Below are 57223 nucleotides of genomic sequence, written 5' to 3' on the forward strand. Positions count from 1 at the left end.
GCGACGGCGGCGACAAGGACGCCCGCGAGGACATGTTCCCCAGCAAGGTGGCGTCCTACAACGACAACGACCTCATCGGCACCGACGCCACGACCGCTCAGGCCAACTACGACACGTCCCACCCGCTCTACCGCACGATCCGCGGCCTCGCGGACCTGCGCAGGGACCACCCCGCACTGGCCGACGGCGCGCAGCTGCACCGCTACGCCTCGAGCGACGCCGGCATCTTCGCCTTCAGCCGGATCGACGCCGATGAGCGCCGCGAGCACCTGGTGGCCCTCAACAACGCGACCACCGCCAAGACGGTCACCGTCGGCACCGAGATGCGTCGCAGCACCTTCAGGCAGGTGTGGCCGGCCGGGAGGTCGTCGCTGCGCACCGACGCCGAGGGGCGTACGACGATCACCGTCCCGCCGCTGTCGGCCGTGGTGTGGCGCGCGACGGGCAGGCTGCCCGGACGCGCGGAGGCGCCGGCGGTGCAGTTCCAGAAGCCCTCGGCCGGCGGCACCGTCGGCGGACGGGCGCCGATCACGGTCGGCGTCCCCGACGGCGGGTTCAATCAGGTCACCCTGGCCTGGCGGCCGGTCGGTGCGGACGCGTGGACCACGCTCGGCACCGACGACAACGCCCCCTACCGCGTCTTCCACGACGTGCGGACGCTCGCGAAGGGGTCGTTGGTCGAGTACCGCGCCGTGCTCCGCGACAGCAGCGGCAACCTGTCCGTCGCCTCGACCTACGCCGTGGTCGGCGACCCCGAGGCCGAGCCGACGCCCGGCGGCGGGGGCACCGGCGGACCGGTCACCCAGCCGGGCGCGGTCTCGATGCCGGGCAGCCACAACGCCGAGATCGGCTGCCCGGGGGACTGGCAGCCCGACTGCGCCGAGGCGCAGCTGTCGCTGGACCCGCAGGACCTGGTGTGGAAGCGGACCGTCTCCCTGCCGGCCGGTGGCTACGCCTACAAGGCCGCCATCGACGGGTCGTGGGACGAGAACTACGGCGTGGGCGGCGCTCCCGGTGGCGGCGACGTCCCGCTGGTGCTCGACGCGCCACGCGACGTGACCTTCTACTACGAGCACGGCTCGCACTGGGTCACCACCGACGCCAACGGCCCGATCGTCACGCTGGCCGGCAGCATGCAGTCGGAGCTGGGCTGCGCCGGGGACTGGGCTCCCGACTGCATGCGCGGCTGGCTCAAGGACCCCGACGGTGACGGCACCTTCACGTTCACCACGACGGCCCTGCCCGCCGGCAGCTACGCCACCAAGGTCGCCCACGGCCTGTCGTGGGACGAGAACTACGGCGACGGTGGCGCGGCAGGCGGCGCCGACATCGCCTTCGACGTCCCCGCGACGGGGGTCGAGATGGTCTTCACTTACGACGTGGCGACCCACCGGCTCACCGTGTCCAGCCGCGCCGCCGGCGCCGCACCGGAGCTCTCCAAGGCGAAGGCGAAGTGGCTGCGCGACGACCTCGTCGCCTGGGACGTCCCCGACGCAGCGAGCCGTCGCTACCGCCTGCACTGGTCGCAGGCCGGCGACCTCGGCGTCGACGCCGAGGCCGTCACCGGCGGCTCGAGCGTGCCGCTCACCTACGACCCCGCAGGCCTGCCCGACGACGTCCTCGCCGACTTCCCCCACCTCGCCGGCCACGAGGCCTTCCGCCTCGACCGGGCCGCGGTCCGCAAGGTGCCCGAGATCCTCACCGGCCAGCTGGCGGTCGCGTCGTACGACCCGGGCGGGACGCTGCACGACGCCACCGGCGTGCAGGTGCCGGGCGTCCTCGACGACGTCTACGCCGACGCGGCCGAGGCCGACCTCGGGCCCACCTGGCGCGGCAACCGGCCCACCCTGACCCTGTGGGCGCCCACCGCGCAGGACGTCGCGACCGTGGTCGCCGGACGACGCGTCGCCATGGACCGCCGGCGCGACGGCACCTGGACGGTGTCGGGACCCGCCTCGTGGAAGGGCGCGGCCTACACCTTCGAGGTGACCGTCTGGTCGCCGGCCGCTGGCGAGGTGGTCACCAACCGGGTGACCGACCCCTACTCCGTGGCGCTGACGACCAACTCGGAGCGCTCGCTGCTCGTCGACCTCGCCGACCCGGCGCTGGCGCCGGCCGGCTGGGCGCGCACCACGCCGCCGGTGGTCGCGCAGCCCGAGGACCGCAACGTCTACGAGCTGCACGTGCGCGACTTCTCCATCGGTGACGAGACCGTTCCCGCCGCCGAGCGCGGCACCTACCTCGCGTTCACGCGCGACGACTCAGCCGGCATGCGTCACCTGCGGCGGCTCGCCGACGCGGGCCTCAACACGGTCCACCTGCTGCCGGCCTTCGACATCGCCACCATCGAGGAGCGCCGCTCGGCCCAGCAGACCCCTGCCTGCGACCTGGCCTCCCTCCCGCCGGACTCCACCGAGCAGCAGGAGTGCGTCGACGCGGTGCGCACGGAGGACGGCTTCAACTGGGGGTACGACCCCCTCCACTACACGACCCCCGAGGGCTCCTACAGCACCGACCCCGAGGGCCCCCGACGCACCGTGGAGTTCCGCCGGATGGTGCAGGGACTCAACGCCTCCGGTCTCCAGGTCGTGATGGACGTGGTCTACAACCACACCGCCGCGAGCGGCCAGGACCCCAAGTCGGTGCTCGACCGGATCGTGCCCGGCTACTACCACCGGCTCAACGCGTCGGGCGCCGTGGAGACCTCCACGTGCTGCTCCAACACCGCGACCGAGCACCGGATGATGGAGAAGCTGATGATCGACTCCGTGCTCACCTGGGCGCGGGACTACAAGGTCAACGGCTTCCGCTTCGACCTGATGGGGCACCACTCGCTGGAGAACATGACCCGCCTGCGGGCCGCGCTCGACGGCCTGACCGTCAAGCGCGACGGCGTGGACGGCAAGGCCATCTACCTCTACGGCGAGGGCTGGAACTTCGGAGAGGTCGCCGACGACGCCCGCTTCACGCAGGCCACGCAGCGCAACCTCGCCGGCTCGGGCATCGGCTCCTTCAGTGACCGCCTGCGCGACGCCGTGCGCGGGGGCGGGCCCTTCGACGAGGACCCGCGGGTGCAGGGCTTCGGCTCCGGCCTCTTCACCGACCCCAACGGCGCTGCCGTCAACGGCTCGGCGGACGAGCAGCGCGCGGAGCTGCTGCACCTCGAGGACCTCGTGAAGCTCGGCCTGGCCGGCAACCTGGCCGACTTCCGCTTCACGTCGTCGGCCACCGGCGAGGAGGTCGTGGGCTCCGAGGTCGACTACAACGGGCAGCCCGCGGGCTACGCCGCCGACCCGGCCGAGACGGTGACCTACGTCGACGCCCACGACAACGAGACGCTCTTCGACTCCCTCGCCTTCAAGCTGCCGCAGGGCACCTCGATGGAGGACCGGGTGCGGATGAACACCGTCTCGCTCTCGACGGTCGCGCTCTCGCAGGGCGTGGTCTTCTGGCACGCCGGCACCGACCTGCTCCGCTCCAAGAGCCTGGACCGCAACTCCTACGACTCGGGCGACTGGTTCAACCGGGTCGACTGGCAGCGTCGCGAGAACACCTTCGGCTCGGGGCTGCCGCTGCGGGCGGACAACGAGGCCAAGTGGGACTTCATGCGCCCGCTGCTCGCCGACTCGGCGCTCGACCCCACCCCAGCGGCGATGGACGCCGCGCACGCCCGTGCTCAGGACCTGCTGCGCATCCGTACGTCGTCGCGTCTCTTCCGTCTCGGCGACCTCGACGCCATCCAGGCCAAGGTGTCCTTCCTCGACACCGAGCCGGGCGTGATCGCGATGCTCGTCGACGACACCGTGGGCGCGGACGTCGACGCCGACCGCGACGGCGTGTTGGTGGTCTTCAACGCCACCCCGGAGGCCACCACGGTCACCGGTGCCGGCGCGGGCTGGTCGTTGCACGACGTGCAGGCCTCCGGCACCGACGCGGTGGTGAAGGGCAGCACGGTCGCGGCGGACGAGGTGACGGTGCCGGCGCGGACGACGGCGGTCTTCGAGCGCTGAGACGCACGGACGCCCCCGGCCGCGAGGCCGGGGGCGTCCTGTCGTGCGAGATGGCGCGGGGGCTCAGGCCCAGCGCTCGGAGGCGGCGGTGAAGGTCAGCTCGCGGTCGCCGGTGTAGATCTGCTTGGGTCGCGCGATCTTCTGGTCCTTGTCCTGCACCAGCTCCGACCACTGCGCCAGCCAGCCCGGCGTACGGCCGATGGCGAACAGCACGGTGAACATCTCCGGCGGGAACTGGAAGGCCTCGTAGATCAGGCCCGAGTAGAAGTCCACGTTGGGGTAGAGCTTGCGCTTGACGAAGTACTCGTCCTCGAGCGCGATCTTCTCCAGCTCGAGCGCGATGTCGAGCAGCGGGTTGGTGCCGGTGACCTCGAAGACGTCCTCGGCCGACTTCTTGATGATCTTGGCGCGCGGGTCGTAGTTCTTGTAGACCCGGTGGCCGAAGCCCATCAGGCGCTCGTTGCCGTCCTTCACGCCGTCGATGAAGGCGGGGATGTTCTCCTTGCTGCCGATGCGCTTGAGCATCCGCAGCACGGCCTCGTTGGCGCCGCCGTGCAGCGGGCCGTAGAGGGCGCCGATGCCGGCGGAGACGGCCGAGTAGGGGTCGACCTGCGAGGACCCGACGGAGCGGACCGCGTTGGTCGAGCAGTTCTGCTCGTGGTCGGCGTGGAGGATGAAGAGCACGTCGAGGGCCTTGACCAGGCGCTCGTCGGCCTCGAACTTCGACTCGCTCATCTTGAACAGCATCGAGAGGAAGTTGGCGGTGTAGCCGAGGTCGTTGTCCGGGTAGACGTAGGGCTTGCCCTGCGCGTGACGGAACGACCAGGCGCCGAGGGTCGGCATCTTCGCGATCATGCGGACGATCTGCATGTGCCGGTTGTCGGCGTCGCTGATGTTGCGGGCGTCGGGGTAGAACGTCGACAGCGCACCGACCGAGGCCATCAGCATGCCCATCGGGTGGGCGTCGTAGCGGAAGCCCTGCATGAACGACTTGACGTTCTCGTGCACGAAGGTGTGGTAGGTGATCTCGTGCACCCAGGCGTCGTACTGCTCCTTGGTGGGCAGCTCGCCGTGGACGAGGAGGTAGGCCACCTCGAGGAAGTTGGACTTCTCGGCCAGCTGCTCGATGGGGTACCCGCGGTACTCCAGGATGCCCTTGTCGCCGTCGATGTAGGTCACCGACGACCGGCACGAGGCCGTGTTGACGAACCCGGGGTCGTAGGTCGCGAGACCGGGCTGCTCCTCATCGAGGCGGATCTGCCCGAGGTCCTTGGCCGCGATCGTGTTGTCGGTGATCGCGATGTCGTACGTCTGACCGGTCCGGTTGTCGGTGACAGTCAGGGAATCCTTGGCCGCAACGTCGGTCACGTCGGCTCCTGTTCATACGTCTTTGTACGTCTGTGGGGTCCCCTCAACCTAGACCGGAGCGTGCAGCGACCGCGAATCAGGTGTCCAGCAGTGGGACGCCGCGCGACGCCGGTCGAGGTCAGCGTCCGGCCACGCGGTGGGCGACCCGGGCGACGCGGCTGGTGCGTCCCAGGCCGGCGTCCTCGCGGCGGTCCGCGGCGCGGTAGAGGCCGTACAGCGCGTGCACGCCGGCCCACCGCAGTGGCTCCGGCTCCCACCTCCGGACCCGGTGCCCGGTCCACGGCAGGCGGGTCAGGTCGGTGCGGTGGCCCAGCACCAGGTCGCGCAGCGTCCGGCCGGCCAGGTTGGTGGCGGTGAGCCCCGAGCCGACGTAGCCGCCGCCGTGGCCGAGGCCCGTCGCGGGGTCGAAGGACACGCTCGCGCTCCAGTCGCGCGGCACGCCCAGCACGCCGCACCAGGCGTGGTCGAGACGCACCCCGGCCAGCGACGGGAACAGGGCCGTCACCGTGGAGCGCAGCTGCTCGACGGTCCGGTCCTGCGTGCGGCCATCGACGTCGGTGCGCGAGCCGAACCGGTAGGGCACGCCACGTCCGCCCATCGCGATGCGGCCGTCGGCGGTGCGCTGGGCGTAGCAGTAGGCGTGCGCCTCGTCGCCGAGCAGCTCCTCGCCGGCCCACCCGATCTCGCGCCACTGCGACGCGGTGAGCGGCTCGGTGACCACGATCGCGGAGTTCATCGGCAGCCAGTCGCGGCGGTGGCCGGCCAGGCCGGCGGTGAAGCCCTCCAGGCAGCGCAGCACCACCGGGGCGCGCAGCGTGCCCCGCTCCGTGACGACCGTGCCGGGGGAGACAGACGTGACACGGGTGTCCTCGTGGATCCGTACGCCGCGCTCCCGCACGACGCGGGCGACGCCGGCCACCAGCCTCGCGGGCTGCACCCGGGCGCAGTCGGGGTCGAAGTGGCCAGCGACGGCGCCGGCCACCCGGATCCGCTCGGCCACCTGCGCCGCGGTGAGCTCGCCGCCGAGCCGCTGCCGCTGGGCCTCGGACCGCGCGACGGTCAGCACGCCACTGCGCACGATGTCGGCCTCGATGCCCTCGCGGGCGGCCACGCCGACGACCTCGTCGACCGTCGCGCGCAGGGCGTCGCGCAGGCGCTGCACGCCGTCCTCGCCCGCCACCGCGGCGTACGTCCGCTCGCTCCCCGCCAGCTCGCTCGAGAGCCAGCCGCCGTTGCGCCCCGAGGCCCCGAAGCCGGCGAACTCCGCCTCGACGACGCGCACGTCGAGGGAGGGGTCGGCCTCGGCGAGGTAGTACGCCGTCCACAGGCCGGTGAGGCCGCCGCCGACGATCGCGACGTCACAGGTCGCGTCGCCCTCGAGCCGGTCCGTCGGGACCGGCAGTCCCACCTGCTGCCACCAGAAGGAGACGCCACCGTTGCGCACGAGGTCATTGTGGCGCTCCAGCGGGAGCCACAGCGAGGGCCAGCGGGGCGCTGCGACGTTTTGACCCTCCTCGCGCGAGGGCCGTAGTCTTGCTGGTCGCGACTCCTGCCGCGTCCGCTCTCCCTCGTCGTGAGGTGCGAGCGGGTGCAGATCCGGACGTCATCCCAGTCTCCGCCGGGCGGAGCCCAGGGAGCGATCCGGGCCGTGTTCGTCAGAAGCCGCAGCAGCACCATCCGGTCCTCGTCCGAGGGCCGGGACCAACGAACCAGAACGGGATACCGCCGTGCGCACGTACAGCCCCAAGCCCGCTGACATCCAGCGCGAGTGGCTCGTCATCGACGCCACCGACGTGGTCCTCGGACGCCTCGCCGTCCAGACCGCCAACCTCCTCCGCGGCAAGCACAAGCCGACCTTCGCCCCTCACATGGACATGGGCGACTTCGTGATCATCGTCAACGCCTCCCAGGTGTCGCTGTCGGGGACCAAGAAGACCACCAAGATGGCCTACCGCCACTCCGGCTACCCGGGCGGCCTCTCGGCCACCCCGTTCGGCGAGCTCCTCGAGAAGGACGCCCGCAAGGCCATCGAGAAGGCCGTGTGGGGCATGCTCCCCAAGAACAAGCTCGGTCGCCAGATGCTGAAGAAGCTCAAGGTCTACGCCGGCCCCGACCACCCGCACGCGGCCCAGAAGGCCATCCCGTTCGAGATCTCCCAGATCTCCCAGTGACGACTGAGGACGCACAGATGACTGAGAACAGCACCGAGGTCGAGGAGACCTTCGAGACCAGCGCCGAGGGCGTGGCCTACACCTCCGAGAGCGACGCCTCGGCCGACACCCCCGCCCGCCCGGCCACCATCGCGCCCGCCGGAGCCACCGGCCGCCGCAAGGAGGCCGTCGCCCGTGTCCGCATCGTCCCGGGCACCGGCGAGTGGACCATCAACGGTCGCTCGATGGACAGCTACTTCCCCAACAAGCTGCACCAGCAGATCGCCAACGAGCCGTTCGTCGAGCTGCAGCTCGAGGGCCGCTTCGACGTGATCGCCCGCATCCACGGTGGCGGCATCGCCGGCCAGGCCGGCGCGCTGCGTCTCGGCGTGGCCCGCGCGCTCAACGCCGTCGACGTCGAGGCCAACCGCCCGGCGCTCAAGAAGGCCGGTCTGCTGACCCGCGACGCCCGCGTCGTGGAGCGCAAGAAGGCCGGTCTCAAGAAGGCCCGCAAGGCCTCGCAGTTCAGCAAGCGCTGACCCGCACCAGCACCGCACGAGGCCCGCACCGCCGACGACGGTGCGGGCCTCGTCGCATCTCCGCCCTCGGTTCTCCCGAGACGGCGTCGGCCACGTAGGCTCCCGGGCCATGACGAGACTCTTCGGGACGGACGGGGTCCGTGGCCTGGCCAACGCCGACCTCACCGCCGAGCTGGCCCTCGACCTCTCGGTCTGTGCGGCCCACGTGCTGGCCGACCGTGGCGAGTTCGAGGGGCATCGCCCCCTCGCCGTCGTGGGCCGCGACACCCGGATCTCCGGGCAGTTCCTCGAGGCCGCGGTCGTCGCGGGCCTCGCCTCGGCCGGGGTCGACGTGCTCCTCCTCGGCGTGCTGCCGACGCCGGGGGTCGCCTACATGACCGAGCGGCTCGGCGCCGACCTCGGCGTGATGCTGTCGGCCTCCCACAACCCGATGCCCGACAACGGCATCAAGTTCCTCGCCCGGGGCGGTCACAAGCTCGACGACGCGATCGAGATCGCCATCGAGCGCCGCATGGGCGAGCCGTGGGAGCGGCCCACCGGCGGCGACGTCGGCCGGGTCGACGTCTACCCCAGCGCGGTCGAGGAGTACGCCGCCCACCTCGAGAGCACGATCAGCCACCCCCTGGTGGGCCTCAAGGTCGTCCTGGACTGCGCCGAGGGCGCCGCCCACGCCGCCGGCCCGCGCGCGCTCGAGGACGCCGGTGCGACCGTGATCGCGATCCACGCCGATCCCGACGGCCTCAACATCAACGACGACTGCGGGTCCACGCACCTCGGCGACCTGCAGAAGGCCGTCGTCGAGCACGGCGCCCACGCCGGGTTCGCGCTCGACGGCGACGCCGACCGCTGCCTGGCCGTCGACGCCGAGGGCAACGTCGTCGACGGCGACCAGATCCTCGCGATCCTGTCCCTCTCGCTCCTCGAGCAGGGCAGGCTGGCCAAGGACACGGTCGTCGCGACCGTGATGAGCAACCTCGGCTTCGTCCAGGCCATGCGCGCCGGCGGGGTCGGCGTGCGCCAGACCAAGGTCGGCGACCGCTACGTCCTGGAGGCGATGAAGGTCTCCGGCTACAACCTCGGTGGCGAGCAGTCCGGCCACGTGATCCTGAGCGACCACGCCACCACCGGGGACGGCATCCTCACCACCCTCCACGTCATGGAGCGGATGGCCACCACCGGACGGTCGCTCGCCGACCTCGCCTCGGTCATGACGCGCCTGCCGCAGGTGCTCCTCAACGTGTCCGGCGTCGACAAGTCGCGCGCCGACGAGGACGCCGTGCTGGCCGCCGCCGTGGCGGAGGAGGAGGCCGTGCTGGGCGACCGGGGTCGCATCCTGCTGCGCCCCTCGGGCACCGAGCCGATCGTGCGGGTGATGGTCGAGGCGCCCACCGAGGACGAGGCGGAGGGCGTCGCGTCGCGGCTGGCCGACGTCGTACGCCGCCAGCTGGCGCTGTAGGCAGCGTCTGCTGTGACCGACGATCCACGGCCCGGCTTCGAGGAGCGGGAGGCTCAGCACCGCGGCTGGCTCTCACCTGGTGACGTCGCGTTCGGGGTCGGGATCGGGCTGGTGCTCGCCGTGGTGCTCGTCGCTCTGATGCCCGGCACGCGCGTTCACCTGCTGGGCGGGACCGACCAGACGGAGACGACGGTCGTCGCCGTGCGCGAGGGCCCCCGCCCCGGGGAGGACGACCGCACCCTGACCTCCTACGAGCTGCGCTGGTCCGAGGGCGACGACGTGCGGACCGCCACGTTCCGTCGCTCGGGGCCCGCGAAACGTGAGGTCGGCGACACCTGGACGATGTGGGTCTCACCGGACGGCTCGTCGATGGAGACGAGCTCACCGCTCGCCACCTGGCTCTGGCTGGGGATCGGCCTGCCCGCCTTCGTCCTCCTGATCGGAGCGATCGTGCGTTGGCGGGGGCGCGTGATGGCGAGGTCGGCGGTCCGCGAGGCCGACCGGATCGAGGCGGCACGCCGACGTCGCGCCGCGCGCCGCTAAGCCCCGCGCAGGACACCGAGCCGGCGGGCGGCCTCGCGGGCCGCGGCAGCACGCTCGGGGACCGAGCAGGCGTACGCCCTCCCGGCGTCGTGCAGCGCGGCGATCTCCGCGTCGAGGATCGCGAGCTCGTCGGCCTCGCTCAGCACGCGGCGCTCGGCCTCGGCGGCCCCGACGCCGACGGGTGCGTCCTCCAGGGCGCCGGCGACGCTCTCGGTCGGCACGGCCTCGGCGTTCTCCAGCGCCGCGAGCGCGGTCCGCAGGGTCGACACGGTCTCGGCGTCCCGGGCGCGGCGGGCGTCGAGCAGCGCCGCACGAAGCCGGCTGCGGAGCGGCGAGTCGGTGGTCATGCCGCCACCCTGTCCGAGCGTCCCGCGCCGCGCACCCGGATATCTGAGGACACCATGAACGTCCGCGGCCCGACCTGACGTCCACTACGTCCTCAGATATCGGCGTGCGCGTGCCGGGGTGCGCGGCTACGGTCGCCGCGTGGTCGACATCGAGCAGATCAACCCGCGCAACGAGGCAGCGCTGCGGGCGTGGTGGGAGGTCGGGCACGCTGCCACCGCCGACCGGCCCGGCACGCCGTGGCCGCTGTGGGAGCAGAGCCGCATCGGGCTGCCGGCGGACAACCCCGAGCGCTCGACCACCCTGCTGGGGGCGATCGACGGCCGGGTGATGGTCGGGGCCGGGATGGCGATCATCACCTCGCAGGACAACCTGCACCTCGCCGGCTCGGCGGTGTACGTCGACGCGGGCCGGCGCCGTGAGGGGATCGGGTCCGCACTGCTCGCCGAGATCGAGGTCATCGCGGGCGGGCACGGTCGCACCACCCTCACCGGCGAGGCGTACCTGCCGCCGGGAGGAACGGCGCCGGCGGAGGCGTTCGCCCGCGCGCGCGGCTTCGAGGTGGCCAGCCGGGAGTCCATCAAGGAGATCGCGGTCGCCGACTACCTCGACCGTCGCGAGTCGCTGGCGGCTCAGGCGCCGACGCCCGACGGCTACCGGATCATCACGTTCGACACCGTCTGCCCCGAGGAGCACGTCGCCTCCTTCGGTCGGCTGCTCGGGATGCTGTTCTCCGAGATCCCGCTGGGCGACCTCGACCTCCGGGCCTCGGAGTGGACGCCCGAGCGCATCCGCGAGGCCGAGCAGCTGCAGGTGTCGGTCGGCCGGCACGTGCACACCGCGATGGCGCTCGCCCCCGACGGCTCCGTGGCCGGCGTGAGCGACGTACGCGTCGACGACACCGACCAGGCGCATGGCCAGATCGGCATCACCATCGTCGACCCTGCCCACCGCGGCAAGCGGCTCGGGCTGGCGCTGAAGCTCGCGACCCACGACCTCGCGGTGGCGACGTACCCCGACCTGGTCACGGTCGACACCTCCAACGCCGAGGTCAACACCCAGATGAACGCCGTCAACGAGGCGCTGGGCTACCGCACCATCGAGACGCTGCTGGAGCTGCAGAAGCGGCTGTGATCAGCGCGCGTCCGCGCTGTCGTCGTACGCCGCACGCGCCCCGAGGATCTGCGTCAGGTGGGTCTCGGCCCAGTCGGTGAGCGTCTGGATCGGGCCGCCGAGCGACGCGCCGAGGTCGGTCAGCTCGTAGTCCACCCGGGGCGGCACCTGGGCGTGCACCGTGCGGGTGAGCAGGCCGTCGCGCTCCATCGCGCGCAGGGTCTGGGTGAGCACCTTCGCCGCGACGCCGCCGATGCGCGCCCGGAGCTCGGTGAACCTCAACGGGCCGTCACGGAGGGCGCCGATGACCAGGACGGTCCACTTGTCGCCGATGCGGTCGAGCACGACCCGGGTGGGGCACTCGGGGTCGAAGGCGTCGCCGCGGTCGTCACGCATGGTTACCACGAGGTACTTATAGCACGTTGAAGTGCTTGGTTACCAGTGGTTACCGTCGGTGGTCCACCCCTCTCCTCACCGAAGGACACACCATGAAGATCGCCCTGTTCGGAGCCACCGGCATGGTCGGCTCCCGCATCGCCGCCGAGGCCACCGCCCGTGGCCACCAGGTCACCTCGCTCAGCCGGTCGACCGGCGCCGACATGGCCGACGCCGCGGCCGTGCGTGAGGCCGCCGGGTCCCACGACGTCGTCATCTCCGCGACCGGGCCGAGCCGCGCGGGCGAGTCCCACGAGCCCTGGCTCGCCTCCGTCTCCACGCTGCTCGAGCACGCGGGCGACACGCGGGTGCTCTTCGTCGGTGGCGCCGGCTCGCTGCTCACCCCCGACGGCACCCGGCTGCTCGACACCGACGGGTTCCCCGAGGAGTACAAGGCCGAGGCCACCTCCGGTGCCGCCGCGCTCGACCTCTTCCGCACGGCGCCGGAGTCGTGCGACTGGACCTTCCTCAGCCCCGCGCCCGTCATCGCACCCGGCGAGCGCACCGGCGCCTACGCCACCGCCCTCGACACCCCCGCCGGCGACTTCATCAGCGCCGAGGACTACGCCGTCGCCCTCCTCGACGAGATCGAGCAGCCGCGCCACCGGCGCCAGCGCTTCACCGCGGCCGCGGCCTGAGCGACGTACGCCGGCGTCGGAGTCCCGGCTGTCCGGGGTGCTCCAGCACCGTCCCGGTCATCGAGCTGGCCCGGTAGATCGTGGAGTCCTGAGGTCACCCGGTGACCTCAGGACTCGACGATCCCGTGTGACCTCCCGCCCAATCCCCTCGCAGTCGTCGCGGCAGCCTCGGATGAGGCGTGCGGCAGACCTCTCAGAGCTTGCGCAGGCGCACGTAGCGCACGGAGTGGTCGGCGTCCTTGCGGAGCACCAGGTTGGCGCGGGAGCGGGTGGGAGCGACGTTCTGCACGAGGTTGGGCTCGTTGATGGAGTCCCAGATGCGGGTGGCCTGGTCGACGGCCTCGTCGTGGGAGAGGGCGGCGTACTTGCGGAAGTACGACGCCGGGTCGCGGAAGGCGGTCTCGCGCAACCGCAGGAAGCGGTCGACGTACCAGCGCTTGATGTCGGTCAGCGCGGCGTCGACGTAGACGGAGAAGTCGAAGAAGTCGCTGACCGCGAGGCCGGTGCGGCCGTCGTCGCGCACCCGCGCGGGCTGCAGGACGTTGAGGCCCTCGACGATCACGATGTCCGGGCGCTTGACCACGACCTTCTCGTCGGGCAGGACGTCGTAGACGAGGTGGGAGTAGATCGGCGCCTCGACCTCGTCGCGGCCGGACTTGATGTCGATGACGAACTTGAGCAGCGCCCGGCGGTCGTAGGACTCCGGGAAGCCCTTGCGGTGCAGGATGCCCCGTCGCTCGAGCTCGGCGTTGGGCAGCAGGAAGCCGTCGGTCGTCACGAGCGCGACGTTGGGGTGCTCGGGCCAGTGGGCGAGCATCTGCTGCAGGACGCGTGCGGTGGTCGACTTGCCGACCGCCACCGAGCCGGCGAGACCGATCACGAACGGCGTACGGGGCGGGGTGACGCGGTGAAGGAACTCCTCCTGCTCGCGGTGGAGCCGGGAGTTGGCCGCGACGTAGAGGCTCAGCAGGCGCGACAGCGGGAGGTAGACCTGCTCGATCTCGCGCAGGTCGAGCTGGTCGCCGAGGCCGCGGAGGCGGGCGACCTCGTCGCGCGTCAGCGTCGTCTCGGCGGTGCCGGCCAGCTGCGCCCAGGCCGCCCGCTCGAGCTCGACGTAGGGGGAGGTCTCGCTGCCGTTGGAGGGCGGTGCGACCTCGGACATGGGTGCGATTGTGGCACCGCACGGGGGCGCAGCCGTGCAGCGGCCTGCCGATAGACTCCCCGGCCATGTGTGGAATCGTCGGGTACGTAGGTGCCAAGCCGGCCGAGGCCGTCGTGATCGAGGGTCTCAGGCGCCTGGAGTACCGGGGATACGACTCCGCCGGGATCGCCCTCGTCGACGGCGGCGCCATCGTGTCCGACAAGCGCGCCGGCAAGCTCGCCAACCTCGAGAAGGCCATCGCCGACTCCCCGCTCCCGCAGGTCACCACCGGCATCGGCCACACCCGCTGGGCGACCCACGGCCCGCCGACCGACCGCAACGCCCACCCCCACCTCGGGCGCGCGCGCCGGGTGGCGCTGGTCCACAACGGCATCATCGAGAACTTCGCCGAGCTGCGCGGCCGCCTGGAGTCCGAGGGCGTCGAGATGGCCTCCGACACCGACACCGAGGTCGCGGCCCACCTCCTCGAGGAGCAGCTCGAGACCGGCGTCGACCTGACGGTCGCCATGCAGAACGTCTGCCGCGGCCTCGAGGGCGCCTTCACGCTCGTCGCGGTCGACTCCCAGGACCCCGACCGCGTCGTCGCGGCCCGCCGCAACAGCCCGCTCGTGGTCGGCATCGGCGAGGGCGAGAACTTCCTCGGCTCCGACGTCGCGGCCTTCATCGAGCACACCCGCGAGGCGATGGAGCTCGACCAGGACCAGGTCGTCACCATCACCCGCGAGGGCGTGAGCGTGTCCGGCTTCGACGGCACGCCCGCGGAGGGCCGCCGCTACCACGTCGACTGGGACCTCTCGGCCGCCGAGAAGGACGGCCACGACTGGTTCATGCGCAAGGAGATCTTCGAGCAGCCGCGGGCCCTCGCCGACTCGCTGCTCGGTCGCCGCGGCACCGACGGGCTGCTGCAGCTCGACGAGATGCGACTGTCCGACCAGGACCTGCGCGACATCGACAAGATCATCATCATCGCGGCCGGTACGTCGTTCTACGCCGGCATGGTCGCCAAGTACGCCATCGAGCACTGGTGCCGCATCCCCGTCGAGGTCGAGCTCGCGAGCGAGTTCCGCTACCGCGACCCGATCCTCACCGCGTCCACGCTCGTCGTGGCGATCAGCCAGTCGGGCGAGACCGCCGACACCCTGCAGGCGATCCGCCACGCCCGGGTGCAGCGCTCGAAGGTCCTCGCCATCTGCAACACCAACGGCTCGACCATCCCGCGCGAGTCCGACGGCGTGATCTACACCCACGCCGGGCCGGAAATCGGCGTCGCGTCCACCAAGGGCTTCCTCACCCAGCTCGTCGCCTGCTACCTCCTCGCGCTCTACCTCGCACAGGTCAAGGGCACCCGCTTCGGCGACGAGATCTCCCAGGTCATGGACCAGCTCGAGGAGATGCCCGGCCACGTCGAGACCGTGCTCGCCAAGGCGGAGGAGGTCTACGCGCTCGCCCGCGACCACGTCGACAACCGCTCGGTGCTCTTCCTCGGCCGCCACGCCGGCTACCCGGTCGCGCTCGAGGGCGCGCTTAAGCTCAAGGAGATCGCCTACCTCCACGCCGAGGGCTTCGCGGCCGGCGAGCTCAAGCACGGCCCGATCGCCCTCGTCGAGGAGGGCCTGCCGATCCTGTGCGTGGTGCCGCCCCGCGGCCGCGACCAGCTGCACGACAAGATGATCAGCGGCATCCAGGAGGTGCGCGCCCGCGGTGCCCGCACGCTGTGCCTGGCCGAGGAGGGCGACACCACGATCACGCCCTACGCCGACGTGCTGATCACGCTGCCCCAGGTGCCGGTGCTGCTGCAGCCGATCGTCGCCGTCGTGCCGCTGCAGCTCTTCGCGTGCGAGCTGGCCACCCAGCTCGGCCACGACGTCGACCAGCCCCGCAACCTCGCCAAGTCCGTCACGGTCGAGTAGCAACCACCCCGCGAGAACGCGCTTCGCTTGCCTTCTCGCGGGGACCCCGGAAAGGAGTGCGAGTGCCCGTCATCGGCGTGGGCATCGACGTGGTCGACATCGACCGCTTCGTGCAGTCCCTCGAGCGCACCCCGTCCCTGCGCGGGCGGCTGTTCACCGCCGACGAGGCGTCGCGCCCGCCCGCCTCGCTGGCCGCGCGGTTCGCGGCCAAGGAGGCGATGGCCAAGGCGCTCGGCGCGCCCGTCGGGATGGCGTGGCACGACGCCGAGATCGTCTCGGAGGAGACCGGTCGCCCGCGTTTCGAGATCCGCGGGACGGTCGCCGCCCGCGCCGAGGCGCTCGGGGTCGCGCACGTCCACGTCTCGCTCTCCCACGACGCCGGCATCGCCTCGGCCGTCGTGGTCCTGGAGTCCTGAGCCGTGCTGCGCGCGCACCTGGTCGAGGACGTACGCCGGGCCGAGGCGGCGGCGATGTCACGCCTGCCCCACGGCGTCCTGATGCAGCGCGCCGCCGCCGGGCTGGCCGCCGCGGTGCTCGACCTGCTCGGTGGCGGCTACGGACGGCGCGTGCTGCTGCTGGTCGGTCCCGGTGACAACGGCGGCGACGCGCTGTGGGCCGGTGCCCGGCTCGCCGCCCGGGGGGCGGCCGTCGAGGCGCTCCTGCTGGCCGACAGCGTGCACGCCGCCGGCCTCGCCGCGCTCGAGGCCGCCGGAGGGCGGGCGACCCGCGACCTCGACGCGCTCCACCCCCGGCCGGACGTGCTGGTCGACGGCATCGTCGGCATCGGCGGTCGCCCGGGGCTGCGCCCCGCAGCGGTCGCGGCGCTCGAGCGCTTCTCCGCGGTGCCGGTCGTCGCGGTCGACGTCCCGTCCGGCGTAGACGTCGACGGCGGCACCCTCGACGGCGCGCACGTCCACGCCGACCTGACGGTCACCTTCGGCACCCACAAGGTCGCCCACCTCGTCGACCCCGCCTGCCTCGCGAGCGGCGCCGTCCACCTGGTCGACCTCGGCCTCGACGACGCCGAGCTCGGCGCTCCGGCGGTCGAGGCGCTCCAGCCCGCCGACGTGCGCGACCTGCTGCCCCGCCCCGACGCCGTCGCCCACAAGTACACCCGCGGCGTCGTCGGCGTCCGCGCGGGCTCGGGCACCTACCCGGGCGCCGCGCTGCTCGCCGTGTCCGGAGCCAACACCGGGCTGGTCGGCATGGTCCGCTACGTCGGGCCCGAGGCGATCGCCGACACCGTCCGCAGCGCCCACCCCGAGGTGGTGGGCGCGGGCCGCGTCCAGGCCTGGGTCGTCGGCCCCGGTGGGGGCGACGACGCCGCGACGATGCTCGCCGAGGCCCGCGCCGACGACGTACCGGTGGTCGTCGACGCCGACGCCCTGCGTCACGTGGACGGCCCGCTGCCGGGCTGCGTGCTGACGCCGCACGCCGGTGAGCTGGCGGCGATGCTCGAGACCGAGCGCGAGGACGTGGAGGCCGCGCCGCTCGTGCACGCGCGCGCCGCGGCCGACCGCTTCGGCTGCGTGGTGCTGCTCAAGGGCCACCACACCCTCGTCGCCGACCCCGGGGGCCGGGTCCGCGTGACCACCACCGGCGTGCCGTGGCTCGCCACCGCCGGCGCCGGTGACGTGCTGGCCGGCCTCGTCGGTGCGCTGCTCGCGGCGGGGCTCGAGCCCTACGACGCTGCGTCCGTCGGGTCGTGGCTGCACGGCGCGGCCGCGACCGAGGCCGCCGGCGGGGGCCCGCTGACCGCCCACCGGGTCGCGGTCCAGATCCCGCGCCTGGTGCGCGACACCCTCGAAGGTTTGGGATGATCGCGAGCATGAGCGATCCCGTGCCGCCACGCGCCGAGGTCGTCGTGGACCTCGCCGCAGTCCGGCACAACGTCCGCATCCTCAAGGACCTCGTGAGCGTCGACGGCCCCGTCCAGCTGATGGCCGTGGTCAAGGCCGACGGCTACGGGCACGGCATGGTCGAGGTGGCCGCCGCCGCCCGCGACGCCGGCGCCGACTGGCTCGGCGTGGCGACCATCGAGGAGGCGCTCGAGCTACGCGCCGCCGGCGACCACGGCCCGCTGCTGTGCTGGCTCAGCGCCCCCGGCGACGACTTCGCCTCCGCCGTCGCCGCCGGCGTCGAGGTCACCGCCTACTCCGTGGCCGAGCTCGAGGAGATCGCCGCCGTCGGTCCCGCCCGGGTGCAGATCAAGGTCGACACCGGCCTCTCGCGCGGGGGGGCCCCCCGCACGGAGTGGGAGCACCTCTTCGAGGTCGCGAGCGAGCTCGAGCAGCAGGGGCGGATCACCGTCACCGGCGTCTGGTCGCACTTCGCCGCCAGCGACGAGCCCGCCCACCCGGCCAACGACGCCCAGGAGGCAGCCTTCCGCGAGGCCCTCGCGCTGGCTGACAAGGCTGGTCTCGACCCCGACGTCACGCACCTCGCCAACTCCGCCGCGGCGCTGCTGCGGCCCTCGTCGCACTTCGACCTCGTCCGCTGCGGCATCGCGACCTACGGCCTCGACCCGGCGCCCGGCACGAGCCCGCGCATCGGCCTGAGGCCCGCGATGATCGTGCGCGCGCGCCTGGTCATGAGCAAGGTCGTGCGGGCCGGGGAGGGCGTCTCCTACGGGCACACCTGGCACGCCGACGAGGACACCACCGTCGGGGTCGTGCCGGCCGGCTACGGCGAGGGCGTCCCGCGGGCCGCCGGCAACTCCGCCCACGTCTGGGTCGACGACTCGCGCCGGCCCATCCGCGGCCGCGTGTGCATGGACCAGTTCGTCGTCGACCTGCACGGCGAGCTGCCTCCGAGCGGGACCGAGGTGGTCCTCTTCGGACCGGGCGACCTCGGCGAGCCCACCGCCCAGGACTGGGCCGACGCCGTCGACACGATCAGCTACGAGATCGTGACCCGGGTCGGCGGCCGGCTGACCCGCCGGCACGTCGACACCGACGCCGAGACCGACGACGAGACCGACGACGACGCCGCCTCCGAGAGGACCCCCCGTTGAGCATCAAGGGCCGCCTCTTCGGCACCGTCGTGGGCGCAGCCGGCCTGGCTGCCGCCGCCGGCGCCGTCGGCATCGCCCGCCAGAACCGTGTCATCGGCAACCGGGCCGCCGGCGAGGACGTCGCGTTCGGCGAGCTGCGCAGCCCGGCGCGGGTGGTGGTCGCCGACGACGCGGTCGACCTGCACGTCGAGATCGACGAGCCGGAGGACTTCGGCGGCCGGCCGGCCACCGACGACGACCTCACCATCGTGTTCGTGCACGGCTACTCCCTCAACCTCGACTGCTGGCACTTCCAGCGTGCCGCCTACCGCGGCCAGCTGCGCACCGTCTTCTACGACCAGCGCAGCCACGGCCGGTCGGCCCGGTCGGACGAGGAGCACTGCACGATCGAGCAGCTCGGCCACGACCTGCGTCGCGTCATCGAGCACACCGTGCCCGGCCGGTGCGTGGTCGTCGGCCACTCGATGGGCGGGATGAGCATCATCTCCCTCGCCGAGCACCACCCCGAGCTGTTCGGCGACACCGTCGTCGGCGCGGCCCTCATGTCCACCACCGCCGGTGGCCTCGACCCGGGCCGCATCCTGTTCCCGATGCTTCCCCTCGGTCTCGGCGGCCGCTTCATGGGTCGCGCGGTCCGCACGCTCGACCGCGGCCACAAGGTCGTCGACCTCGCCCGGGGCTGGGGCCACGCCGTGGCCGACGTGTTCACCGACCGTTACGCGTTCGGCGACGGCGACGACGTACCTGCCGCGATGGTCGAGTTCGTCTACTCCATGCTCGACGCGACGCCGTTCGCCGTGGTCGCCGACTTCTACCCCGCCTTCGCGAGCCTCGACCACTTCGACCACCTCGAGCCGCTCAGCCGGGTGCCGACGTCGATCATCTGCGGCACGGAGGACAAGATCACCTCCATCGGGCACAGCCGCAAGCTGCACAGCCGGATCCCGGGGTCGAGCCTGCTCGAGTGCGAGGGCGCCGGCCACATGGTGCTGCTCGAGCGGCACAAGCAGGTCACCGCCGAGCTCGACGACCTGATCTCCCTCGCCCAGGGTCAGGGGCTGCTGTGAGCGTCGTCGTACGCCGGGTGGGTCCCGAGGCGGCCGCCGACGTCCTGGCCGTGGTCAAGGAGGCGTTCGGTGCGCGCCCCGTCCTCGACCCGCCCGCCGACGCGCTCGGCGAGGACCTCGACTCCGTCCGGAGGCTGCTGGCCAGGCGGGGCGGCCTGGTCGCCGTCCTGGACGACCGGCCGGTGGGATGCGTCGTCCTCGACCCCGCCCCTGACGGGCTCGTGCTGCGGCGCTTCGGCGTGACGCCCGCCGCGCAGGGCAGGGGAGTGGCCTCGGCGCTGGTGGAGGCGGCCGTGGAGACGGCCATCGGCCGCTCGGCGGTGCGCGTCGTCGCGCGCGAGGAGCTGCCCGGCACGGTCGCCTTCTGGGAGGCCCACGACTTCGTCGTCACCGGCGGCACGAGCCCCTACGTCGAGCTCGCCCGGTGGCTCGGCACGAACTTCGACGCCCCCGACGCCGAGACGATGCGCGAGCTCGGTGTGCGGGTGGGCTCCGGGCTCGTGGCCGGTGACCTGGTGGTGCTCACCGGCGAGCTCGGCGCCGGCAAGACGACGTTCACCCAGGGGCTCGGCGAGGGCCTGGGGGTGCGCGGCGGCGTGACGTCGCCGACGTTCGTGATCGCCCGCGTCCACCCGGCCCTGGGCGACGGGCCCGACCTCGTCCACGTCGACGCCTACCGGCTCGGCGGGCTCGACGAGCTCGACGACCTCGACCTCGACGCGTCCCTCGACTCGGCCGTGACCGTGGTGGAGTGGGGCGCGGGCCTGGCCGAGGGGCTGGCCGACTCGCGGCTGGAGGTCGTCATCGAGCGGACCGTCGGCGACGCGCCGGGCACCGACGAGCTCGACCCGCGCCGGGTTTCGCTGCGCTGGATCGTCGGCCAGTAGCCTCGACGCCGTGCTCCTCGCCTTCGACACCGCGACCCCGCTGGTCTCCGTCGCCCTCCACGACGGCGAGCGGGTGGTCGTCGAGCACTCGTCCGAGCAGCCGATGAAGCACGGCGAGCACCTCGCACCGCTCATCGCCCGCGCCATGGAGGACGCCGGCGTCGTCCGACAGGACCTGACGGCGATCGCCGTCGGGATCGGTCCGGGTCCGTTCACCGGCCTCCGCGTCGGCGTCGTGACGGCACGCACCCTCGGCTTCGTGCTCGACGTCCCGGTCTACGGGGTCTGCTCCCTCGACGCCGTGGCGCTCGAGGTCGTCGGCAGCCGCTCGGCGCCCGGCAGCTTCCTCGTCGCGACCGACGCCCGACGCAAGGAGGTCTACCTGGCCTCCTACGACGCCGACGGCCGGCGGCTCGAGGGGCCCGTGGTCACCCGGCCGGCCGAGGTCGCCACCGACGCGCCCGTGGCGGGAGCCGGACCCGAGCTCTACCCCGACGCGTTCCCGCAGGCGATCACCCCGGCCCGCCCCAGTGCGGGCTGGTTGGCTGCGGGCGTCGCCGACGAGCTCGTAGAATTGCTGGACCCCGAGCCCCTCTACCTGCGGCGTCCCGACGCGGTCGCCAACGCCCCCAGAAAGCCCGTGCTGTGATCCGTCCCGCCACGCTCGCCGACCTGCCTGCCCTGAGCGCCCTCGAGCAGGAGCTCTTCGGTCCCGACGCGTGGAACGAGGCGCTGATCCGCCAGGAGATCGAGGGGCCCGGGCGACGGTTCGTCGTCGCCGACGACCTCTCCGGCTATGCCGTCACGATGACCGCGGGCGACATCGTCGACCTGCTTCGCATCGGCGTACGTCCCGAGGCGCGGCGCACCGGCATCGCCTCGCGCCTGCTCGACGAGCTCCTCGTCGACACCGACGGCGCGTCGCGGATGCTGCTCGAGGTCAGCGTGACCAACGCCCCCGCCCTCGGGTTCTACGTGGCGCGGCAGTTCAGCGTCATCGACGTGCGCCCGCACTACTACCGCGACGGCTCGGAGGCGCTGGTGATGTGTCGCTGGCTGCCGGGTGCCGCCCGCACGCCCACGGCGACGGCCCATGACTGACGAGCCGCTGGTCCTCGGCATCGAGACCTCCTGCGACGAGACGGGGGTCGGCATCGTCCGGGGCCACACCCTGCTGGCCGACACGGTCGCGAGCAGCGTCGAGGAGCACGCCCGCTTCGGCGGCGTCGTGCCCGAGGTCGCCAGCCGCGCCCACCTCGAGGCGATGGTGCCGACGATCGAGCGCGCCGCGGACACGGCCGGGATCGCGCTCAGCGACATCGACGCCGTGGCCGTCACCAGCGGCCCCGGGCTGGCCGGTGCGCTGCTCGTGGGCGTGGCCAGCGCCAAGGCCCTGGCCCTCGGCCTGGGCAAGCCCATCTACGGCGTCAACCACCTCGCCGCCCACGTCGCCGTCGACCAGCTCGAGCACGGCCCGCTGCCGGAGCCCTGCCTGGCCATGCTCGTGTCCGGAGGGCACTCCAGCCTGCTGGAGGTCACCGACGTCACCGTGGGGGTCGAGCCCATGGGCTCGACCATTGACGACGCGGCGGGGGAGGCCTTCGACAAGGTCGCCCGGCTGCTCGGGCTGCCGTTCCCCGGCGGCCCCCACATCGACAAGCAGGCCCGCAGCGGCAACAGCGTCGCCATCGACTTCCCGCGCGGCCTCACCAGCCGCCGTGACCTCGAGCGGCACCGCTTCGACTTCTCGTTCTCCGGCCTCAAGACCGCCGTGGCCCGCTGGGTCGAGACCCAGCAGCGCGAGGGCGCCACCATCGATGTCGCCGACGTGGCCGCCTCCTTCCAGGAGGCGGTCTGCGACGTGCTGACCCGCAAGGCGATCGACGCGGCCACCAGCCGGGGGATCGAGGACATCCTCATCGGCGGCGGCGTGGCCGCCAACAGCCGGCTGCGCGCGATGGCCGAGGAGCGGGCGGCCGCCCACGGCATCCGCGTGCGGGTGCCGCGTCCGGGCCTGTGCACCGACAACGGCGCCATGGTCGCCGCCCTCGGGGCCGAGCTCGTCGCCCGCGGCCGTACGCCGTCCCTGCTCGACCTGCCGGCCGACTCGTCGCAGCCGATCACGACCGTCGTCGCCTGACGGGCCGGACATGACGAAGGTCCCCGCCCGAGAGCGGGGACCTGCATCACGGACACTCGACCGAGGCGAGGCTCAGTCGAGGACTCCTGGGGCGACGTCGTCGTCGCCGAGCCAGTCCTGCTCGTAGACCAGGCTGTCCCGGTCGGTCACCTGGTCACGGTCGCCCTTGCGGCCACCGCGACCCGAGGCGCCACCGGCGCCGGCGCCACGGGCACCGCTGGATCCGCGACCGGAGCCCTGGCCAGCGCTGCGACCGCCGGCCGACCCGGCGCCGCGTCCACCGGCGGAGCCGGCGCTGCGCGCACCTGCCGAGCCGGCACCGCGCGCACCCGCGGCACCCGTCCCGCGGGCGGAGGACGCCGAGCCCGCGCCGCGGGCAGAGGCCGGTGAGCCGGCCGACGCGCCACGAGCCGCCGCCGAGCCGGCGGAGCCGGCAGGACGCGAGAGCGCACCAGCGCTGGCGCTGCGGCCGGTCGCCCCGATCGGGCGGGCCGGCGAGCTGCCGGCCGGTGCGGGGGCGGAGCCGGCTCGGATGCCGCCTGCCATGCCGCTCGCACCACCCGCGGCACCTGCGGCGCCCATCGCGGCGGCGCTGACGCCGCCGGTCGAGCCACCCGTCACGGCGGCGGGGGCCTGACCGGCCGTGGGGTTGTAGGTGACCCCGCTCTGCGACGAGCCGCTCACCGTGCTGGTGGGGCCCTGGACGTCGGTCGGGTGCGTCGGATGGGTGGGCGTGGTGATCGGGCGCTGCGGGTCGATCGGCTCGGGCTTCTCCGGGTTGATCGGCTCGGGCTTCTCCGGCCTCTCGGGCCTCTCCGGCTCGGGCTTCTCCGGCCTCTCGGGCTCGGGCTTCTCGGGCCGGTCCGGCCGGTCGGGCTTCTCCGGGTCCTTCGGGTCCCTCGAGTCGGTCGGGTCGGGGGCGCCGGGGGTGCCGGGCGGGGTGCCCGGGGTGGTCGGCACGCTGGGCCCGGTCGGGCTGCTCGGCACGGACGGCGGTGGCTCGGTCGGGTCGGGCTGGCCGTGGATCGCCTTCATCGGCGGGATGGAGCCGAGGAACACGGCGTCGAGCTTCTGCGTCCACTGCGCGGCCGCGGCCTCCTGCTCGGCGCGGGCGGTGTTGTAGGCCGCCATCTCCTGGTTGGCGGCCTGCCGCCTGCTGGCCTCGGCGTGTATCTCCTCGGGCGTGGGCGGAGCGCCCGGCGACGGAGTCGGCGCCTTGTAGGCCGGTGGCTGGTTGAGGTCGGCCATGCTCGCCTCGGCGGCCTTGGCCTGCCTCATCACCTGGGCGGTGTCCCTGAGGGCGTCACCGCCGGCGACGAGCCGGGTGCCCTTGTCCTCCATGCTCGCGGAGGACGCCTCGAAGGCCGACAGCAGGGCGTCGGCCATCATCCCGGACAGCCCACCTTCCGCGCCGTCGCCCTCACCGTCGCGGATCTGCTTGGCGCCGCGGCGCAACGCGGACGCCGTGTCCTTCAGGATGTCGCCGCAGAACCTCCAGTTGTCTCCCGCGAGGTCGCTGGCCTCGTCCTTGGCCCCGGTGAGGTAGGTGCGCAGGCGGGCGCGCTCAGGTCCGTCGGTCATCAGGCACCGTCCCCTGCGGCCGGGGGCTCGGTGTACTGGCCGTCGCCCATGGTGCTGCTCGACGACTGGTCGCGCGCGTGGTCGATGGTGTCGTTGACCTGGGCGAGCGCGGCCGCACGCATCGTCATCTCGGCGTTGGTGCTGCCGTCGACGTCGCGGACGTCGTCGGCCCAGATCTTGATCGCCTCGCTGTAGGCGCGCAACGAGTCGGCGAGCTTCTGGAACTCCTGCTCGGCCTCCTGGTGGGCCATCTGCGCGTTGACGCCGAGGCGGAAGCCGTTGGTCGAGCCGCCGAAGTGATCGGTCCCCACCGGCACGACCCTCGTGTCGACGAGACCGTCGGAGTTGCTGGTGAGGAGTGCGGTGATGCTCTGGATCAGGCTCTCGGGCGCGTTGATGCCCTTCATCACATCCGTGACGAGTCCTACGTCTGCAGCGGTCAGCATGCGTCCCCCATTCCCGCCGCTCGAGGCGGCGAAACCACTTGTGTCGCGCATTTTCACAGATCGCCCGGTCCGGTCGCGAAACGCGCCGGCAGGACGGGTCCGCTACCCTCGGCGGCGTGCGACGCCGACTCGGGGGTAGGACGATGGGTGGACGCGTGACCGCTGCGGTGGCGGTCTCGATCGTGACGCTGCTGGCGCTGGGCGCGTGCGGGGCCGACGAGGGCGGGACCGACCCGTCCGGGGCCGAGACGTCGTCGACGTCCCCGACCGACAGCCCCACGGACACCCTGACCCCGAGCCCGACCGAGCCGTTGCTCGTTCCCGAGGCCGAGGCGGTCGAGCCTGCCTCCGGGCCGCGGCTCGACGTCAGCGACATCCGCGTCAACGCGCCCCGGGGGTGGAAGCGGCACTTCGACTCCGTGGTCGTCGACACCGCGCTCGGGCGCGTGGACGGGATGAGCGGGGGCGTGCTGCTCAGCGTGGCCGCGACGGGCGGTGACGTGCTGACGCCGAAGCAGGCCGAGAGGTACTTCCAGAAGCCCGGGACGAGGCCGCCGAACTACGAGAAGCAGGACGACGTCCTGATGGGTGGACTCACCGCGGGCTACTACACGGCGCGGGACAAGTCCTACGAGATCCACGCCGTCACGCTCTGGGAGGACAACCACGTCACGAAGGTCCAGCTGAACTTCGACCCCAAGGTCCCGGACGAGGTGCAGCAGGAGCTGCTGCAGTCAGTGATCGCGAGCTACTCCAGCCCGCGGATGCGCTTGTGACCTGCCCCGGCCCGACGCTCATCGCTGCATGACGTCCGGGGCGGCGAGCATGAGCCTCACCTCACCCGGCTCGACGTCCACCGCCTCGCCGCCGATCCGCTCGACCGTGCCGTCGAGCCCCAGGCGTACGACGTACTGCTGGCCACCGGTCACCACGGCGGCCACCACCGTGCCGTCGTCCTCCCACGCCACTTCGGGGTTGATGCCGACGACGTCGGTCCGGGAGCCGGTCAGCTCGAAGTCGACCACCCGCTCGCCGGTCGTGGCGTCGAGGATCGCCAGCGTGGGTGAGCCCTCCGGCGTCAAGTAGTCGGTGAAGCCGAGCAGGTGGCGGCCGTCGGGACTGAAGCCCAGGAGCGAGTAGTCGCACGTGCGCCAGACCTCGGCACCGCCGGCCCCTGCGTCGCGCACCTGCCAGCAGGAGCCGTCGCCGGTGAACCGGGTCTGGACCGTGAGGAGTCCGCTCACCTCGGACGCCGAACCGACGCGCAGCGAACCGGGGAGCGGGGTGGTGCTCCCGTCCGGGCCGACGACGGACGCGGACTCCTGCCCTGTGCCGGCGTCCAGGATGCTCACCAGGACGGCGTCTCCCGGCAGGAAGCCCACCGGTCGGACCCGGCCGTCCTGCGGCCCGGGCGCCAGCGGCGTCCGGCGCTCCTCGCGCGCCCCGTCGCGGTCGCGGTCGACGAGGACCCACCGGTCCCCGTCGTACTCGGCCCACGCGATGCGCGAGCCGTCCGCCGACACCGCCAGGTGGCTGGTCGGAGCCGCCTCGTCCAGCACCTCGAAGTCGGGTCCGAGCACCTGGACGCCCACGGCGCCCTCGTTCTTCGGATCGATGAAGTTGATGCCGATCCAGCCGTCGGCGTAGGGCGTCAGCTGGTCGTAGAGCCGGGGGAGGTCGACGTCCTCGCCGTCGACGATGAGGCGCTGTCCGTCGAGGTCGAGGAGGGGCTCGGCCAGCTCCTCGCTCACGGGAGCGCTGCGCGGGTCGATGCGGACGGTCCCGGTGACCCGCGGTGCAGGCGGCTCGGTGGCCGGCGGGACGTCGCTGCGGGTGGTCGGACCGACCATGTCCACGCCGAACGGCACCGCGATCGCCAGGACCGCGGCGACCGCGGCGCCCGCGGCCGCACGGCGGCGGCGCTGGATCCGACGGGCACGTGCGTGGACGTCGGTGACGGTGAAGGGGGTGCGCTGGAGCGGGTCGGCGGCGCCGTGGAGGGCGTCGCGCACCTGGTCCTCGAGGGGGGTGGGGCTCATCGGGCATCGTCTCCGGACGCGTGGGGGTCGAGGGACTGCGGGGCGCGGGCGCGCAGGGCGGCGAGCGCGCGACTGGCCTGGGACTTGACCGTCCCGACGGAGATCCCGAGCACGTCGGCGATCTCGGCCTCGCTCAGCTGCTCGTAGTAGCGCAGCACGACGACCGAGCGCTGCTTGGGCGGCAGGGTCTGGACGAACGACCAGAGGATTCCGCCCATGCCGTCGTCGTAGGTGTCCAGCGCGCCCGTCTCGGGCATCGTGTCGGTCGCGTGCTCGCGTCGCTTCCACGCCCGGCGCCACAGCGAGTTGTTCTCGTTGACCATGATCCGGCGGACGTAGCCGTCGAGCGCCTCGCGGTCGCGGATCCGGTCCCAGGAGAGGTAGAGCTTAGCGAAGGCCGTCTGGAGCAGGTCCTCGGCGCCGGCGTGGTCGCCGGCGAGGAGGTAGGCGGTCCGGTAGAGCGCCGGCTGGCGCGCCGACATGTACGCCGAGAAATCGGCGTCCTTGTCAGACCGGTCGTGCCGCCGGTCCTGCGCACCCATGTCGACGAGTGTCGCGCCCATCCTCCACCTCCTGTTCGCACTGTTCACGCGCGCGGCGTGTCGGGATGAGGACGCGGCTCCCCGCCCGGTGGTTGCATCTGTTTGGTCGACGTTGCAAGGCTCGCGTCGACTCGACTCACAGGAGGCACATCCATGCAGCAGGTCCAGGCCGTCGTCGCCCTCGCGAAGGGCGAGCCGGTGCAGCTCACCACGATCAACGTCCCCGATCCCGGCCCGGGCGAGGCGGTGGTGAGGATCCAGGCCTGCGGCGTGTGCCACACCGACCTCCACTACCGCGAGGGCGGCATCAACGACGACTTCCCCTTCCTGCTCGGCCACGAGGCCGCCGGGATCGTCGAGTCTGTGGGTCCCGACGTGACGTCGGTGGCTCCGGGTGACTTCGTGGTCCTCAACTGGCGGGCCGTGTGCGGCGACTGCCGGGCGTGCGACCGCGGCGAGCCGTGGTACTGCTTCGCCACCCACAACGCCACCCAGAAGATGACGCTCGCGGAGGGGGAGCTCGCCGGCACCGAGCTGTCGCCCGCGCTGGGCATCGGCGCCTTCGCGGAGAAGACGCTGGTCGCGGCCGGGCAGTGCACGAAGGTCGACCCCTCGGCCCGGGCCGCGGCCGTCGGCCTCCTCGGCTGCGGGGTGATGGCCGGGCTCGGTGCGGCGATCAACACCGGCAACGTCGGCCGCGGCTCCACGGTCGCGGTGATCGGCTGCGGCGGGGTCGGTGCCGCCGCCATCGCCGGCGCCGCCCTGGCGGGAGCCTCGAAGATCATCGCCGTCGACATCGACGACCGGAAGCTCGAGCAGGCCCGCGCGATGGGCGCCACGCACACGGTGAACTCGAAGGACGTCGACGCCGTCGAGGCGATCCGCGAGCTGACCCCGCCCGCCGACAGCACCGGCCACGAGGGCGGGGCCGACGTGGTGATCGACGCCGTCGGTCGCCCGGAGACGTGGAAGCAGGCGTTCTACGCCCGTGACCTCGCCGGGACCGTGGTCCTCGTCGGCGTCCCGACTCCCGACATGAAGGTCCCCGACATCCCGCTCATCGACGTCTTCGGTCGCGGCGGGTCGCTCAAGTCGTCGTGGTACGGCGACTGCCTGCCCTCGCGCGACTTCCCGATGCTGGTCGACCTCTACCAGCAGGGCCGGCTCGACCTCGACGCCTTCGTGACCGAGGAGATCGGCATCGGCGACGTCGAGGCCGCCTTCGCCAAGATGCACTCAGGCGACGTGCTCCGCTCGGTGGTGGTGCTCTGATGAGCGGCTCCTCCGTGCGGGTCGACCACGCCGTCGTCTCGGGCACCTTCTCGCTGGACGGAGAGACGCACGAGGTCGACAACAACGTGTGGGTGATCGGTGACGACGAGCAGTGCCTGGTCGTCGACGCGCCGCACGACGTCGACGCGATCCTGGAGGTCGTCGCGGGCCGGACCGTGAAGGCGATCGTGTGCACGCACGCGCACGACGACCACGTCCGCGTGGCGCCCGAGCTGCGTCGTCGTACGGGCGCGCCGATCCTGCTGCACCCCGACGACCGGCCCCTGTGGGAGCTGACCCACGGTGGTGACGAGCCGGGGGCCGAGCTGTGGGACGTCGACCTCGCCGACGGCCAGACGCTCACCATCGGCGGCGCCGCGGTCACCGTGATCCACACCCCGGGCCACGCGCCGGGCGCGGTGTGCCTCTACGTCCACGACCTCGGTTGCGTCTTCACCGGCGACACCCTGTTCGAGGGCGGACCGGGTGCCACCGGTCGCTCCTACAGCGACGCCGACGTCATCGTGGACTCCATCCGGCGCCGCCTGTTCGAGCTGCCCGACGAGACGGTCGTGCACACCGGCCACGGACCCGACACCACGATCGGTGCGGAGAAGGCGAACGTCTGACGGTCGTCAGCCGACCGACCCGACCCCGAGGTGGGCGAGCAGCGCGCACAGCGGTGCCGGCTCGCTCCCTCGGGGCATCGCCTCGACCAGCAGCCGGGCGTACCGCTCCTTCCGGCCACTCCTCGACGTCATGAACCTGGCGAGCAGGTCCTCGCGCGTCCAGCCGGCCTGGGCCGGCATCTGCGCCAGCCGCTCGAGGGAGCGGGTCTCGCCGGCCTCCGCGATCACCTGCTCGACACGTGCCGCGCCCAGCGCGCGCCGGAGCTCGTCCTCGAGGTCGCGGGAGCAGCAGAAGAACCCGTGCGCCTCCAGGTCGGCGTCCTCACCCGACGTGACCCCCGCCGCTGCCAGCCCGCGTCGGACGAAGCGCACCTCGGGAGCGTCGTACAGCCCGGCGACGCGCCGGCCGGTGGCGTGCAGCCGGGTGGCCGCGGCACGCAGGTTGGTGATGCCACCCAGCGGCAGGATGTCCACGCCGTCGTGGGCGAGGTCGCGTCCGTGGGCCAGCGCCAGCGCGCGCAACGCCGCTTCGTCGCTGCGACCCTCGACGAGGACGGTGGTGGGCACCGACCCAGTGAACCCCGCGACGGATGCACCTGCCGAGCGGATTTCCGGTTGTCCGGACCGCGGCGACCGACCTAGCGTCGCCGGCATGAGCACCGAGTCGTTCGTTCCCGAGGACTTCGAGCCCCCGACGTCGTTGGCGACCGACCGGTTCGTGCTCGAGCCGCTGGGGCCGCAGCACAACGAGTCCGACCACGCCGCGTGGACGTCGAGCATCGCGCACGTCCGCGCGAGCCCGGGCTACCCCGACGGGTCGTGGCCGCCCGTCGACGGGATGGCGCTCGAGGACAACCGTGCCGACCTCGTGCGGCACGCGGCGGACTTCGAGGCGCGACGTGGGTTCACCTTCACCGTCCTCGAGCCCGGCACCCAGCACGTGATCGGCTGCGTCTACCTCTACCCGGCCTCGTCGCCGGAGCACGACGTCGACGTCCAGTCGTGGGTGCGCGCCGACCGGGCCGAGCTCGACCAGCCGCTGGCCGACGCCGTGGCCGCCTGGCTCGCCAGTGACTGGCCCTGGGAGCGCCCCGACCGACACGGGCGGTGAGTGGTCATCGGTCCCGTGCCACCATGGCGTGATGCGCTCGCGACCGGCCTCCCACCTGGCGAGCCTCGGAGCATCCCTCGCCCTGGTCGCCTCGCTGACGGCATGCGACGGCCAGGACCCGCGCGGCGACGAGGAACGGTCGGCTGAGGGTGCGGCGGCGACGAGCACGCCGACCGTCCCGCCCACGCCGTCGGAGCGGCTGGGCCTGGCGGACGGATGGGGGCCCGACCGGGCCGAGCTGGACCGGGCCGCACGGATCGTCGGACGGATGAGGCTCCCCGACCTCGCCGGACAGGTCATCGTCGCGGACTGGCAGGGCACGGCCGCGCCGGTCCGGATGGTCCGAGACCTGCACCTCGGCGGCGTCATCGCCTTCAGCGCCAACGTCGCCTCGGCCGACCAGGTCCGGACCGTCAACCGCACGCTCACCCGTCAGGTGCCCCGCAAGTGGCCGCTCTTCCTCGGCGTCGACCAGGAGGGCGGGGTGGTCGAGCGGCTGCGCGGCGCGGCGACGCGGTTCCCGGCCTTCATGAGCACCGGTGCCGCGGGGGACCCCGGGCTGACCCGGGAGGTGTACGCCGCCGGCGCCGGGGAGCTGCGCGGGCTCGGCTTCACCGTCGACTTCGCACCCGACGCCGACGTCACCTCGGGCCCCGGCGACCCGACGATCGGTTCCCGCTCCGCCTCGTCGCGCCCGGGCGTCGTCGCCGAGCACGTCGTCGCGGCCGCCACCGGGTACGCCAGCGCCGGCGTCCTGCCCGTCATCAAGCACTTCCCGGGCCACGGGTCCGTGCCGGCCGACAGCCACCTGACCCTGCCGGTGCAGACCAGGACGCGGACGGAGCTCGAGGCGTCCGACCTGGTGCCCTTCGCGCGCGGCGTCGAGGCCGGCCTCCCGGCCGTCATGGTCGGCCACCTCGACGTACGCGCCGTCGACCCCCGCGTGCCGTCGTCGCTGTCGCGCAAGGTCGTCACCGGCCTGCTGCGCGACGAGCTCGGCTTCGAGGGCCTTGTCGTCACCGACTCGCTCGAGATGGCAGCCGTCACGCGCGGCCGCGACCCGGGGCGCACGGCCGTGCAGGCGCTGCGCGCCGGTTCGGACGTGCTGCTCATGCCTCCCTCACCCGCGGTGGCCCGGGCGGCGCTGGTCCGTGCCGTGCGCAGCGGCGACCTGCCCCGGCGCCGGCTCGAGCAGGCGGCCGCGCGGCAGGTCGCCCTGCTGACCCACCTGTCCGGGCCCGGCGAGGTGCGCGGCTCCGCGCCGGCGGCCTCCCGACGACTCTCCGCGGCCGCGGTGACGGTCACCGACGGTGCCTGCTCGGGCCGCCTGGTCGGCGAGGCCGTGCACGCCTACGGCGACCCGGGCGCGGTGGCCACGTTCACCCCGGCGGCACAGGCGGCCGGGATCACCGTCCTGGCACGGCGTCCGCCGCCGGCCACCCTCGCCACCGCCGAGCCGCGGCCCGAGCGCAGGAAGAAGGAGCGCAAGCGGGCCTACGAGCGGCGCGTGCGCGCGTGGGCGAAGGCCGAGAACCGGCGCGAGCAGCGCCTCGGCGCGTGGAACGCCGGCGAGGACGCACGCCTGGCAGCCGGCACGCAGGTCGGCTTCACCGGCTTCAAGGACGCCCCGGTCGACGGTGAGGTCGCCGTGGCCACCGACAGCCCGTGGGTGCTGGGCAGGGTGGGCGCCCCGACCCGGATCGCCACCTACGGGGACACGCCCGCCGCGATGCAGGTGCTCGTCGAGGTGCTGACCGGTCAGGCGACGGCGCCGGGCCGGCTGCCGGTCAACGTGTTGGGCGTCGCGCGCCCGGGCTGCTGACGACGGCGGAGCGGCGGCCCCAGGTCAGAAGGGCTCGACGAGCAGGGCGGTGCCCTGCCCGGAGACCCGGGTGAGCACCAGCGTGGCCTCGTCGTCCCCGCGCAGGGCCAGCCGCTTGCGGAGCTCCTCGGGGACGACCTGCACCCCGCGCTTCTTGATCGTCAGGCGGCCGATCCCGCGCTCGTGCAGGGCCGCGCGCAGCTGCTTCTCGCGGTAGGGCAGGTGCTCGACGACGCGGTAGCCGCGCGCGAACGGCGTACGGAAGGACGCGTCGCTGGTGACGTAGGCGATGTGCGGGTCCACCAGGCCGCCCCCGACGCCGGCGGCGACGGCCGTCACGAGGCCGGCGCGGATCACCGCACCGTCGGGCTCGTAGAGGTAGGCGCCGACGTCGCGGACCTCGGTCCCGGCTGCCCCGTCGGCGGGGGAGTCCTCGTCGGTCAGGGTGGCCAGTCCGTGCTCGCCGATCACGGTGGCGCGCCGGTCGGTGGTCGACAGGTCGGGTGACCAGAGGACGGCCTCCTTGACCTCACCGCCGTCGCTCACCCACTCGGCCTCCACGCCCGTCGGCACGAGGGCGTGCCCGATCCCGGGCGCGACCTTCACCAGCGACCGGCGGGCCAGCAGGTCGAGCACCCACGGCCACGGCGGCGTCCAGCCCTCCACGTCGAAGACCCGGCCCCGGCCGCCACGGCGCGCGGGGTCGGCGAAGGCGGCGTCGAACGCTCTCGGGTCGATCGACGTCGCGTCGCCCACCTGCACCGCTCCGGCGAGGCCCAGCGCCTCGAGGTTGGCGCGCGCCATCGCCACGCGCACGGGGTCGAGGTCGACCCCGCCCACGACGAGCCCGGCCCGCGCGAACGCGAGGAGGTCCCCGCCGATCCCGCAGCCCAGGTCGATGACGCTGCCGCCGGGGATGGCGGCGGCCAGCCGGGCCGCCCGGTGGTCCGCGACCCGCGTCCGCGTCGCCTGCTCGAGCGCGTCGGGGGTGAAGAACATCAGGTGGGCGGCCTCGCCGAACTTCGGCACGGCCCTCGCGCGCAGGTGGGCTTGCGTGGTGGCGGCGGCCGCCTTCTCGGCGTCGGGCTCGAGACGGCGTACGACGCCTGCGACCCGCACCGGGTCGCCCGGGTGGTCCGCCCAGGCCCGCGTGGCGTCGGCGAGCAGGCGCGCGCCCTCGGGGGTGCGCAGCCAGTCCAGCGTCTCGATCTCCACCCCGCCATCCTGTCAGCGGGGACACCGGCTAGCACTCGATCAGGCAGAGTGCTAGCGTCTGCGTTGGCACTCTCACCCTGAGAATGCCAATGCTCGTGAGCCTGGCACGACCCCCGCGACGGCGTGCCGCCGGACCGCGAGCCCACGTCCTGGGAGCACCGGCCGTCGAAATCCGGTCTCCTGAAGATCTCTTGTTTGAGAAAGTGGAGGTTGATCCGAAGTGTCGGTCAACATCAAGCCCCTCGAGGACCGCATCGTCGTCCAGACGCTCGAAGCCGAGCAGACCACCGCCTCCGGCCTGGTCATCCCGGACACCGCCAAGGAGAAGCCCCAGGAGGGCGAGGTCGTGGCGATCGGTCCCGGTCGCATCGACGACAACGGCAACCGCGTCCCGCTCGACGTCGCCGTGGGTGACAAGGTCATCTACAGCAAGTACGGCGGCACCGAGGTCAAGTACGCCGGTCAGGAGTACCTCATTCTCTCGGCCCGCGACATCCTCGCCGTCGTCAGCTGACCTGGCATCACGCCTGACTGCGCCGGGGGCGCTCGACGACCCGCTTCGCTCAAAGGTCGCCTTCGCGCCCCCGGCTTGCCAGCCGCGCGCCAGCTCACCTGACGCCGCGCGAGCCCCCGAAAGTCTTTAGAGAGGCCCAGAAATGCCCAAGATCCTGGAGTTCGACGAGAACGCCCGCCGCGCCCTCGAGCGCGGCGTCGACGCCCTCGCCAACGCCGTCAAGGTGACGCTCGGCCCCAAGGGCCGCTACGTCGTCCTCGACAAGAAGTGGGGCGCGCCCACCATCACCAACGACGGTGTGACCGTCGCTCGCGAGATCGAGCTCGACGACCCGTTCGAGAACCTCGGTGCCCAGCTCACCAAGGAGGTGGCCACCAAGACCAACGACATCGCCGGTGACGGCACCACCACCGCCACCGTCCTGGCCCAGGCCATGGTCCACGAGGGCCTGCGCGCCGTCGCGGCAGGCGCCAACCCGATGGGTCTCAAGCGGGGCATGGACGCAGCGGCCGAGGCCGTGGGCGACGCCCTGCGCGAGGCGGCCCGCGAGGTCGAGTCCCGCGAGGACATGGCGTCCGTCGCGACGATCTCCAGCCGTGACAGCCACATCGGCGACCTGCTCGCCGAGGCCTTCGACAAGGTCGGCAAGGACGGCGTGATCACGGTCGAGGAGTCCAACACCATGGGCACCGAGCTCGAGTTCACTGAGGGCATGCAGTTCGACAAGGGCTACATCTCGGCCTACTTCGTCACCGACCCGGAGTCGATGGAGACGGTCCTCGACGACCCCTACATCCTTCTCCACCAGGGCAAGATCTCCTCGATCCAGGAGCTGCTCCCGGTGCTCGAGAAGGTCATCGCGACCGGCAAGCCGCTCTTCATCCTCGCCGAGGACGTCGAGGGCGAGGCGCTCTCGACGCTCGTCGTCAACAAGATCCGCGGCACCTTCAACGTCGCCGCGGTGAAGAGCCCGGCCTTCGGTGACCGCCGCAAGGCGATGATGCAGGACATCGCGATCCTCACCGGCGGCCAGGTCGTCGCCCCCGAGGTCGGCCTCAAGCTCGACCAGGTGGGCCTCGAGGTGCTCGGCCAGGCGCGTCGCGTGGTCATCACTAAGGACAACACCACGATCGTCGACGGCGCGGGCGACCGCACGGCCGTCGACGGCCGGGTCAACCAGATCAAGGCCGAGATCGAGAACACCGACTCCGACTGGGACCGCGAGAAGCTCCAGGAGCGCCTCGCCAAGCTGGCCGGCGGTGTCTGCGTGATCAAGGTCGGCGCGGCCACCGAGGTGGAGCTCAAGGAGAAGAAGCACCGCATCGAGGACGCCGTCTCCGCGACCCGCGCCGCGATCGAGGAGGGCATCGTCCCCGGCGGTGGCTCCGCGCTCATCCACGCCGTGTCGGTGCTCGAGGACAACCTCGGCCTGACCGGTGACGAGGCTGCCGGTGTCCGCGTGGTCCGCAAGGCCGCCGACGAGCCGCTGCGCTGGATCGCCGAGAACGGCGGCGTCAACGGCTACGTCGTGACGTCCAAGGTCCGTGAGCTCGGCGTCGGCAACGGCTACAACGCGGCCACCGAGGAGTACGGCGACCTGGTCGCCCAGGGCGTGCTCGACCCGGTCAAGGTCACCCGCTCGGCGCTGGTCAACGCGACGTCCATCGCCGCCATGCTGCTCACGACCGAGACCCTCGTCGTGGAGAAGCCCGAGGAGGAGGAGCCGGCGGCCGCTGCCGGCCACGGTCACGGCCACGGCCACTGATCGACCTCGCTCCACCCGCACCACGTGGGCAGGCCCGCACCGGACTCCGGTGCGGGCCTGTTCGCCGTGTGGCGCGGGTCCGTCAGCGGATGACCTCGCTCACGTGACCCGTCGCGCCCCTGCTGAGGAAGCCCGACAGTGACCTGCCGGTGGGGCTGGTCCAGAGGAACTGGTCGCCCGGAGCAGGACCCGCGGCGACGGCCCAGCTGGACATGCCCTCGCTGAGGCGCAGCAGCCGCTCGTCCTCGATGTCGTAGAGGTAGGTGCCGCCCGTCGACCGCCCGTAGGCCGTGATGGTCAGGTAGTCCCCGCCCGCGACGAGCCGGCCGCCGTCGACGCCGCTGTCCTGGATCGTCACGACCCGGTCGCCCTCGGTCGTCACGACCTCCACGCGGTCGTCGCGCACGCCACCGTCGTAGGTGCCGCAGTACTGCGACATGGCGATGCGATCGCCTGCCGCGCTGAAGCCGAGGAGGTTGCAGCGATCCCCGAGGGCGGGGTCGAAGGACGTCTCCTCGCCGGTGGCCAGGTCGCGCACGTGCACCCGACCGGCGTCGCCGTTCTGCGAGTCGGTCCACACGAGTGCGTCCTGCGTGAAGGCGAAGGCGCCCACCCGCAGGCCCTCGTCGCGCACGTCGCGCTGCTCGGTGAGCGACACCGACCACAGGTCGTAGGTGTCGCTCTCGGCGTCGGCGTCGTCGGCCTCGCCGTCGGGGCCCATCGGCCAGCCGCCCTCCGGGACCTCGCCCCGGGTCGCGAGCACGGGGACGTAGAGGCGCCCGTCCGGGCCGACCCGGGCGCCCCACGGCCCCTCGATCGCGGGGAGGCCGGTCCAGCGCAATGTGTCCCAAGTGTCGCTCGCACGGTCGTAGACGTGGGCTTCCAGCGACATCTCCAGGCCGTCGCCGGACTCCACCGGTTCGCCGGCGCCGGCGAGCACGAGCCGCTCCTCGCTGAGCTCGACGGCCAACAGCTGGGTCTGGCCGATGTCGCGCGCTTCGGTCAACCAGTCCTTCTCCCCGGTCGCGGGGTCCAGGAGCGCGAAGCGCGGGAAGAGCTGGGTGGAGCGCGGTCCGTCGCGGAACAGGACCAGGCCGTCCTCGGTGACGCCGTCCAGGTACTGGCCGTTGTCGGTGTCGAGGTCGTCGTTGGAGTGTGACGCCAGCTCGCGGTAGTCCTCCCCCTCGACAGCGGCTCGCGCGTCGGCCAGGTGGAGGACCGTCCCGTCGGGACGTGGCACGCCGGCGGCGGCGAGGTCGGGGGGCGAAGGGTTCCACCAGGCCACCGACCCCAGGGCGATCGCACCCGCGGCCACTGCCGTGGCGGCCACCGCCGAGGCGCGGCGCAGCCGGACCCGTCGCCGCCCGCGCCGGAGGACGGCGGACAGCTCGGCGCCGTCCTGGGGCGGGTGCCCGCTCGCCTCACGCATCAGGTCGCGCAGGTCGTTCACCATGAGACCGCTCCCTCCGTCGGCTCGCCGGCCGGCGAGTCCTCCCACGTGGACCGGAGCGAGAAGAGCGCGCGCGAGGTCTGGCTCTTGACCGTGCCCTCGGTGCACCTCAGCAGGGCTGCGGTGTCGGCGACCGAGAGGTCCTCGAAGTAGCGCAGCACCACGCACGCCCGCTGGCGCGGCGGCAGGCCGGCGAGGGCGGCCATGAGCGCTGCCCTCGTGGTGACTGCCTCTGCGACGTCCTCCGAGGAGGCCACCGTGTGGTCGGGCTCCGTCGGCCGCTCGGTGCTCGACCGGCGCCGGGCGTGGTCGAGGTAGGCGCTCACCACGGCCTTCCGCGCGTAGGCGAGCTCGCCGCTGTTGCGCACCAGCCGCGGCCACCGCACGTAGACCCGGACCAGCCCGTCCTGCACCACGTCGGAGGCCAGCTCCCAGTCACCGCACATCAGGTAGGCGGTGCGCCGCAGGCGTCCCGCGCGGAAGCGGCGAACTCCACGAAGGCCGCCTCGTCACGCATCGTTCTGCTCCATGACCGTCCCAACGGGGTGACCCGCCCGGCAGGTTGCACGCGGGTCCATCAGCGGCCCCAGATCGTGCGGAAGGGCGTCGAGCAGTCCACGTCGATCCGCACCGGCTCGACGGTGTTGAGGTGGTAGATGCGGTAGCGGTCGCAGGCGGTGCCGACGAGCTCGTACTTGCGCAGCAGCGAGCTCGTGATCGGCTCGGTGCCGAGCTCGCTCCAGGCGTTGATGAAGGTCGCCTCGACGAACCACGTAGGCATGCTCCCGCCCGTCAGCACCGCCTCGAGGTCCTCCAGGCCCGGGTCGAGCGTGCGCATCGGCAGCGACCAGAGATAGGGGTAGGGCGACTGCGCGCCGGTCGCCCACTGGATGTCGGCCCGCCCGCCGTAGACGAGCACGCGGTCGCCGGGGCTGGCCGCCGCGGCGATCGCCTGCCCGGTGCGCACCTCCACCGGGACCCTGCCCCGCACCCAGGCGCCGGTCCAGCCGAGCAGCGCCACGATGCTCGAGACCACGACGAGGCCCACGACCACCGGGGTGACCCGGTGGCGCATCCGGTCGAGGTGGTCGTGCGCGACGAGCGCCGCCAGCGCCAGCGCGAGGCCGGGGATCGGCACGAAGAGGTAGGGCGCCCAGTAGCTGCCGCTCAGCGCGACGCCGACCAGGTCGACGCCCAGCATCACCGTGATCGCCACGACCGGCACGGGGTCGTGGCGCAGCAGGCTCCGCAGCCGCACGCCGAACAGCACGACGACGAGGAGCATCCCGGTCCCGAGGAAGATCAGCAGGAGCACCCAGATCCGGCTGGTCGCGGCCTCCGAGGTCTGGGTCGCGATGACCTGGCTGGCGTCGGAGCGGAAGGAGACGACGGCGTACCACAGCGTCTCCAGCCGTACGCCGGCCGCGACCGTCCACCCCACCACGACCACCACAGGCACGGCCGCGCCCGCGAGCGCTGCGGCGGCGCACCGGAGCCCGTCCTCCCGGTCGAGCTGCCGGGCGACCAGCGAGCCCACGAGCAGCACGGCGCCGAAGACGAGGCCTCCGACGATGCTCTGCTTCATCCCCACCGCGAGCATCGCCAGCAGCCCCGCGAGGAACGCGTCGCGCGGCGAGACCCGGCGCACGCCGCGCAGCGCCAGCCAGCACGAGGCCATCACGAGCGGGATGCCGAAGAGCTCGCCCTTGGCGGCGACCGCGTCGAGCTGCGCGTTGGTCACCACGGCGGCCGTCGCCACCGCGACCCAGCCGGACAGCCGCCGCACCGCCGACCGGTCGATCACGCCCGCCCGGATCGCGACCTCCCGGGTGGCTGCCGCCGCGGCCAGCACCAGCAGCGCGCACCCGATCGCTCCCACGAGCCGGTGGGCGTACGGCCCCCCGACGGCGTCGGTCGCGCGCAGCAACCAGATGATCGGCGGCGGCCGGTCCACCCAGTAGCGACCGTAGAGCGAGCCGGGCTCGGGGTCCCACGACCGCGCCACCATCAGGAAGCCCGCCTCGTCGGGGCGCAGCGGCCACAGCAGGGACGGGAATCGGGCGAGGAACGCCGCGGCCGCGGCCACCCATACCATCCGGCCCAGGAGACGCGTGCCCGATCGGTCGGCCCCCGCTCCCGTCCCCACCCTGACACTGTCCCAGAGCACACCGAGCCGCCCGTAGAATGTGCGCGTGGAGATCCCGGAGAAGTTCGCTGCGCTCGGCCTCACCTACGACGACGTGCTGCTGCTGCCGGGGGAGTCCGACCTCGCCCCCAGCGACATCGACACCACCACCCGCCTCACCCGCGAGATCTCCATCCGGGTCCCGCTCATCAGCGCGGCGATGGACACCGTCACCGAGGCGCGGATGGCGATCGCGATGGCTCGCGAGGGCGGCATCGGCGTCCTGCACCGCAACCTCTCGATCGACGACCAGGCCCGCCAGGTCGACCTGGTCAAGCGCACCCAGACCGGGATCATCTCCAACCCGGTCACCATCGGCCCCGACGCGACGCTCGAGGAGCTCGACCGGCTCTGCGGCGAGTACCGCGTCTCCGGGCTGCCGGTCGTCGACGTCGACAACCACCTGCTCGGCATCATCACCAACCGCGACCTGCGCTTCACCCCGGTGGCGGAGTGGGCGACCACCAAGGTCGACGAGGTGATGACGCGCGAGGGCCTGATCACCGGCCACGTCGGGATCTCCCGTGACGAGGCCACCACGCTCCTGCGCGCCCACAAGCGCGAGCGCCTGCCGCTCGTCGACGGCGAGGGCCGGCTCAGCGGCCTCATCACCGTCAAGGACTTCGTCAAGGGCGAGCAGTTCCCGCACGCGTCCTACGACGCCGACGGCCGGCTGCTGGTCGGCGCCGCCATCGGTTACTTCGGCGACGCCTGGGAGCGCGCCACGACCCTGGTCGAGGCCGGCGTCGACGTGCTCGTCGCCGACACCGCGCACGGCCACGTCCACCTCCTGCTCGACATGGTCCGTCGGCTCAAGTCCGACCCCGCGACCAAGCACGTGCAGGTCATCGGCGGCAACGTCGCCACCCGGGAGGGCGCCCAGGCCTTCGTCGACGCCGGGGCCGACGCGGTCAAGGTCGGTGTCGGGCCGGGCTCGATCTGCACCACCCGCGTGGTCACCGGGGTGGGCGTGCCGCAGGTCACCGCGGTCTACGAGGCGTCGCTGGCCACCAAGCCGGCCGGCGTGCCGTTGATCGCCGACGGCGGCATGAAGCACTCCGGGGAGATCGCCAAGGCCCTCGTCGCGGGCGCCGACGCCGTGATGGTGGGCTCGATGCTCGCCGGCTGCGAGGAGTCGCCCGGCGACGTCGTGTTCGTCAACGGCAAGCAGTTCAAGTCCTACCGCGGCATGGGCTCGCTCGCCGCGATGAGCAGCCGCGGCAAGAAGTCCTACTCCAAGGACCGCTACTTCCAGGCCGAGGTCGCCAGCGACGACAAGATCGTGCCCGAGGGCATCGAGGGTCAGGTCGCCTACCGCGGCCCGCTCTCCGCGGTCGCGCACCAGCTCGTGGGCGGGCTCAACCAGTCGATGTTCTACGTCGGCGCGCGCACCATCCCCGAGCTGCAGGACAAGGGCCGGTTCGTCCGGATCACCTCGGCCTCGCTCAAGGAGAGCCACCCCCACGGTGTGCAGATGACCGTCGAGGCGCCCAACTACAGCGGGAGCTGAACCCGCCCCTCAGCTGGGGGAGTCGGCGCGGGTCGGCAGCGGGTCGACGACCGGCGGTGTCGGCCGGGCCAGCAGGCGGGGTCCGGAGCGGGTCACCACGAACAGGCCGGCCTGGCGACGGGTCACCAGCCCCGGTGAGCGGGTGAGGTCGCGCGGCGCGCGCACGCGGACCGGGCGCGCGGGTCGTCCGGGGACCGCGCTGCGCACGACGACGGCGCCGGTGTGGTCGGTCCCCACGACGTGCAGACCCCCGTCGGCCTCACCGACGGCAGGGGAGGCGTAGGGCGACCACTGGCCCGCCAGCGCGACGGGCCGGGTCCACCGGCGACCGTCGAGGGTGCGTACGACGAGCCGTCCGGTCGCGGCGACCTGGTGCAGCCGGGTGGTGCCGTCGCCGGCCGTGGTGAGCGCGGGCGTCGACGTCAGCGACGCCGTCGGACCCGCCAGCCGCTGCAGGCGGCCCCGCTCGAGCGACTGGGCGAAGGTGGCGCCGTCCGAGCCGACCGCCACCAGCCATGTACGGCCGGCCACGTCCTTGCCGAGCACGGGCGCGGTGTGGGTGGACCAGGACGCCGGCCGGCCCACCCGGTCGGGACGGGTCCAGCGGCCCGCGCGGGTGAGGCGGCGGGTGACGAGCGTGCCGTCGGCCGAGACCGTCGCGAGCACCGGACGTCGGGTGCGTGACTGGGCGAGCGCCGGGCTCGCGGTCGGCGCCGACGTGGCGAGGACGTGCAGGACGTGGCGTCCACGTCGCGTCGTACCGGCCAGCACCCGCCCGTCCGGAGTGGTGGCTGCGACCCATGGGCGCCCGTGGTGGTCGACGCTCAGCGCCGGGGCGACCACGGGGGTGAAGGCGCCCCGGCGCCCGACCACCCGGGCAGGCCGACCGGGCGCGGCCACGCGCAGGGTGCCGCTGTCGTCGACGCGGGCGGTCCACGACCCGCCACGGGCGTCGGGCACCGCGACGACGGGCCGGTCCGAGCCGATCAGCGGCGAGGGGGCGACGTCGTCGAGGTGGAGGTAGCGGAACTCGCCGACCGGCACGGTGCGGGTGCCGTAGCCGCCGGGCGAGGCGTGGTTGTACTCCTCGACGGTGACGGTGCCCGGGCCGATGGCGCTCACCCAGGCCACGTGTCCGACGCGACCGGCGTCGGTCTGAGCGACGGCACCGATGGCCGGCACGGAGTCGACCCGGTAGCCGAGTCGCCGCGCGACGTCGTCCCAGTTGCCTGCGTTGCCCCAGTGCTCGCCCCGGAAGTGGTTGGCGAAGCCCGCGAGGCCGTTGCGCTCGTGCAGTCGCCACGCGACGAAGCTGGTGCAGTTGCGGAACACGAAGCCCCAGGGGTCACCGATCGAGCCGTTGACCGACCAGACGTTGCGGGCGCACGTGGGCCGCGGGCCGCGCGGGTCGTAGAGGTGCCCGGACACCGGGTCGAGGACGGGCGGCGGGGGCGGCGGGGGCTCGACCACCACGGGTGCCGGGGGCTCCCCGGGCTGCTGACCGGACCCGGGCGCCGTCGGGGGAGCCGGCGTCGGGGGAGCCGGCTCCGGCTCCTCGATCGGTGCCTGCGGCAGGATCGGGCACTGGCCCTGCCAGGCCCACGGATAGTCGTCGGCCGCGTGCGCTGCCGCAGCACCCACGCCCAGCACCCCACTCGCCAGGCAGGTCGCCACGACAGCGCGCGCGAGCCTTCTGCTCCCTCGTCTCCCCACCTGCACGACGGTAGGCAGGACGCCGGCCGCGCGTGACCGGCTTTGCCGAGCTGTGCACGAGCCGTTGCCGAAGCCTCACACGGCGGCGCGCCAGCGGCGTACGACCGGCGCGGAGGAGCGCGGCAGTGCCGAGACCCGGTCGCCGCGGACCTCGGCCGCCACGCCGGGCGCCAGCCGGTAGGGCGCGGACAGGAGCAGGCTGCCCGCGAGGCGGCGCAGCCGCGACATCTCGGCGCGCACGGTGACGGTGCGGCCGGGGTCGGCGAAGAGGTCCTCGGAGAGCTGGGTCGCGGTCCGCCCTTCCGGGCCGGCGGCGAGCAGCGACAGCAGGATCTCCGAGTGGCGCGGTGACAGGCTGCGCGACCACGAGCCGCTGGGGCCGGTGACGCGCAGGCGGGGGTCGCCGTCGAGCTCGAGCACCAGCGACGACGTCGACGGCTCGGCCTGCTCGCTGCCCTCCAGGCGCAGCAGCCAGCCACCGTCGAGCGGCTCGGCCGTGGCGTGGCCGAGCGTCGGCAGCCACACGCGGCCCGCGACGAGCCGGTCGGGCAACGCGACCCGGTCGGGGCTGCGGCTGCCGATCGCTGCGGCCAGGTGCCCGGCGTGGTCGATGGCGAGGGCGTCGCCGCTCAGCCCGGCCAGCAGGGGAGCGGCGCGCGCCCGCAGCCGGTCGAGGTCCGCGCGGTGCCGCGCGACCAGCTCGGACGACGTCATCTGCGCCGCCAGCTGCACGAGCGCGAGCTCGGCGGGGTGCATGCCCCGGCTCGGGCCGCTCACGTCGAGGACCCCGAGGGTGCGACCGGTCCACGGGTCGACCAGCGGCGCCGCGGCGCAGCCCCACCGCGTGTGCGACTCGACGAAGTGCTCGGGCCCCTGCACGTGGACGGCGGTGCCCAGGACGAGGGCGGTGCCGATGGCGTTGGTGCCGACGTTGGCCTCGGTCCACGCCGAGCCGCCCACGAAGCCGAGGTCGTCGGCCATCCGCCGCACGGCGCTGCTGCCCAGGCGCCACAGCACGCGTCCCTCGCCGTCGGCCACGACCACCAGCTGGCCGGCCTCGACGACGGGTGCGAGCGACTCGGCCAGGCGGGGCACCAGGTCGGCCAGGCCGCTCGCGGCACGGCGCCGCTCCAGCTCCAGCTCGACGAGCGGCGGGATCTCGGCGCCGGCGCCCGGGTCGAGGCCGGTGGCCGCCACCCGGCGCCACGAGGCAGCGATCTCCGTGCGGGCACGCGGTCCGCGCGCGGCACCGGACAGCGCGGCCTCACGACTGCGGTGCAGCTCGCGGTCGGTCATGGCTGTCCCTCCGGGCCGGGGCCGTTGCAACCTCTCGCAACCCTGTCGGCGACGTGCGTGCGAGGTGTGTGCTCGGTCACACCAGCGTAGGTGAAGGAGAGACGATGACCCAGACCCTGGACCCCGGGACGACCACCGGGACCGCCCCCACGACGGCGGACGCGCAGGCACGCGTCGACGCGTGGCTCGCCCGCTTCGAGACGGCGGTGTCGGCCGGCGACGGAGAGGCGGCCGCCGCGCTGTTCGCGACCGAGTGCTACTGGCGCGACCTGGTGGCCTTCACCTGGAACATCAAGACCGTCGAGGGACGCGGCGAGGTGGCCGACCTGGTCGCCGACGTCGGGGTGCGGGTCGCCCCGTCGGGCATGGCGACGACCGAGCCCCCCGACGAGGCCGACGGCGTCGTCACCGCGTGGATCGGCTTCGAGACCGCGGTCGGCCGCGGCAACGGCCTGCTCCGGCTGACGCAGGAGGACGGCGAGGACCGCGCCTGGACGCTGCTGACCGCGCTCTACGAGCTCAAGGGGCACGAGGAGCCCCGCGGCACGCACCGGCCGATGGGCACCCATCACGGCGCGACCAAGGAGCGGGTCACGTGGAAGGAGCAGCGCCAGGCCGAGGCCGAGAGCCTGGGCAGCACGACCCAGCCCTACGTCCTCGTCATCGGCGGCGGCCAGGGCGGGATCGCGCTCGGTGCCCGCCTCCGCCAGCTCGGCGTACCCAGCCTGGTCATCGACAAGCACCCGCGGCCCGGCGACCAGTGGCGCAACCGCTACAAGTCGCTGTGCCTGCACGACCCGGTCTGGTACGACCACCTGCCCTACCTGAAGTTCCCCGACAACTGGCCGGTCTTCGCGCCCAAGGACAAGATCGGCGACTGGCTCGAGTCCTACGTGCGGATCATGGAGGTGCCCTACTGGTCCAGCACCGTGGCCACCAGCGCCAGCTGGTCGGAGGAGACGCAGGAGTGGACGGTCGAGGTCGAGCGCGAGGGGAAGCCGCTCACGCTCCGGCCGACGCAGCTGGTCTTCGCCACCGGGATGAGCGGCAAGCCGCGCATCCCCGACCTCCCCGGCACGGACGTCTTCCGCGGCGACGTGCACCACTCGTCCGCCCACCCCGGCCCCGACGCGTACGCCGGGAAGAAGGCCGTGGTCATCGGCAGCAACAACTCGGCCTTCGACATCTGCGGAGCGTTGTGGGAGCACGACGCCGACGTGACGATGGTGCAGCGCTCGTCCACCCACATCGTCAGGAGCGACAGCCTGATGGAGATCGGGCTCGGCGACCTCTACTCCGAGCGGGCGCTCGCCGCGGGGATGACGACCGAGAAGGCCGACCTGGTCTTCGCCTCGCTGCCCTACCGGATCCTGCACACCTTCCAGATCCCCGCCTACGAGGCGATGGCCGAGAAGGACAAGGACTTCTACGAGCGGCTGGAGAGGTCGGGCTTCCGCCACGACTGGGGCGACGACGGGTCGGGGCTGTTCATGAAGTACCTGCGGCGCGGGTCCGGCTACTACATCGACGTCGGTGCCGCCGACCTCGTCGCCGATGGCGACGTGAAGCTCGTGCAGGGACAGGTCGACCACCTCACCGAGGACGCGGTCGTGCTCGAGGACGGGACGACGCTCCCCGCCGACGTCGTCGTCCTCGCCACCGGCTACAACTCGATGAACGGCTGGGTGGCGGACCTCATCGACCAGGAGACAGCCGACCGGCTGGGCAAGTGCTGGGGCCTCGGGTCGGACACCACCAAGGACCCCGGACCGTGGGAGGGCGAGCAGCGCAACATGTGGAAGCCGACGCAGGTCGACAACCTCTGGATGCACGGTGGCAACCTCCACCAGTCGCGGCACTACTCGCTCTACCTCGCGCTGCAGCTCAAGGCGCGCTTCGAGGACATCGAGACGCCGGTCCACGGGCTGCAGGAGGTGCACCACCTAGGCTGAGGCATGACCTCCGCGAAGATCGCCATCGTCGGTGCCGGAGCCGTCGGCTCCACGCTCGCCTACGCCTGCCTGGTGCGCGGCGTCGCGACCACGGTCGCACTGCACGACGTCGACGCCGACAAGGTGCGCGCCGAGGAGCTCGACCTCCGCCAGGGCCTGCAGTTCCTGCCGACCGCCCACGTGGAGGCGTCCACCGACGTGTCGGTGTGCGCGGGCGCGCAGGTCGTCGCGGTGACAGCCGGGGCCAAGCAGCAGCCCGGCCAGTCCCGCCTCGACCTCGCGGCCTCGACGACGAGCATGCTCCGCACGCTCATGCCGGCCCTCGTCGAGGCCGCCCCGGATGCGCGGTTCGTGATGGTCACCAACCCCGTCGACGTCGTCACCTACGCCGCGCAGAAGCTCACCGGGCTCGGCACCGAGCAGCTCTTCGGCTCGGGCACGGTGCTCGACTCGGCGAGACTGCGCGGCCTGGTCGCGGCGCACTGCGGGGTCGCGGTGCAGAACGTCCACGCGTACGTCGTCGGCGAGCACGGTGACAGCGAGATCCCGCTCTGGAGCAGCGCGAGCATCGGCGGCGTACCCGTCACCGACCTCGTGAGCGAGACCGACCGCGATGCCATGGCCGCCGAGGTCGTTGGAGCCGCCTACGAGATCATCAAGGGCAAGGGAGCGACCAACTACGCGATCGGCGTGTCGGCGGGCCGCATCATCGAGGCGGTCCTGCGCGACGAGAAGCGCGTGCTGCCGGTGTCCACGCTGCTCACCGACTACCACGGCATCGGCGACGTGTGCCTGTCGGTGCCGACGGTCGTGGGCCGGGGCGGGGCCGAGCGCCGCCTCGAGGTCCCGATGAGCGACAGCGAGCTCGCGGGGCTGCGCGCCGGTGCCGCCCGCATCCGCGCCACCGCCCGCGACCTCGGCTTCTGACCCGACGCCGATAGGCTGCCACCGTGACCGAGATCGAGATCGGCCGTGCCAAGCGCGGTCGCCGCGCCTACTCCTTCGACGACATCGCGATCGTGCCCTCGCGGCGCACCCGCGACCCCGAGGAGGTCAGCACCGCGTGGCAGATCGACGCCTACCGGTTCGACATCCCCGTGCTGGCCGCGCCGATGGACTCGGTCATGTCGCCCTCCACCGCGATCGCCCTGGGCCAGATGGGCGGCCTCGGGGTGCTCAACCTCGAGGGCCTCTGGACCCGCTACGACGACCCGACCACCCTGCTCGAGGAGGTCGCCGGCCTGTCCGGGCACGAGGCCACGCGCCGCATGCAGGAGATCTACACCGAGCCGATCAAGCCCGAGCTGATCACCGAGCGCCTCCGGGAGGTGCGCGCCGCGGGTGTCACGGTCGCGGGGTCGCTGTCACCGCAGCGCACCAAGGACCACGTCAAGGCCGTCGTGGACGCGGGCGTCGACATGTTCGTCATCCGCGGCACCACCGTCTCCGCCGAGCACGTCAGCAGCCAGGCCGAGCCGCTCAACCTCAAGGAGTTCATCTACGAGCTCGACGTCCCCGTCATCGTCGGCGGGTGCGCGACCTACCAGGCCGCGCTCCACCTCATGCGCACCGGCGCCGCCGGCGTGCTCGTCGGCTTCGGCGGCGGTGCCGCCCACACGACGCGCACGGTCCTCGGCGTCGCCGTGCCGATGGCGAGCGCCCTCGCGGACGTGGCCGCCGCCCGTCGCGACTACCTCGACGAGTCCGGCGGCCGCTACGTCCACGTCATCGCCGACGGCTCCATCGGCAGCTCGGGCGACATCGCCAAGGCCATCGCGTGCGGCGCCGACGCGGTGATGATCGGTTCCCCGCTGGCGCGCGCGACCGAGGCCCCCGGCCGCGGCTTCCACTGGGGGAGCGAGGCCACCCACGCCCAGCTCCCGCGGGGCGAGCGCGTCGGCTTCGAGCCGGTCGGGTCGCTGGAGGAGATCATGTTCGGCCCCTCCCGGGTCGCCGACGGCACGATGAACCTCGTCGGTGCCCTGCGCCGGGCGATGGCCACCACGGGCTACACCGAGCTCAAGGAGTTCCAGCGCATCGAGGTCGTCGTCCAGCACTGAGCCCTCCAGCGCGCTGGTCGAGGCCAGCGCATGGGCTAGAGCCGCTGGACCGGACCCGGTGCCGACCGGCCGAAGGCCTCGCGCAGGCCGGAGTGCCTGCCGCCGGCCTCGAGCGCGTCGGCGACCTTGCCGACCGGGCGCGCACCCGGCCAGACGTGCACGACCATGAGGGCGAGCGAGACGACGGCGCCGCCGAGGTAGGTGAGGATGCTGCCGTCGGGCAGCACGAACGCCGCGGCCACCGAGGCGATGGCGACGAACTCCGCGATGGCGAACCGCATGATCATCAGCGCCTGCCAGCGGGCGCGGGCCTGCGCGGCCGCGTCGTCGTCGGTCAGGCTCGTGGAGAGGGCCGGCGTGCGGTAGCCGACGGACTCGATGAGCAGGTGCGCGGCGATGCCGGCTGCCACCTGGACGGCCAGCACCGTCAACGACACCGACCCCGGTGCGGGCAGCACCACCGACAGGGCCACGCCGATGACGACCAGCGCGCCCATCAGGGATCCGGCCAGCATGCGGGTGGACAGTGCGAAGGGCGCAGAGGCGGGCAAGGGCGTCGACATGCGGCGAGCCTAGACGCCGCGGCGCGCGGTGGCGGCGAGTGGACAAACTGGCGCGATGTGTCAAATGCCGGGACGAAGTGACCAACCAGTAGCAACCGCGTCCGCGGCGACCTACGCTGCAGAGATGAGTGAGCAGACCCCCGCCTCAGGTCCCATCACCGGCGGGCCCGCGGACCCCGAGCACGACGCCACCGCGGCCTACGGCCTCGACCGCGCGTACGTCGCCAGCCTGACGCGGCGCCTCGTCAGCACCACCGGCGAGACGGTCGCCGTGGCGTCGCCGATCGGCGGCACGCCGCTCGCGCACGTCCCCCAGTCGAGCACCGCCGACGTGGCCGAGGCGTTCGCCCGGGCCCGCCGGGCGCAGGTGTCGTGGTCGGCCACGTCCCTCGACGACCGGGCGGCGGCGCTGCTGCGGCTCCACGACCTGCTGCTCGACCGGCAGGAGGAGCTGATCGACCTCGTGGTGTGGGAGTCGGGCAAGGCCCGCAAGGACGCCTACCTCGAGGTCGCCCACCTGGCGCTCACCGCGCGCTACTACGCGCGCACGGCCCACGAGCACCTCGACACCCGAAGGGTCGGCGGCATGTTCCCGGTGCTCACCCGGGCCGAGGTCAACCGCGTTCCGAAGGGCGTCGTGGGCATCATCTCGCCCTGGAACTACCCCCTCACGATGGCGCTCTGCGACGGCATCCCGGCTCTCCTCGCCGGCAACGCCGTGGTGTCCAAGCCCGACGCGCAGACCGTGCTGACGGCACTGCTCGCCGCGCAGCTCCTCGAGGAGGCCGGCTTCCCGCCCGAGACGTGGCAGGTGGTCGCCGGGCCCGGTGCCGAGGTCGGGGGCGCGATCGTCGCCCACGCCGACTACGTCTGCTTCACCGGCTCGACCGCCACCGGCCGGATCATCGCGAAGGGGTGCGCCGAGCGGCTCATCGGCTGCTCGCTCGAGCTCGGCGGCAAGAACCCGATGCTCGTGCTCCGCGACGCCGACGTGTCCCGGGCCGCCGAGGGCGCCACCCGGGCGGTCTTCTCCAACGCCGGCCAGCTGTGCGTGTCGATGGAGCGCCTCTTCGTCGCCGACCAGGTCTACGACCGCTTCGTCGACGCCTTCGTCTCGCGCACGCAGGCGATGACCCTCGGCGCCAGCCAGGACTGGTCGGTCGACATCGGCTCGCTGATCTCGCAGGCGCAGCTCGACACCGTGACGCGGCACGTCGAGGACGCCGTCGCCAAGGGCGCGCGCGTGCTCACCGGCGGCCGGCACCGGCCCGACCTCGGCCCGTTCGTCTTCGAGCCCACCATCCTCGAGGGCGTCTCGGCCGACATGGAGTGCTTCGGCAAGGAGACCTTCGGGCCGGTCGTCTCGCTCTACCGCTTCCACAGCGAGGACGAGGCGGTCGAGCGCGCCAACGACGGCGCCTACGGCCTCAACGCCTCGGTCTGGACCCGCGACACCGCGCGCGGCCGCGCCCTGGCCCGCCGGATCAGGTGCGGCACCGTCAACGTCAACGAGGCCTACGGCGCGACGTTCGGCTCGCTCGGCGCACCGATGGGCGGCATGCGCGAGTCGGGGCTCGGCCGCCGCCAGGGCGCCGAGGGCATCCACCGCTACACCGAGGCGCAGTCGGTCGCGACCCAGCGGCTGGTCCCGATCGCGCCGATGCTCGGGATGTCGGAGGAGACCAACGCCAAGGTGATGACCGGGGCGTTGCGGCTGCTCAACAAGCTGGGCCTGGCATGAGCACTCCCGGGGCCACCCACTACGACGTCCTCGTCATCGGGTCGGGCTTCGGCGGCTCGGTCTCGGCGCTGCGGCTGACGGAGAAGGGCTACCGGGTCGGTGTGCTCGAGGCCGGGGCGCGCTTCGAGGACGCCGACTTCCCGGCCACGTCGTTCGACGCGAAGAAGTTCCTCTTCGCCCCCGCGCTGGGGATGTACGGCATCCAGCGCATCGACATGGTCAAGGACTGCCTGATCCTCGCGGGCGCCGGCGTGGGTGGCGGGTCGCTGGTCTACGCCAACACGCTCTACGAGCCGCTCGACGCGTTCTACCGTGACCCGTCGTGGGCCCACATCGCCGACTGGAAGTCCGAGCTCGCGCCCTACTACGACCAGGCCAAGCGGATGCTGGGCGTCGTCGACAACCCCCGGCACACGCCGGCCGACGAGGTGATGAAGAAGGTCGCCGACCAGATGGGCGTGGGCGACACCTTCCACCCGACGCCCGTCGGCGTCTTCTTCGGCGGGCCGGACGCGACCGCCGGCGAGGAGGTCCCCGACCCGTTCTTCGGGGGAGCGGGGCCGGCTCGCAACGCGTGCCTCAACTGCGGCGAGTGCATGACCGGGTGCCGCCACAACGCCAAGAACACCCTCGTCAAGAACTACCTGCACCTCGCCGAGCAGGCCGGGGCGGTGGTCCACCCGCTGACCACGGTGACCCGTGTCCGACCCCGCGAGGGCGGTGGCTACGAGGTGACCGCCCGCTGGACGAAGGCCAAGCTGTCGCGTCGTACGGCCACGAAGACCTTCACCGCCGACCAGGTGATCTTCTCGGCCGCCGCGCTCGGCACCCAGAAGCTGCTCCACCAGCTCAAGGGGGAGGGCGACCTGCCCCACGTCAGCGACCGGCTGGGGGTGCTGACCCGCACCAACTCGGAGGCGATCCTCGGCGCGCTGGCGCCCGACACGTCGACCGACTACACCGAGGGCGTCGCGATCACCTCCTCGTGGCACCCCGACGCGGTAACCCACATCGAGCCCTGCCGCTACGGCAAGGGCTCCAACGCGATGGCACTCCTCCAGACCGTGCTGGCCGACGAGGTCCCGGGGACGCCGCGGACCCGCACGTGGCTCAAGGAGCTGTGGGCGCAGCGGCGCACGGCGTGGGACCTCTTCGACTTCCGGCACTGGTCCGAGCGCACGGTGGTCGCCTTGGTGATGCAGACGCTCGACAACTCGATCACCACCAAGGGCGTCAAGGGCCGCTTCGGCTGGCGGATGACCTCCGAGCAGGGCCACGGGCTGCCCAACCCGACCTACATCCCGGTGGCCTACGACGCCGTGCGCCGCATGGCCGACGTCATGGGCGGCACGCCGGGCGGCAACATCGGCGAGCCGTTCGACCGTCCGCTGACCGCGCACTTCATCGGTGGCTGCACCATCGGCGACTCGCCCGAGACCGGGGTCGTCGACCCCTGGCAGCGACTGTTCGGCCACGAGGGCCTGCACGTCGTGGACGGGTCGGCGGTGTCGGCCAACCTCGGGGTGAACCCCTCGCTGACCATCACCGCCCAGGCGGAGCGGGCGATGGCCTTCTGGCCCAACAAGGGCGAGGCCGACCCGCGCCCCGCGCTCGGCGCGACCTACCGCCGGCTCGAGCCGGTGGCGCCGAAGAACCCGGTCGTGCCCGACGCCGCGCCGGGGGCGCTGCGGCTGCCCATCGTCGGCGTCAGCTGACCCGCGAATTGGCCCGCGGCCGGGCCGTAACCACCCGCCGCAGGGGTCGTTGGGTCGGGTGAGGGGCCCGGCAGTCATGCTCCCTCCCAAGGGCCGGGTCTCTCGTCTCGGCGCTGTTCGCAGTGGCTGGGAGCCAAGCTCCAGGGCCTGATCACCCTCCCTCCCCGATCGGGCCCTGGGGCGACTCCCCGGCCGGTCCTCGGGCGGGCGCGGGGACGACGTCGGGCGCCGATAGACTCGCCGCGTGACGCAGCCTGGAGAGCACGACCTGGTCCTCGTCGTCGACTTCGGGGCGCAGTACGCCCAGCTGATCGCGAGGCGGGTGCGCGAGGCACGGGTCTACTCCGAGATCGTCCCGCACACCATGCCGGTGGCCGACATGCTCGCCCGCAAGCCGAAGGCGATCATCCTGTCCGGCGGCCCGTCAAGCGTCTACGCCGAGGGCGCTCCGGGCATCGACGACCACGTCTTCACGGCAGGCGTGCCGGTCTTCGGCATGTGCTACGGCTTCCAGCTCATGGCGAAGGGCCTCGGCGGCGAGGTCGCCCACACCGGCGCGCGGGAGTACGGGCGTACGCCGGTCTCCGTCTCCGAGCCGGGCACCCTCCTCGAGGGGATCCCGGCCGAGCACAAGGTCTGGATGTCGCACGGCGACTCCGTCGCCCGGGCGCCCGAGGGATTCACCGTGCTCGCGTCCACCGAGGACACCCCGGTCGCCGCCTTCGAGGACGTCGGCCGCGGTCTCGCCGGCGTCCAGTGGCACCCGGAGGTGCTGCACTCCGAGCACGGCCAGAAGGTGCTCGAGCACTTCCTCCACCACATCGCCGGTGCCCGCCAGACGTGGACGATGCTCAACATCGCCGAGGAGCAGATCGAGCGCGTGCGCGAGCAGATCGGTGACAGCGGCGTCGCGATCTGCGGGCTGTCGGGCGGCGTCGACTCCGCCGTGGCCGCGGCGATCGTCCAGCGCGCCATCGGCGAGCGACTCCACTGCGTCTTCGTCGACCACGGCCTGCTCCGCGAGGGCGAGGCCGAGCAGGTCGAGCGCGACTTCGTCGCCGCGACCGGCGTCAACCTCCACGTCTACGACGCGCGCGAGACCTTCCTCGCCGCCCTGGCCGGCGTGACCGACCCGGAGGAGAAGCGCAAGATCATCGGTCGCGAGTTCATCCGCGCGTTCGAGGCCGCCGAGGTCGAGGTGCTCGGTGAGGCGGCCGAGCACGGCGACAAGGTGGGCTTCCTCGTGCAGGGCACGCTCTACCCCGACGTCGTGGAGTCCGGAGGCGGTGCCGGCACCTCCAACATCAAGTCGCACCACAACGTGGGCGGCCTGCCCGAGGACCTCGAGTTCGAGCTGGTCGAGCCGCTGCGCACGCTCTTCAAGGACGAGGTCCGCCTCGTCGGCGAGCAGCTGGGCCTGCCGGCCGAGATGGTGTGGCGCCAGCCCTTCCCCGGCCCGGGCCTCGGCATCCGCATCATCGGCGAGGTCACGGCCGACCGCCTCGACATCCTGCGCCGCGCCGACGCCATCGCCCGCCAGGAGCTCACCCGCGCCGGGCTCGACCGCGACATCTGGCAGATGCCGGTCGTGCTGCTCGCCGACGTACGCTCCGTCGGCGTGCAGGGTGACGGCCGCACCTACGGCCACCCCGTCGTGATCCGCCCGGTCACCTCCGAGGACGCGATGACCGCCGACTGGGCCCGCCTGCCCTACGAGGTGATGGAGCGCATCTCCACGCGCATCACCAACGAGGTGGCCGAGGTCAACCGGGTCACCCTCGACATCACCTCCAAGCCCCCGGGCACCATCGAGTGGGAGTGAGCTCCGGCTCGCTGCGACGACGGTCCGCGCTGGCCAAGGTGGGCGCACTGAGCAGCGAGGTGGACGGGCGCCACCAGCGACGTTCGGGGGTCTCGATACGCCCGCTCGTTCCTCGCGGGCTACTCGACCAGCGAGGAGCCGGCCCTGCTGAGGTCTAGGGTCGCGACATGCCGCGTGCCGTGCACCACCTGGACCTGTGGGTCGACGACGTCGACAGGGCCGAGGGGGAGTGGGGGTGGTTGCTGGGCGCGTGCGGGTGGCAGCGGGAGGAGGGTCTGCGGTCGTGGGCGCACCCCGACGGCACCTACGTCTTCATGGAGCACTCGCCCGACCAGCACGGCACCCACGACCGGCTGCGACCCGGGGTCAACCACCTCGCGCTCACCGTCGACACCCGGGCCGAGCTCGACCGGGTGCGCGCGGAGTCGACCGAGCACGGCTGGCACGAGCTGTACGCCCACCGCTACCCGCACGCCGGCGGCGAGCAGCACGTCGCGCTCTACGTGGAGTCGAGCGAGGGCTTCGAGGTGGAGATCGTCGTCACAGCGTGACCCACCGAGGGGTGGTCGCGCCGGAGCGGGGAGGGGTCTAGGTTTCTGGGTGGCCCATCTGGGCCGCTGCGCAACTGAATCACTGCCGATCCTCGGGAGGCTCGCGTGTCGGACACGCTGATCGACGCGAACTGGCTGGACTACCTGCTGGTCGCCATCTACTTCGGCTTCGTGCTCGGCATCGGCGTGATGGCCCGGCGATCCGTCTCGGACTCGATCGACTTCTTCCTCTCCGGGCGCTCGCTCCCGGCCTGGGTGACCGGCCTGGCGTTCATCTCCGCCAACCTCGGCGCCGTCGAGATCATGGGCATGTCGGCCAACGGCGCCGAGCTCGGCCTGCCGACCTTCCACTACTTCTGGGTCGGCGCGGTCCCGGCGATGCTGTTCCTCGGCGTCGTGATGATGCCGTTCTACTACGGGTCGAAGGTCCGCTCGGTGCCGGAGTTCATGTTCCGACGGTTCGGCACCGGCGCCCACCTGGTCAACGCCATCAGCTTCGCGGTCGCGCAGCTGCTGATCGCGGGCGTCAACCTCGCCCTCCTGGCGGGGATCGTGCGAGCCCTGCTCGGCTGGCCGATCTGGGTCTCGCTGATCGTGGCGGGCGCCGTGGTCCTGTCCTACATCACCCTGGGCGGACTGAGCGCGGCGATCTACAACGAGGTGCTGCAGTTCTTCGTCATCGTGGCCTCGCTGGTCCCGCTCACCCTGATCGGCCTGCACCGCGTCGGCGGCTGGGACGGACTGACCGACAAGATCACCGCCGCCTCGGCGGGCGCGGCCTCCGCCTCCGAGGCGCCACCAGCGGCTGACCAGCTCAACGCCTGGCCGGGCCAGGCGCTCTCCGGCTTCGACTCCCCGCTCCTGTCGGTCATCGGCATCGTGTTCGGGCTCGGCTTCGTGCTGTCGTTCGGCTACTGGACGACCAACTTCGTCGAGGTGCAGCGCGCGATGGCCTCCGACTCCATCTCCGCGGCCCGCAAGACCCCGATCATCGGTTCGTTCCCCAAGATGTTCGTGCCCTTCATCGTCATCGTGCCGGGCATGATCTCAGCGGTCCTGGTCAAGGAGATGATCGACCTCAAGAACGGCGGCAGCCCCGAGGGCGGCGCCTCCGGGGAGGGGGTCGCCTACAACGACGCGCTGCTGCTCCTGATGCGCGACGTCCTGCCCAACGGCCTCCTGGGTCTCGCGATCGCCGGCCTGCTCGCCGCCTTCATGGCCGGCATGGCGGCCAACATCTCCGCCTTCAACACGGTGTTCTCCTACGACCTGTGGCAGCGCTACATCCGCAAGGACCACTCCGACGACTACTACCTGCGCATCGGCCGGCTCGCCACCGTGGCCGCCACGGTCATCGCGATCTTCACCGCCCAGATCGCGCTCGGCTACGACAACGTCATGAACTACCTCCAGACGCTGTTCGGGTTCTTCAACGCCCCGCTGTTCGCGACGTTCATCCTCGGCATGTTCTGGAAGCGGATGACCCCGACCGCCGGCTGGGTGGGCCTCGTGGCGGGCACGCTGTCGGCCATCGCGGTCGACCGCACCGCGGCGGCCGGTGTCTTCGAGCTCTCGGGCCAGGGGGTTGCGTTCCTCGCGGCCTCGGTCGCCTTCGTCGTGGACATCGTGCTGAGCGTCGTGGTCTCGCTGGTGACCAAGCCCAAGCCCGCCTCCGAGCTCAAGGGCCTCGTCTACTCCGAGACGCCGCGCGAGGACCGCACAGACCCGCACGAGGCGTCCTACCCGTGGTACCGCCGTACGATCCCGCTCGCCAGCATCTCGCTCGCGATGGTCATCGTCCTCAACTTCGCCTTCTGAGAGGGGCCAGCATGACCGAGAAGTCCGAGACGGCAGCGGCTCCGCACAAGGCCGGTGCGTTCGACATCCGCAACATCATCGGCGCCCTCCTGGGTATCTACGGCGTGATCCTCGCGCTCGCCGGGCTGCTGGGCGAGCACGAGCCGGAGAAGACCGGGGGCGTCAACGCCAACCTGTGGACCGGGCTGGCGCTGGTCGTCGTCGCCCTGGGCTTCATCGGCTGGGCACGCTGGCGGCCGGTCGTCGTGCCGGATGACTTCGACCGGCCCGACGACGACCCGACCCGCCCGGCCCCGCAGCGGAAGCGCCCCCCGTCGCACTGACCCGGGTCTAGGGTCTGCGCATGGAGCGCCTCGACCACCTCGTCGGTGGTCTCACCGACGACCTCGACGCACGCCTGGCGGACGTCGACGCGGCGCTGGCGAGCCACTATCCCGGTGAGCGCGCCGGGCGGCAGCCCGTCCACACGGTCTACGTCCCGGCCGACCGCTTCCACCCCGGCCTGGTCGCCGACCACGGCGCCGCAGCGCTCGCCGCGGTGGAGGAGCACCAGGACCGCCTGCTGGCGCTCCTCGACGGTGACCGCGACCTGCTGTCGCGGGTGCGCGCCAAGCTCGGGCGCGAGCCGGTCGAGGACCTGCGCATCGACTTCGAGGACGGCTACGGGACCCGCCCCGACGACGAGGAGGACGGCGACGTACGACGGGCGGCGGGTGACCTGCGTGCCGCGCTCGACGCCGGGACGTCCGCACCCTTCACCGGCATCCGGTTCAAGGGCTTCGAGGGGCCGACCCGGGCCCGCGGCGTGCGCACCCTCACCCTGTTCCTCGCCCGGCTCCTCGAGGACGGGCCGCTGCCGGACACCTTCGTGGTCACGCTGCCCAAGGTGACCGCCGTGGAGCAGGTGGAAGCGCTGGTCCACGTCGCCGGCCGGCTCGAGCCCGAGCTGGGCCTGGCCGACGGCGCCCTGCGCTTCGAGATCCAGGTCGAGACGCCGCAGTCGATCCTCGGCCCCGACGGCAGCGCGCTCGTCGCGCGGATGGTGCACGCCTCCGGCGGCCGCTGCACCGGCCTGCACTACGGCACCTACGACTACTCCGCCTCGTGCGGGATCGCCGCTGCCCACCAGAGCCTC

The 57223-nt window shown here is 72.8% G+C and carries 51 protein-coding genes (2 of these 51 running past the window's edge); 34 read left to right on the plus strand and 17 right to left on the minus strand.

Features of this window, described 5'->3' with window-relative positions:
- Positions 1-4010, plus strand: partial view of a pullulanase-type alpha-1,6-glucosidase gene (pulA, locus tag NCI01_RS16540; protein WP_254182588.1) — the 3' portion only. The gene continues 1690 nt to the left of window position 1, outside the view; the window shows 4010 of its 5700 coding nt (coding positions 1691-5700); its start codon lies off the left edge, out of view; its stop codon occupies positions 4008-4010.
- Between the two features lie 63 nt (positions 4011-4073).
- On the opposite strand, the gene NCI01_RS16545 is transcribed toward pulA, so the two are convergent.
- Complete coding sequence (locus tag NCI01_RS16545) at positions 4074-5378, minus strand: citrate synthase (protein ID WP_254182589.1); 1305 nt, start codon at positions 5376-5378, stop codon at positions 4074-4076.
- A gap of 118 nt (positions 5379-5496) precedes the next feature.
- A complete protein-coding gene (locus NCI01_RS16550) occupies positions 5497-6822 on the minus strand; it encodes an NAD(P)/FAD-dependent oxidoreductase (protein ID WP_254182590.1) in 1326 nt (441 codons plus the stop codon).
- A gap of 283 nt (positions 6823-7105) precedes the next feature.
- Between NCI01_RS16550 and rplM the strand changes: the two genes are divergently transcribed.
- The 4 genes from rplM (at position 7106) to NCI01_RS16570 (ending at position 10066) form a co-directional block, all read left to right on the plus strand.
- On the plus strand, positions 7106-7549 hold the full coding sequence (rplM, locus tag NCI01_RS16555) for a 50S ribosomal protein L13 (RefSeq protein ID WP_172258237.1): 444 nt from the start codon (positions 7106-7108) through the stop codon (positions 7547-7549).
- Positions 7550-7566: 17 nt separating this feature from the next.
- Complete coding sequence (gene rpsI, locus NCI01_RS16560) at positions 7567-8067, plus strand: 30S ribosomal protein S9 (RefSeq protein ID WP_254182591.1); 501 nt, start codon at positions 7567-7569, stop codon at positions 8065-8067.
- A gap of 109 nt (positions 8068-8176) precedes the next feature.
- A complete protein-coding gene (glmM, locus tag NCI01_RS16565; protein ID WP_254182592.1) occupies positions 8177-9523 on the plus strand; it encodes a phosphoglucosamine mutase in 1347 nt (448 codons plus the stop codon).
- Between the two features lie 12 nt (positions 9524-9535).
- Positions 9536-10066, plus strand: coding sequence for a hypothetical protein (locus NCI01_RS16570; RefSeq protein WP_254182593.1), 531 nt, complete (start codon positions 9536-9538; stop codon positions 10064-10066).
- Here the strand turns inward: NCI01_RS16570 and NCI01_RS16575 are convergent.
- A complete protein-coding gene (locus tag NCI01_RS16575) occupies positions 10063-10413 on the minus strand; it encodes a GatB/YqeY domain-containing protein (RefSeq protein ID WP_254182594.1) in 351 nt (116 codons plus the stop codon). The two genes, NCI01_RS16570 and NCI01_RS16575, sit on opposite strands and share 4 nt — an antisense overlap.
- Before the next feature lie 139 nt (positions 10414-10552).
- Between NCI01_RS16575 and NCI01_RS16580 the strand changes: the two genes are divergently transcribed.
- A complete protein-coding gene (locus NCI01_RS16580; RefSeq protein ID WP_254182595.1) occupies positions 10553-11545 on the plus strand; it encodes a GNAT family N-acetyltransferase in 993 nt (330 codons plus the stop codon).
- Here the strand turns inward: NCI01_RS16580 and NCI01_RS16585 are convergent, their stop codons facing one another.
- Entirely contained in the window at positions 11546-11920 is a 375-nt protein-coding gene (locus tag NCI01_RS16585; RefSeq protein WP_172258802.1) for a winged helix-turn-helix transcriptional regulator, read from the minus strand.
- A 92-nt stretch (positions 11921-12012) separates the two neighbouring features.
- Here NCI01_RS16585 and NCI01_RS16590 point away from each other — a divergent pair, with 92 nt between their 5' ends.
- Positions 12013-12597 (plus strand): NAD(P)-dependent oxidoreductase, encoded by a 585-nt coding sequence (locus tag NCI01_RS16590; protein WP_254182596.1) that lies wholly within the window; start codon positions 12013-12015, stop codon positions 12595-12597.
- A gap of 193 nt (positions 12598-12790) precedes the next feature.
- Here NCI01_RS16590 and coaA read toward each other — a convergent pair whose 3' ends face one another.
- On the minus strand, positions 12791-13759 hold the full coding sequence (gene coaA, locus NCI01_RS16595; protein ID WP_254182597.1) for a type I pantothenate kinase: 969 nt from the start codon (positions 13757-13759) through the stop codon (positions 12791-12793).
- Positions 13760-13824: 65 nt separating this feature from the next.
- Here coaA and glmS point away from each other — a divergent pair, with 65 nt between their 5' ends.
- From glmS to tsaD, 9 genes are all read left to right on the plus strand, one after another.
- Positions 13825-15669: a glutamine--fructose-6-phosphate transaminase (isomerizing) gene (glmS, locus tag NCI01_RS16600; protein WP_254182598.1), complete on the plus strand. Its 1845-nt coding sequence runs from the start codon at positions 13825-13827 to the stop codon at positions 15667-15669.
- A 62-nt stretch (positions 15670-15731) separates the two neighbouring features.
- Positions 15732-16085, plus strand: coding sequence for a holo-ACP synthase (locus tag NCI01_RS16605; RefSeq protein ID WP_254182599.1), 354 nt, complete (start codon positions 15732-15734; stop codon positions 16083-16085).
- Positions 16086-16088: 3 nt separating this feature from the next.
- Positions 16089-17489 carry an NAD(P)H-hydrate dehydratase gene (locus NCI01_RS16610; protein ID WP_254182600.1) on the plus strand — a complete coding sequence of 467 codons (1401 nt, stop codon included), beginning with the start codon at positions 16089-16091 and terminating at the stop codon, positions 17487-17489.
- A gap of 8 nt (positions 17490-17497) precedes the next feature.
- Entirely contained in the window at positions 17498-18682 is a 1185-nt protein-coding gene (gene alr / locus NCI01_RS16615; RefSeq protein ID WP_254182601.1) for an alanine racemase, read from the plus strand.
- Entirely contained in the window at positions 18679-19749 is a 1071-nt protein-coding gene (locus NCI01_RS16620) for an alpha/beta fold hydrolase (protein ID WP_254182602.1), read from the plus strand. Before alr ends, NCI01_RS16620 begins: the two co-directional genes overlap by 4 nt.
- Positions 19746-20636 carry a tRNA (adenosine(37)-N6)-threonylcarbamoyltransferase complex ATPase subunit type 1 TsaE gene (gene tsaE / locus NCI01_RS16625; RefSeq protein WP_254182603.1) on the plus strand — a complete coding sequence of 297 codons (891 nt, stop codon included), beginning with the start codon at positions 19746-19748 and terminating at the stop codon, positions 20634-20636. The genes NCI01_RS16620 and tsaE overlap by 4 nt, the downstream gene beginning before the upstream one ends.
- Positions 20637-20646: 10 nt before the next feature.
- Positions 20647-21285, plus strand: coding sequence for a tRNA (adenosine(37)-N6)-threonylcarbamoyltransferase complex dimerization subunit type 1 TsaB (gene tsaB, locus NCI01_RS16630; protein ID WP_254182604.1), 639 nt, complete (start codon positions 20647-20649; stop codon positions 21283-21285).
- A complete protein-coding gene (locus NCI01_RS16635; protein WP_254182605.1) occupies positions 21282-21737 on the plus strand; it encodes a GNAT family N-acetyltransferase in 456 nt (151 codons plus the stop codon). Before tsaB ends, NCI01_RS16635 begins: the two co-directional genes overlap by 4 nt.
- Complete coding sequence (tsaD, locus tag NCI01_RS16640; protein WP_254182606.1) at positions 21730-22776, plus strand: tRNA (adenosine(37)-N6)-threonylcarbamoyltransferase complex transferase subunit TsaD; 1047 nt, start codon at positions 21730-21732, stop codon at positions 22774-22776. Before NCI01_RS16635 ends, tsaD begins: the two co-directional genes overlap by 8 nt.
- Positions 22777-22848: 72 nt before the next feature.
- Here the strand turns inward: tsaD and NCI01_RS16645 are convergent, their stop codons facing one another.
- Together NCI01_RS16645 and NCI01_RS16650 are read right to left on the minus strand one after the other, a co-directional pair.
- Entirely contained in the window at positions 22849-24357 is a 1509-nt protein-coding gene (locus tag NCI01_RS16645) for a hypothetical protein (RefSeq protein ID WP_254182607.1), read from the minus strand.
- On the minus strand, positions 24357-24803 hold the full coding sequence (locus tag NCI01_RS16650) for a hypothetical protein (RefSeq protein WP_254182608.1): 447 nt from the start codon (positions 24801-24803) through the stop codon (positions 24357-24359). Before NCI01_RS16650 ends, NCI01_RS16645 begins: the two co-directional genes overlap by 1 nt.
- A 116-nt stretch (positions 24804-24919) precedes the next feature.
- On the opposite strand from NCI01_RS16650, the gene NCI01_RS16655 reads away from it, so the two are divergent.
- Complete coding sequence (locus NCI01_RS16655) at positions 24920-25579, plus strand: hypothetical protein (protein WP_254182609.1); 660 nt, start codon at positions 24920-24922, stop codon at positions 25577-25579.
- Positions 25580-25597: 18 nt separating this feature from the next.
- Here NCI01_RS16655 and NCI01_RS16660 read toward each other — a convergent pair whose 3' ends face one another.
- Together NCI01_RS16660 and NCI01_RS16665 are read right to left on the minus strand one after the other, a co-directional pair.
- Positions 25598-26842, minus strand: a complete 1245-nt coding sequence (locus tag NCI01_RS16660; protein WP_254182610.1) for a hypothetical protein — start codon at positions 26840-26842, stop codon at positions 25598-25600.
- Complete coding sequence (locus NCI01_RS16665) at positions 26839-27405, minus strand: SigE family RNA polymerase sigma factor (protein ID WP_254182611.1); 567 nt, start codon at positions 27403-27405, stop codon at positions 26839-26841. The genes NCI01_RS16660 and NCI01_RS16665 overlap by 4 nt, the downstream gene beginning before the upstream one ends.
- Before the next feature lie 132 nt (positions 27406-27537).
- On the opposite strand from NCI01_RS16665, the gene NCI01_RS16670 reads away from it, so the two are divergent.
- Together NCI01_RS16670 and NCI01_RS16675 are read left to right on the plus strand one after the other, a co-directional pair.
- Positions 27538-28656 (plus strand): S-(hydroxymethyl)mycothiol dehydrogenase, encoded by a 1119-nt coding sequence (locus NCI01_RS16670; protein WP_254182612.1) that lies wholly within the window; start codon positions 27538-27540, stop codon positions 28654-28656.
- Positions 28656-29285 carry an MBL fold metallo-hydrolase gene (locus tag NCI01_RS16675; protein WP_254182613.1) on the plus strand — a complete coding sequence of 210 codons (630 nt, stop codon included), beginning with the start codon at positions 28656-28658 and terminating at the stop codon, positions 29283-29285. Before NCI01_RS16670 ends, NCI01_RS16675 begins: the two co-directional genes overlap by 1 nt.
- A 6-nt stretch (positions 29286-29291) precedes the next feature.
- On the opposite strand, the gene NCI01_RS16680 is transcribed toward NCI01_RS16675, so the two are convergent.
- A complete protein-coding gene (locus NCI01_RS16680; protein WP_254182614.1) occupies positions 29292-29852 on the minus strand; it encodes a TOPRIM nucleotidyl transferase/hydrolase domain-containing protein in 561 nt (186 codons plus the stop codon).
- A gap of 85 nt (positions 29853-29937) precedes the next feature.
- On the opposite strand from NCI01_RS16680, the gene NCI01_RS16685 reads away from it, so the two are divergent.
- Together NCI01_RS16685 and NCI01_RS16690 are read left to right on the plus strand one after the other, a co-directional pair.
- A complete protein-coding gene (locus NCI01_RS16685) occupies positions 29938-30396 on the plus strand; it encodes a GNAT family N-acetyltransferase (protein WP_254182615.1) in 459 nt (152 codons plus the stop codon).
- A gap of 31 nt (positions 30397-30427) precedes the next feature.
- The gene (locus NCI01_RS16690) at positions 30428-32218 is read left to right on the plus strand and encodes a glycoside hydrolase family 3 N-terminal domain-containing protein (RefSeq protein ID WP_254182616.1); all 1791 of its coding nucleotides are present in this window, start codon (positions 30428-30430) and stop codon (positions 32216-32218) included.
- 24 nt (positions 32219-32242) lie between these two features.
- Here the strand turns inward: NCI01_RS16690 and NCI01_RS16695 are convergent, their stop codons facing one another.
- Positions 32243-33433, minus strand: a complete 1191-nt coding sequence (locus NCI01_RS16695; RefSeq protein ID WP_254182617.1) for a class I SAM-dependent methyltransferase — start codon at positions 33431-33433, stop codon at positions 32243-32245.
- 220 nt (positions 33434-33653) lie between these two features.
- Between NCI01_RS16695 and groES the strand changes: the two genes are divergently transcribed.
- Together groES and groL are read left to right on the plus strand one after the other, a co-directional pair.
- Positions 33654-33947 (plus strand): co-chaperone GroES, encoded by a 294-nt coding sequence (groES, locus tag NCI01_RS16700; RefSeq protein ID WP_056605525.1) that lies wholly within the window; start codon positions 33654-33656, stop codon positions 33945-33947.
- A gap of 142 nt (positions 33948-34089) precedes the next feature.
- Complete coding sequence (gene groL / locus NCI01_RS16705) at positions 34090-35712, plus strand: chaperonin GroEL (RefSeq protein WP_254182618.1); 1623 nt, start codon at positions 34090-34092, stop codon at positions 35710-35712.
- An 82-nt stretch (positions 35713-35794) separates the two neighbouring features.
- Here the strand turns inward: groL and NCI01_RS16710 are convergent, their stop codons facing one another.
- The 3 genes from NCI01_RS16710 to NCI01_RS16720 form a co-directional block, all read right to left on the minus strand.
- Complete coding sequence (locus NCI01_RS16710) at positions 35795-37165, minus strand: hypothetical protein (protein WP_254182619.1); 1371 nt, start codon at positions 37163-37165, stop codon at positions 35795-35797.
- Positions 37159-37608 carry a sigma-70 family RNA polymerase sigma factor gene (locus NCI01_RS16715; protein WP_254182620.1) on the minus strand — a complete coding sequence of 150 codons (450 nt, stop codon included), beginning with the start codon at positions 37606-37608 and terminating at the stop codon, positions 37159-37161. The genes NCI01_RS16710 and NCI01_RS16715 overlap by 7 nt, the downstream gene beginning before the upstream one ends.
- A gap of 131 nt (positions 37609-37739) precedes the next feature.
- On the minus strand, positions 37740-39257 hold the full coding sequence (locus NCI01_RS16720; RefSeq protein ID WP_254182621.1) for a hypothetical protein: 1518 nt from the start codon (positions 39255-39257) through the stop codon (positions 37740-37742).
- A 97-nt stretch (positions 39258-39354) separates the two neighbouring features.
- On the opposite strand from NCI01_RS16720, the gene guaB reads away from it, so the two are divergent.
- Positions 39355-40857 carry an IMP dehydrogenase gene (gene guaB, locus NCI01_RS16725; RefSeq protein ID WP_254182622.1) on the plus strand — a complete coding sequence of 501 codons (1503 nt, stop codon included), beginning with the start codon at positions 39355-39357 and terminating at the stop codon, positions 40855-40857.
- A gap of 9 nt (positions 40858-40866) precedes the next feature.
- On the opposite strand, the gene NCI01_RS16730 is transcribed toward guaB, so the two are convergent.
- Both NCI01_RS16730 and NCI01_RS16735 read right to left on the minus strand, forming a co-directional pair.
- Positions 40867-42498 carry a CHAP domain-containing protein gene (locus NCI01_RS16730; RefSeq protein WP_254182623.1) on the minus strand — a complete coding sequence of 544 codons (1632 nt, stop codon included), beginning with the start codon at positions 42496-42498 and terminating at the stop codon, positions 40867-40869.
- A gap of 147 nt (positions 42499-42645) precedes the next feature.
- Entirely contained in the window at positions 42646-43866 is a 1221-nt protein-coding gene (locus NCI01_RS16735; RefSeq protein ID WP_254182624.1) for a GAF domain-containing protein, read from the minus strand.
- 104 nt (positions 43867-43970) lie between these two features.
- Here NCI01_RS16735 and NCI01_RS16740 point away from each other — a divergent pair, with 104 nt between their 5' ends.
- Genes NCI01_RS16740 through NCI01_RS16750 form a run of 3 tightly spaced genes read left to right on the plus strand, consistent with a single transcriptional unit; the run spans position 43971 to position 47878 of the window.
- On the plus strand, positions 43971-45818 hold the full coding sequence (locus tag NCI01_RS16740) for a flavin-containing monooxygenase (RefSeq protein ID WP_254182625.1): 1848 nt from the start codon (positions 43971-43973) through the stop codon (positions 45816-45818).
- A gap of 3 nt (positions 45819-45821) precedes the next feature.
- Positions 45822-46745 carry an L-lactate dehydrogenase gene (locus NCI01_RS16745; RefSeq protein ID WP_254182626.1) on the plus strand — a complete coding sequence of 308 codons (924 nt, stop codon included), beginning with the start codon at positions 45822-45824 and terminating at the stop codon, positions 46743-46745.
- Between the two features lie 23 nt (positions 46746-46768).
- Complete coding sequence (locus tag NCI01_RS16750) at positions 46769-47878, plus strand: GuaB3 family IMP dehydrogenase-related protein (protein ID WP_254182627.1); 1110 nt, start codon at positions 46769-46771, stop codon at positions 47876-47878.
- 35 nt (positions 47879-47913) lie between these two features.
- Here NCI01_RS16750 and NCI01_RS16755 read toward each other — a convergent pair whose 3' ends face one another.
- Positions 47914-48441, minus strand: coding sequence for a hypothetical protein (locus NCI01_RS16755; protein ID WP_254182628.1), 528 nt, complete (start codon positions 48439-48441; stop codon positions 47914-47916).
- Positions 48442-48565: 124 nt separating this feature from the next.
- On the opposite strand from NCI01_RS16755, the gene NCI01_RS16760 reads away from it, so the two are divergent.
- The 7 genes from NCI01_RS16760 to NCI01_RS16790 all read left to right on the plus strand — a co-directional run.
- Positions 48566-50182, plus strand: coding sequence for a succinic semialdehyde dehydrogenase (locus NCI01_RS16760; protein ID WP_254182629.1), 1617 nt, complete (start codon positions 48566-48568; stop codon positions 50180-50182).
- On the plus strand, positions 50179-51897 hold the full coding sequence (locus NCI01_RS16765; RefSeq protein WP_254182630.1) for a GMC family oxidoreductase N-terminal domain-containing protein: 1719 nt from the start codon (positions 50179-50181) through the stop codon (positions 51895-51897). Before NCI01_RS16760 ends, NCI01_RS16765 begins: the two co-directional genes overlap by 4 nt.
- Positions 51898-52141: 244 nt before the next feature.
- Entirely contained in the window at positions 52142-53719 is a 1578-nt protein-coding gene (gene guaA / locus NCI01_RS16770) for a glutamine-hydrolyzing GMP synthase (protein WP_254182631.1), read from the plus strand.
- A 167-nt stretch (positions 53720-53886) separates the two neighbouring features.
- Positions 53887-54270: a VOC family protein gene (locus tag NCI01_RS16775; RefSeq protein WP_254182632.1), complete on the plus strand. Its 384-nt coding sequence runs from the start codon at positions 53887-53889 to the stop codon at positions 54268-54270.
- A 105-nt stretch (positions 54271-54375) separates the two neighbouring features.
- Complete coding sequence (locus NCI01_RS16780) at positions 54376-56088, plus strand: sodium:solute symporter family protein (RefSeq protein ID WP_254182633.1); 1713 nt, start codon at positions 54376-54378, stop codon at positions 56086-56088.
- An 11-nt stretch (positions 56089-56099) separates the two neighbouring features.
- Complete coding sequence (locus tag NCI01_RS16785; RefSeq protein ID WP_254182634.1) at positions 56100-56411, plus strand: hypothetical protein; 312 nt, start codon at positions 56100-56102, stop codon at positions 56409-56411.
- Positions 56412-56431: 20 nt separating this feature from the next.
- Positions 56432-57223, plus strand: partial view of a DUF6986 family protein gene (locus tag NCI01_RS16790; RefSeq protein WP_254182635.1) — the 5' portion only. It continues 462 nt past the right edge of the window; 792 of the gene's 1254 nt are visible here — the first part of the coding sequence; it begins with the start codon at positions 56432-56434; the stop codon falls past the right edge of the window.

The organism is Nocardioides pinisoli (assembly GCF_024199985.1).
GTDB classification, from domain to species: domain Bacteria; phylum Actinomycetota; class Actinomycetes; order Propionibacteriales; family Nocardioidaceae; genus Nocardioides; species Nocardioides pinisoli.

Coding starts and splice junctions, on each gene's coding strand:
- rpsI (WP_254182591.1), top strand. CDS start 7,567: ATGACTGAGAACAGCACCGAGGTCGAGGAGACCTTCGAGACCAGCGCC.
- glmM (WP_254182592.1), top strand. CDS start 8,177: ATGACGAGACTCTTCGGGACGGACGGGGTCCGTGGCCTGGCCAACGCC.
- NCI01_RS16575 (WP_254182594.1), bottom strand. CDS start 10,413: ATGACCACCGACTCGCCGCTCCGCAGCCGGCTTCGTGCGGCGCTGCTC.
- NCI01_RS16585 (WP_172258802.1), bottom strand. CDS start 11,920: ATGCGTGACGACCGCGGCGACGCCTTCGACCCCGAGTGCCCCACCCGG.
- NCI01_RS16590 (WP_254182596.1), top strand. CDS start 12,013: ATGAAGATCGCCCTGTTCGGAGCCACCGGCATGGTCGGCTCCCGCATC.
- coaA (WP_254182597.1), bottom strand. CDS start 13,759: ATGTCCGAGGTCGCACCGCCCTCCAACGGCAGCGAGACCTCCCCCTAC.
- glmS (WP_254182598.1), top strand. CDS start 13,825: ATGTGTGGAATCGTCGGGTACGTAGGTGCCAAGCCGGCCGAGGCCGTC.
- alr (WP_254182601.1), top strand. CDS start 17,498: ATGAGCGATCCCGTGCCGCCACGCGCCGAGGTCGTCGTGGACCTCGCC.
- tsaD (WP_254182606.1), top strand. CDS start 21,730: ATGACTGACGAGCCGCTGGTCCTCGGCATCGAGACCTCCTGCGACGAG.
- NCI01_RS16645 (WP_254182607.1), bottom strand. CDS start 24,357: ATGACCGACGGACCTGAGCGCGCCCGCCTGCGCACCTACCTCACCGGG.
- NCI01_RS16650 (WP_254182608.1), bottom strand. CDS start 24,803: ATGCTGACCGCTGCAGACGTAGGACTCGTCACGGATGTGATGAAGGGC.
- NCI01_RS16660 (WP_254182610.1), bottom strand. CDS start 26,842: ATGAGCCCCACCCCCCTCGAGGACCAGGTGCGCGACGCCCTCCACGGC.
- NCI01_RS16665 (WP_254182611.1), bottom strand. CDS start 27,405: ATGGGCGCGACACTCGTCGACATGGGTGCGCAGGACCGGCGGCACGAC.
- NCI01_RS16670 (WP_254182612.1), top strand. CDS start 27,538: ATGCAGCAGGTCCAGGCCGTCGTCGCCCTCGCGAAGGGCGAGCCGGTG.
- NCI01_RS16675 (WP_254182613.1), top strand. CDS start 28,656: ATGAGCGGCTCCTCCGTGCGGGTCGACCACGCCGTCGTCTCGGGCACC.
- NCI01_RS16685 (WP_254182615.1), top strand. CDS start 29,938: ATGAGCACCGAGTCGTTCGTTCCCGAGGACTTCGAGCCCCCGACGTCG.
- NCI01_RS16690 (WP_254182616.1), top strand. CDS start 30,428: ATGCGCTCGCGACCGGCCTCCCACCTGGCGAGCCTCGGAGCATCCCTC.
- groL (WP_254182618.1), top strand. CDS start 34,090: ATGCCCAAGATCCTGGAGTTCGACGAGAACGCCCGCCGCGCCCTCGAG.
- NCI01_RS16710 (WP_254182619.1), bottom strand. CDS start 37,165: ATGGTGAACGACCTGCGCGACCTGATGCGTGAGGCGAGCGGGCACCCG.
- NCI01_RS16715 (WP_254182620.1), bottom strand. CDS start 37,608: ATGTGCGGTGACTGGGAGCTGGCCTCCGACGTGGTGCAGGACGGGCTG.
- NCI01_RS16720 (WP_254182621.1), bottom strand. CDS start 39,257: ATGGTATGGGTGGCCGCGGCCGCGGCGTTCCTCGCCCGATTCCCGTCC.
- NCI01_RS16735 (WP_254182624.1), bottom strand. CDS start 43,866: ATGACCGACCGCGAGCTGCACCGCAGTCGTGAGGCCGCGCTGTCCGGT.
- NCI01_RS16740 (WP_254182625.1), top strand. CDS start 43,971: ATGACCCAGACCCTGGACCCCGGGACGACCACCGGGACCGCCCCCACG.
- NCI01_RS16745 (WP_254182626.1), top strand. CDS start 45,822: ATGACCTCCGCGAAGATCGCCATCGTCGGTGCCGGAGCCGTCGGCTCC.
- NCI01_RS16755 (WP_254182628.1), bottom strand. CDS start 48,441: ATGTCGACGCCCTTGCCCGCCTCTGCGCCCTTCGCACTGTCCACCCGC.
- NCI01_RS16760 (WP_254182629.1), top strand. CDS start 48,566: ATGAGTGAGCAGACCCCCGCCTCAGGTCCCATCACCGGCGGGCCCGCG.
- NCI01_RS16765 (WP_254182630.1), top strand. CDS start 50,179: ATGAGCACTCCCGGGGCCACCCACTACGACGTCCTCGTCATCGGGTCG.
- NCI01_RS16775 (WP_254182632.1), top strand. CDS start 53,887: ATGCCGCGTGCCGTGCACCACCTGGACCTGTGGGTCGACGACGTCGAC.
- NCI01_RS16785 (WP_254182634.1), top strand. CDS start 56,100: ATGACCGAGAAGTCCGAGACGGCAGCGGCTCCGCACAAGGCCGGTGCG.